Annotated in this window: 30 protein-coding genes and 1 pseudogene (1 of these 31 running past the window's edge); 11 read left to right on the forward strand and 20 right to left on the reverse strand. The window is 61.4% G+C overall.

The genetic code is table 11. From position 1 onward, the window contains the following. Both AC3A5O_RS18980 and pmrG read right to left on the reverse strand, forming a co-directional pair. Positions 1–91: the 5' portion of a phosphatase PAP2 family protein gene (locus AC3A5O_RS18980; protein WP_305469618.1), read on the reverse strand. The gene continues 770 nt to the left of window position 1, outside the view; 91 of the gene's 861 nt are visible here — the first part of the coding sequence; the start codon lies at positions 89–91; its stop codon lies off the left edge, out of view. Positions 92–115: 24 nt separating this feature from the next. Continuing rightward, a complete protein-coding gene (pmrG, locus tag AC3A5O_RS18985; protein ID WP_436278755.1) occupies positions 116–787 on the reverse strand; it encodes a lipopolysaccharide core heptose(II)-phosphate phosphatase PmrG in 672 nt (223 codons plus the stop codon). 347 nt (positions 788–1,134) lie between these two features. On the opposite strand from pmrG, the pseudogene AC3A5O_RS18990 reads away from it, so the two are divergent. The 6 genes and pseudogenes from AC3A5O_RS18990 to AC3A5O_RS19015 all read left to right on the forward strand — a co-directional run. Then, positions 1,135–2,013: pseudogene (locus AC3A5O_RS18990) on the forward strand (methyl-accepting chemotaxis protein); the annotation flags it as partial. Positions 2,014–2,214: 201 nt separating this feature from the next. After that, complete coding sequence (locus tag AC3A5O_RS18995; protein ID WP_409556042.1) at positions 2,215–2,919, forward strand: methyl-accepting chemotaxis protein; 705 nt, start codon at positions 2,215–2,217, stop codon at positions 2,917–2,919. A gap of 522 nt (positions 2,920–3,441) precedes the next feature. Continuing rightward, on the forward strand, positions 3,442–5,979 hold the full coding sequence (locus AC3A5O_RS19000) for a Tc toxin subunit A (protein WP_487753554.1): 2,538 nt from the start codon (positions 3,442–3,444) through the stop codon (positions 5,977–5,979). Between the two features lie 35 nt (positions 5,980–6,014). Then, the gene (locus AC3A5O_RS19005; protein WP_487753555.1) at positions 6,015–10,550 is read left to right on the forward strand and encodes a Tc toxin subunit A-related protein; all 4,536 of its coding nucleotides are present in this window, start codon (positions 6,015–6,017) and stop codon (positions 10,548–10,550) included. After that, entirely contained in the window at positions 10,547–15,034 is a 4,488-nt protein-coding gene (locus tag AC3A5O_RS19010) for a SpvB/TcaC N-terminal domain-containing protein (RefSeq protein ID WP_487753556.1), read from the forward strand. Before AC3A5O_RS19005 ends, AC3A5O_RS19010 begins: the two co-directional genes overlap by 4 nt. Further along, on the forward strand, positions 15,031–17,841 hold the full coding sequence (locus AC3A5O_RS19015; protein ID WP_354337112.1) for an RHS repeat-associated core domain-containing protein: 2,811 nt from the start codon (positions 15,031–15,033) through the stop codon (positions 17,839–17,841). The genes AC3A5O_RS19010 and AC3A5O_RS19015 overlap by 4 nt, the downstream gene beginning before the upstream one ends. 119 nt (positions 17,842–17,960) lie before the next feature. Here the strand turns inward: AC3A5O_RS19015 and AC3A5O_RS19020 are convergent, their stop codons facing one another. From AC3A5O_RS19020 to AC3A5O_RS19045, 6 genes are all read right to left on the reverse strand, one after another. Continuing rightward, positions 17,961–18,383 carry a type II toxin-antitoxin system VapC family toxin gene (locus tag AC3A5O_RS19020; RefSeq protein WP_305482572.1) on the reverse strand — a complete coding sequence of 141 codons (423 nt, stop codon included), beginning with the start codon at positions 18,381–18,383 and terminating at the stop codon, positions 17,961–17,963. Then, positions 18,380–18,625, reverse strand: coding sequence for a FitA-like ribbon-helix-helix domain-containing protein (locus AC3A5O_RS19025; RefSeq protein WP_305469608.1), 246 nt, complete (start codon positions 18,623–18,625; stop codon positions 18,380–18,382). The genes AC3A5O_RS19020 and AC3A5O_RS19025 overlap by 4 nt, the downstream gene beginning before the upstream one ends. A gap of 81 nt (positions 18,626–18,706) precedes the next feature. After that, positions 18,707–19,075: a glyoxalase superfamily protein gene (locus AC3A5O_RS19030; protein ID WP_003197565.1), complete on the reverse strand. Its 369-nt coding sequence runs from the start codon at positions 19,073–19,075 to the stop codon at positions 18,707–18,709. 134 nt (positions 19,076–19,209) lie between these two features. Then, positions 19,210–20,682 (reverse strand): N-acyl-D-amino-acid deacylase family protein, encoded by a 1,473-nt coding sequence (locus AC3A5O_RS19035; RefSeq protein ID WP_487753557.1) that lies wholly within the window; start codon positions 20,680–20,682, stop codon positions 19,210–19,212. Position 20,683: 1 nt separating this feature from the next. After that, on the reverse strand, positions 20,684–21,544 hold the full coding sequence (locus AC3A5O_RS19040; protein WP_122569079.1) for a MurR/RpiR family transcriptional regulator: 861 nt from the start codon (positions 21,542–21,544) through the stop codon (positions 20,684–20,686). Between the two features lie 27 nt (positions 21,545–21,571). Beyond that, the gene (locus AC3A5O_RS19045) at positions 21,572–22,921 is read right to left on the reverse strand and encodes a GntT/GntP/DsdX family permease (RefSeq protein ID WP_460080332.1); all 1,350 of its coding nucleotides are present in this window, start codon (positions 22,919–22,921) and stop codon (positions 21,572–21,574) included. A 313-nt stretch (positions 22,922–23,234) separates the two neighbouring features. On the opposite strand from AC3A5O_RS19045, the gene AC3A5O_RS19050 reads away from it, so the two are divergent. Continuing rightward, positions 23,235–24,680: a SulP family inorganic anion transporter gene (locus AC3A5O_RS19050; RefSeq protein ID WP_305469605.1), complete on the forward strand. Its 1,446-nt coding sequence runs from the start codon at positions 23,235–23,237 to the stop codon at positions 24,678–24,680. A 153-nt stretch (positions 24,681–24,833) separates the two neighbouring features. On the opposite strand, the gene AC3A5O_RS19055 is transcribed toward AC3A5O_RS19050, so the two are convergent. The 3 genes from AC3A5O_RS19055 to mdaB all read right to left on the reverse strand — a co-directional run bounded on the left by AC3A5O_RS19055 (position 24,834) and on the right by mdaB (position 27,529). Then, the gene (locus AC3A5O_RS19055; protein WP_487753558.1) at positions 24,834–25,727 is read right to left on the reverse strand and encodes an NAD-dependent epimerase/dehydratase family protein; all 894 of its coding nucleotides are present in this window, start codon (positions 25,725–25,727) and stop codon (positions 24,834–24,836) included. A 102-nt stretch (positions 25,728–25,829) separates the two neighbouring features. Further along, the gene (locus AC3A5O_RS19060) at positions 25,830–26,741 is read right to left on the reverse strand and encodes a LysR family transcriptional regulator (protein ID WP_122564857.1); all 912 of its coding nucleotides are present in this window, start codon (positions 26,739–26,741) and stop codon (positions 25,830–25,832) included. Positions 26,742–26,938: 197 nt separating this feature from the next. Next, entirely contained in the window at positions 26,939–27,529 is a 591-nt protein-coding gene (gene mdaB, locus AC3A5O_RS19065) for an NADPH:quinone oxidoreductase MdaB (protein ID WP_122564858.1), read from the reverse strand. A 200-nt stretch (positions 27,530–27,729) separates the two neighbouring features. On the opposite strand from mdaB, the gene AC3A5O_RS19070 reads away from it, so the two are divergent. After that, positions 27,730–28,044, forward strand: coding sequence for a putative quinol monooxygenase (locus AC3A5O_RS19070; protein WP_122564859.1), 315 nt, complete (start codon positions 27,730–27,732; stop codon positions 28,042–28,044). On the opposite strand, the gene AC3A5O_RS19075 is transcribed toward AC3A5O_RS19070, so the two are convergent. After that, positions 28,034–28,798 (reverse strand): sulfite exporter TauE/SafE family protein, encoded by a 765-nt coding sequence (locus AC3A5O_RS19075; protein ID WP_305469603.1) that lies wholly within the window; start codon positions 28,796–28,798, stop codon positions 28,034–28,036. The two genes, AC3A5O_RS19070 and AC3A5O_RS19075, sit on opposite strands and share 11 nt — an antisense overlap. Before the next feature lie 216 nt (positions 28,799–29,014). Between AC3A5O_RS19075 and AC3A5O_RS19080 the strand changes: the two genes are divergently transcribed. After that, positions 29,015–29,896 carry a LysR substrate-binding domain-containing protein gene (locus AC3A5O_RS19080; protein ID WP_305482563.1) on the forward strand — a complete coding sequence of 294 codons (882 nt, stop codon included), beginning with the start codon at positions 29,015–29,017 and terminating at the stop codon, positions 29,894–29,896. A 97-nt stretch (positions 29,897–29,993) separates the two neighbouring features. Beyond that, positions 29,994–30,338, forward strand: coding sequence for a cupin domain-containing protein (locus AC3A5O_RS19085; protein WP_024781087.1), 345 nt, complete (start codon positions 29,994–29,996; stop codon positions 30,336–30,338). A gap of 207 nt (positions 30,339–30,545) precedes the next feature. Here the strand turns inward: AC3A5O_RS19085 and mmsB are convergent, their stop codons facing one another. Then, the gene (gene mmsB, locus AC3A5O_RS19090) at positions 30,546–31,433 is read right to left on the reverse strand and encodes a 3-hydroxyisobutyrate dehydrogenase (protein ID WP_122564862.1); all 888 of its coding nucleotides are present in this window, start codon (positions 31,431–31,433) and stop codon (positions 30,546–30,548) included. A gap of 10 nt (positions 31,434–31,443) precedes the next feature. Continuing rightward, positions 31,444–32,970, reverse strand: a complete 1,527-nt coding sequence (locus tag AC3A5O_RS19095) for a CoA-acylating methylmalonate-semialdehyde dehydrogenase (protein WP_122564863.1) — start codon at positions 32,968–32,970, stop codon at positions 31,444–31,446. 139 nt (positions 32,971–33,109) lie between these two features. Here AC3A5O_RS19095 and AC3A5O_RS19100 point away from each other — a divergent pair, with 139 nt between their 5' ends. Next, positions 33,110–34,057, forward strand: a complete 948-nt coding sequence (locus AC3A5O_RS19100; protein WP_487753559.1) for a LysR family transcriptional regulator — start codon at positions 33,110–33,112, stop codon at positions 34,055–34,057. On the opposite strand, the gene yfiB is transcribed toward AC3A5O_RS19100, so the two are convergent. The 6 genes from yfiB to recC all read right to left on the reverse strand — a co-directional run bounded on the left by yfiB (position 34,054) and on the right by recC (position 45,771). Continuing rightward, positions 34,054–34,557 carry an outer membrane lipoprotein YfiB gene (gene yfiB / locus AC3A5O_RS19105; RefSeq protein WP_487753560.1) on the reverse strand — a complete coding sequence of 168 codons (504 nt, stop codon included), beginning with the start codon at positions 34,555–34,557 and terminating at the stop codon, positions 34,054–34,056. The two genes, AC3A5O_RS19100 and yfiB, sit on opposite strands and share 4 nt — an antisense overlap. 3 nt (positions 34,558–34,560) lie before the next feature. Then, entirely contained in the window at positions 34,561–35,829 is a 1,269-nt protein-coding gene (gene dgcN / locus AC3A5O_RS19110) for a diguanylate cyclase DgcN/YfiN (RefSeq protein ID WP_305469598.1), read from the reverse strand. Beyond that, a complete protein-coding gene (gene yfiR / locus AC3A5O_RS19115) occupies positions 35,826–36,401 on the reverse strand; it encodes a regulatory sequestration protein YfiR (RefSeq protein WP_305469596.1) in 576 nt (191 codons plus the stop codon). Before yfiR ends, dgcN begins: the two co-directional genes overlap by 4 nt. A 138-nt stretch (positions 36,402–36,539) precedes the next feature. Next, on the reverse strand, positions 36,540–38,636 hold the full coding sequence (recD, locus tag AC3A5O_RS19120) for an exodeoxyribonuclease V subunit alpha (RefSeq protein WP_305469594.1): 2,097 nt from the start codon (positions 38,634–38,636) through the stop codon (positions 36,540–36,542). After that, positions 38,633–42,322 (reverse strand): exodeoxyribonuclease V subunit beta, encoded by a 3,690-nt coding sequence (recB, locus tag AC3A5O_RS19125; RefSeq protein WP_487753561.1) that lies wholly within the window; start codon positions 42,320–42,322, stop codon positions 38,633–38,635. The genes recD and recB overlap by 4 nt, the downstream gene beginning before the upstream one ends. Then, the gene (recC, locus tag AC3A5O_RS19130) at positions 42,319–45,771 is read right to left on the reverse strand and encodes an exodeoxyribonuclease V subunit gamma (RefSeq protein ID WP_487753562.1); all 3,453 of its coding nucleotides are present in this window, start codon (positions 45,769–45,771) and stop codon (positions 42,319–42,321) included. Before recC ends, recB begins: the two co-directional genes overlap by 4 nt. Positions 45,772–45,976 lie beyond the last annotated feature (205 nt).

Here is a 45,976-nt window from a genome sequence, read left to right on the forward strand (position 1 = left end):
TCATGTCGAACAGCAAGAACACCACGGCAGCACAGACCAGCGGAATTCCGAGGTTGAGCCCGTAGAAACGGGCGCGAGCAGACGTCAGCATGAGCGGTCCTAATCGTGAGGAAAATTACTGAAACATCACCGAGCGCCAGTCAGAGGCTTCGATAAAACCGAGCAACCGTGGCGCTTGTGGTTGGGCGGTGGAAACGAACAACGAAGCGCCATAGCCAAACGCCGAGGTCGGACGCTGGAGCGCGGTTTCCATGGCCTGCATACATTCGCTATGGGTGACCAGAATCAAGTTGCGCCCCGCCACCTTGTGGGCCAGGGCATTGCGCAGCAGGTCATGTCGGCAATTGAACAGCCAATCGTCACCAGTGCTCACCTTGCTGAACATGTACCCCGCCGTCTGGGTCGCACGCACCAGCGGGCTGTTGTAGAGGTCGACGTTGTCCAGGCCCAGTTGTTCGAAACGGGCACCGAGGCCCACCGCAACGGCACGGGCGCGGTCGGTGATGCCTTCGCGATCATTCAAGCACGCGGCCTTGGAGTGATCGCAGCGCTCGACATGGCGCACCAGCACGATCATCTCGCCCTTGGCCCAGCCAGCGGCCAAGGCACGGGCGCCGGCGACGTTGCCATGGGCCAGGTCCGGCACCGCCGTCGGGCTGAGCAGCCAGAGGGTCAACGGGATCACCAGCAGCGCTGAAGCCAGCACGACCACGGCGTTTTGATAACGGGCAAATCGGCGCGTATCGATCGAGCGCGTCAGGCCGAAAAGGCTCAGTCTCAGTTCCACATCAAGCCGCCCCGACGGCATCCACCCAGTCATTCGATGGCGCGACAGTAGAGAGGCCGACGTAGGTAGGCAGTGAAACCGATGTGAAAAAAAGCTTCAGATCCATGGCTCACCGCCGATACCCCCCTGTTACATGCTCTTGCTGGCTCTTAACAACAACAATCTTCCAGCGTACCGACGATTAAGCAGCACAACGTTCCTGGAGGAATTTGATGAACAGCTGGTTTGGCAACATTAGCGTCAACATGAAATTGGGCCTGGGCTTCGGCCTGGTGCTGGTACTGACCTGCCTGCTGGCCCTGACCAGTTGGACCAGCCTGGGTGGGCTGATCGACCGCAGCAACTGGATGAGCGACATTACCCAGCTCAACGCCAGCCTGACCAAACTGCGCGTCACGCGCCTGCAATACATGCTGACCAACGGTGACGAGACCGCCGCACAAAACGTGCAGACCACCCTCGATGGTTTCGTGGCGCAACAGAACGCCCTGCTCAGCAGCTTCAAGAGCCCGGCCAACGTCAAGCTGCTCAAGGAGCAGAGCGCGGTCATCAGTGCCTATCAAGTGTCCTTGAACAAAATGCGCAGCGCCTACCGCACGGGCAACAGCGCCCGCGATGTCATGGGCACGAACGCCGAGATCGCCTACAAACTGATCGAGGCTCTCGACGCCGATGTGCGGCAAATGGCCCTCAGCGATGAGCGTTTCGCCCAGTTCCAGGTCATCACCCAGGCCAAGCAGGCCTTCATGCTGGCCCGCTATGAAGTGCGCGGCTACACCGCCAACAGCAACGCCGACACCGAGCGCAAGGCCATCGACCAACTGGACGCCGCCATCGCTGCGCTCAAACCGCTGAATGAACATTTCTCCAGCACCCGCCAGGATGAACTGCGCCAGCTGGAAAATGCCCTGGCCCAATACCGCAGCGCCGTGCAGGCCTTCAAAGTGGCCACCGCCGATGTGGTCCAGGCCCGCAAGGAAATGACCGACCAGGGCGCAACCATCGTGGCCTTGAGCGAACAGCTGTACCAGATCCAACTCGACCGCCGCGACGCTGAAAGCGCCCAGGCACGCACCCTGCAACTGGTCAGCACCCTGTTGGCGCTGCTGGTCGGCGTCATCGCGGCCGTGATCATCACTCGCCAGATCACCGGCCCGCTGCGCGAAACCCTGGCCGTGGTCGAACGCATTGCCGGTGGCGACCTGTCGCAGAACGTCATCGTCACCCGCCGTGACGAACTGGGCGTGCTGCAACAAGGCATCGCCCGCATGGGCGTGACCCTGCGTGACCTGATCAGCGGCATCCGCGATGGCGTGACTCAGATCGCCAGCGCCGCCGAAGAACTGTCCGCCGTGACCGAGCAAACCAGCGCCGGGGTCAACAGCCAGAAAGTCGAGACCGATCAGGTCGCGACCGCCATGCACGAGATGACCGCCACCGTTCAGGAGGTCGCGCGCAACGCCGAAGAAGCCTCCCAGGCCGCGGCCGCCGCCGACGGCGAAGCCCGTGCCGGCGACAAGGTGGTCAGCGAAGCCATTGCCCAGATCGAGCGCCTGGCCAGCGAAGTGGTGCGCTCCACCGACGCCATGACCGTGCTGCAACAGGAAAGCGACAAGATCGGCAGCGTCATGGACGTGATCAAAGCCGTGGCCGAGCAGACCAACCTGCTGGCGCTCAACGCCGCGATCGAGGCGGCACGGGCCGGTGAAGCCGGGCGTGGTTTCGCCGTGGTGGCCGACGAAGTCCGTGGCCTGGCCCAGCGCACGCAGAAATCCACCGAAGAAATCGAAGGCCTGGTGGCTGGCCTGCAGAATGGTACCCAGCAAGTGGCCGCCGTGATGAACAACAGCCGCAACCTTACCGACAGCAGCGTGGCCCTGACCCGCAAGGCCGGCGCGTCACTGGAAAACATCACCCGCACGGTGTCGAACATCCAGTCGATGAACCAGCAGATCGCGGCCGCCGCCGAGCAGCAAAGCGCCGTGGCCGAGGAGATCAGCCGCAGCATCATCAACGTGCGCGACGTGTCCGAACAGACCGCCGCTGCCAGCGAAGAAACCGCCGCCTCCAGCGTCGAACTGGCGCGGCTGGGGAATCAGTTGCAGATGATGGTCAGCCACTTCCGCGTCTAACACCCGACCCGATGTTGCACAACCCACTGTGGGAGCGAGCTTGCTCGCGAAGTCGGCGGCACATCCAACATCAATGCCAGCAGACCCACCGCTATCGCGAGCAAGCTCGCTCCCACCCCGGGTCTGCTGTGTCCCGCAACTCCGCGCCAGGCACAAACCACTGTGGGAGCGGGCTTGCTCGCGAAGGCGGCAGCCCATCCAACATCGATGCCAGCAGACCCACCGCTATCGCGAGCAAGCTCGCTCACACCCTGGGTCTGCTGTGTCCTGCAACTCCGCGCCAGGCACAAACCACTGTGGGAGCGGGCTTGCTCGCGAAGGCGGTGGGTCAGTCAACTTCAATGCTGGCTGATCCGACGCCTTCGCGAGCAAGCCCGCTCCCACAGGATTTGCATCGACGCCACCCACGAATCGCTCTTTCGTACAAATCCCCCTCCCCCTGTCCTACCGCCTTTCTTTGCCCGCTCCTGTACGGTTTTCGCTTGAACAAGCACATTCCGTTCGCACAGGAGATGGCAACACATGGACGTAAACAACGACTCGCTGCTGCACAGGCTCGTTGGCTCCTCAGACGGTAGGGACGCCACAAAAGCCGATCTGAAAACCGCCCTGCAACGCATGGGCGTGACGTCGGTATTCGACATCGCGCGCATGAGCAAGGCGCAGTTCACCCAGGCACTCGCCAGGCATACCGACGCGGACGGTGAGCAGGCCTACGACAACGCTTTGAGCCATGCCCGGCAAATCAGCCGCCTGTATCAGGAGCATCGAGTATCGTCCGGCGCCAACAAGCCACGCAGCAAGCGCAGCCTGGCGATAGGCTCAACGCCAGAGCCCACCGGCTATCAGGCGCTGTTCGAAGAAAATTGGGAGCAGTTCTGCAACGAGGGTGATATCGCGGCAATCGACTCGCCCGTGGCGTATCTGCGGGCGTTGTATCTGTTTGCCGGGGAGCTGGAAAACCGGTCGTCCCACGCCGGTAGAATCACCTTGGCGCAACGGCGCCCGGACCTCAAGGCACTGATGCTCGATCGACAGAGTACATTCCTGACCCGTCCGATGCTCGACATCATCAACGACACCCTGCGCAATAATATCGAGTCGCACCTGGCCGAAACCGGCGATAACAGGAGCGTTCACCAGATACTCGCCAGCGCACACTACCCTTTCTCGCTGCCCTACGACCTGCACCATCACCAATGTGTCCTCGGGCTGGGCACGGGCAAGCCGACGCTGGGCGAACTGAATTATCGGGTTAGCCTGAACCTGCCTTTTTCAAAGGACCGGGATCTTTACGGGGGAGTAGTCGTCAATTCTGCAGAAGCGCAAAAACTGCTGTCCGGGTTGAGCCCCGCACAACAGGCGCTGCTCATCGCACCGACCGCCTCGCAGGCCAACCTCAGCACACTGAAAACAAACTACGGCACTGAGAACCTCCTACGCTTGGATGAGCTTGAGTTCTTCAAGGAGCGCACCGGGCTCACGACGGAACAGGTGGAGGAGCTACTGGCGCAAGGCAAATGCAGGCCGCGAACGTCAATCAACAGCCCCCTTTCCACCCGGACACATTACGGCGCCAGCTACATCAATGGCGGCGGGGCTATCCCTGCCCTGGCGATCGAGACCCAAGCGCAGCAGAGGGTCTTCACCAACAACTCTCCTGAACGTTTCGACCGTTTGCAACGCATGATCCGCCTGCATCGCTGGACCGGTATTCCCGTTGCCGAACTGGACACGTTGATCTTCAATGCCCAACGCTCGGAAAGGGTCGAAACGCTTAGCGCCAACACCTTGCGCACGCTGGGCGTCTATCGGTACCTGAACCGGCGCCATGGTATCGCCGCTGAAGAATTCGCTGCGTTCCTGCACGACATGCCCACCCACGCTTGCGCAGATCGGGTGTCGCTGTTCGATCAGGTGTTCAATCGCACCCAACTGCTCAAAAGCCCTGTGTGGGACGCCCCCAAGCGGAGCCTGACCGCCAGGGACGAGCAGACCTTCAGTTACCTCAGCGCCGGCCTTGGCCTTCCCGTTGCGCCAGATTCGCTGTTGCTGCTGGTGGAACAGGCCAGTCGATACTCATCACAGGAATATGATTTGCCCACGGTTTCGGCCCTGTATCGCCAGGCCCGTATCGCCCGGATGTTCGGGCTCTCCCCTCTTGAATGCACCGAGTTGGCCCGGTTACTCGGCGGGGAGGATTTCTGCAAGGCATTGGTGAAAGGGGAGCTGAAAACCGTCGACTCCACAGAGTCGGACATTCTTGATGTCCTGATGGCCATGGATTGGGCCGTTGACTGGCTCAGGCAAAACAATCGGGACGTGTTGCAATGGTGTCGCCTGTTCAACGTCAGCAACAATGACTGGCCGCTGAATCAAAACCTGGAAAAACGCTTGGCGAAATTCCAGGCAGACACCAACGCCTCCCAAGATCATCCGCATCAGGTGGAGCTCCTGCTGCATGACATGGCGGACCTGCCAGCCGAATACGTCCCTGGCGTATTACAAATGGCTGGTACCGACGCAAGGGCGATCGTCACGGCCATCCAGCACGCCCCGGGTGCAATGCCCCCGTTGCTGGCGACGGTACTGCGCACGGCCGAGGCTTGCCAGCGCTTGCACCTGAGCAGCAGCACGCTGAAGGTCCTGATGGAAAACCCGACATGGCTGGCCCCGCGCCTATCCGCCACCCTGACGCCCCACACACTGTATCTGCTCGAATGCTTCAGTCATTGCGCCCGTCATCAGGCCCAGTCGGAAGACAACCTGTTGCATTACCTGCAGGTGGCCAACCAGGAACAGTCGGAAAAAGCAACCAATGGCCTGCTGGCCAAGCTGTTGAATTGGAGCGTCGAAGAGGTGAGTTCCCTGACGGCGTCACTGGACACAAGACGCGCAGACTCAATGGAAGCAGTGGATTGGATCATGCGCTGTCAGGCGTGCTGCCAGCAAACGGGACTGTCGGCAAACCTGCTGATCAAGGCGATCAAACTGGAAACCGCCAGCTCTGCATCGGCTTGGAAAATAGTCGGTGAAGCGCTGATCGCCGCCTGCCATTGACGGCTGCCCCCATTTCAAATTCAAGGATTGAATACATGACCGATGCCATAAAAAAGCAGCTCGATGAACGCCTGCGCGACGCACTGTTGGCGCTTTACTTGAACGACGTCGCCCCCGCCAATGCCACGCCCCTCAAGAACGCCCATGACCTCTATGAGTACTGGCTGCTCGATGTGCTGGTCAGCCAGGATGTGCCCACCACACCGGTCGCCTGTGCGATTGCCAGTCTGCAGCAATACATCAACCGTATCCTGATGAACCTGGAGCCCGGCTACGACCCGGAGGATTTCACCGCCGAACACCGGCAGACGTGGCGCAACGAAATGCATCAGTACCCCACCTGGGCCGCCCACCAAAAGCTGCTTTATTTCCCCGCGACTTACCTGGACCCGGTGCTGAGGGCCAACAGCAGCGATAACTTCCAGCAACTGGAAAACACCCTCACCCAGAACCGGATTCAACCCGACGCGGTGCAATCGGCGGTCCTGGCCTACCTGGCCCGATTCGAAGAAGTGGCCAACCTGACGATTCTCAACGGCTATATCGATGGCGAGGACTTTGCCAACAGCACCTACTACCTCATCGCTAAATCCCGCACCGAAAACACTTACTTCTGGCGCTCGCTGAACATGGCGCAACGTCCGCTGGACAGTACCTTACCGCCCCCCTCCAAGCAGGATCAGCCGGATCCATACGCCTGGTCGGACTGGGAAAAAGCCGATGTGCCCATCCCCGAAAGCGCGGTCGAACACTCGATTCGTCCCGTCTGGTTCAACAATCGCCTGTTCGTTGTCTGGGCAGAATGCATCCATCAGGATCAGTCGGCCTCCAGCGCGCCTTCGAAGGCCGACGCCATGGCACCCCGTGTGAATCATCCGCTACTGCGCTTGAGCTATTGCTTCAAAAAACAGGATGGCATGTGGAGTACGCCACGAGTGGGCCTGCAAGGGTATTGCGAGGACAAAACGCTTGCCAGCCAGAGCCTGGAGGCGATCAGGCCGTTGATAGGTTCCGTTGCGATGCAGCACCGCAAGGGCTCGCAAGACTCACTGTATCTGGCCTTATGTGCACGAAAGCCCAGAGCCGGCTCGGCGTCCGCGCCGGCCATTGCCTTCAGTTTTATTAGAACAACCTACATCGACAAAAATCTTTCCCATGAGCCTGACCGTTCAACGACGATCAAACAGGCGGAAGACGAAAAACCAAAAGAACTGGAACACGCTCTCCTTGATACGACGCTCATCGAACCTTACACCCAGCGTTTTCAAAGCAGATTGGCGTTCCAGGAAATTGAGGGTTCTCCAATTCCACGCCCCAAAAAGATCATCAATACACTTTCGAATTTCGATGATTATCTGGCTGGGACTGTTCTCAAACCCATCGACTCGCCACACACGCTAGTCGTTCATGCCGACGATACGTTTCTCCCCCCTGCCGTGAGTGAAATTCGCATCTCGTTTTCAGGTCGACTTAAGCTGGTTCTGCCACCGCTCGACGAAACCCTGCCCTCCTCTTCCTATCTAAAACTGCGCGACGAGTCCGAAATTTTCTATCTGGATGTCGCAGATCCCGCCGGTCTAGTTTTCCAGTACTCCATCGATAACCTGAACAACGTGATCCGGGACAGTCAGGATTCACCTGGTTTCACGACGTCAGCCACGGCAAGTCTGGCTGGAAAACTGATCTCAGTGGCGGCAGTACGCCACTTGATCAACACCTACAATGAGCGCGACTCCAGCACCTCTCGTGGAAAGGTTACTTTGGCGCTTCAGACCCCTTTCCAACGCAGCGGGTCCCGGACTGCCTTTTTCTACAAAGAAGCATTGCTCTATCGAAAATATGTAATTTTTCGCCAACCCGCCGGAATAGAAGACAACTCGTTAACCTATGACAAACTGGAGGCTGTAGCCGAGTCTTCCTTGGTAAAACAGTTGCCCAGTCGCTATGAGTACCTCTTGCGGGTTGAAGACAATGAGGACGGCGAGGCTTTGTTGTATGGCGTCGCGCTGGTCAACCCTGACAGACCGTATCAAACAATTTCCTTCGCGCTCAAAGCGATCAAACTGAGCCTGGCACCTACGGTCCTCCAACCACCGAAGATCACCGCCGCACCGACCCCCAACCTGGGCACGACCCAATTCATCGACTTCGCCCATTCCACCATCAAGCACAGCGACGGCAAAAGCCAAGAACGCCAACCCATCAGGCTGAACACCGTATTCGCCGCCGAACTGATCCGGCGCACCGAAAACAGCCTGGATGAATTGTTTGACTGGACCACTCAACACCTGCCGGAACCTGCCCTGCCCGGTGATCCAAGCAACCGGATGGACTTTCATGGCCCCTACGGCCGTTACTTCACCGAACTGTTTCTCTACGTGCCCTGGCTGGTCGCACATCGCTTGAACGCCGAGCATCGCTACGAGGAAGCAGAACACTGGCTGCGCTATGTCTTCGACCCGGGCCGCAGGAAAGCCGAATGTTGGCGAAGCGTCCCGCTGCTCGACGGTGACACGCTGTCGTATTCCCACCAGGCGCCCCATGACCCCTATCAGATTGCCCGCAGTCATCCCGTGCACTTTCGCAAGGCGCTGTACTTCCTGTACCTCGACATCCTGACCAACCGAGGCGACGCCGCGTACCGCGCGCTGACGCCTGACAGCCTCAGCGAAGCCAAGCTTTGGTACGTCCGGACCCTGGACTTGCTAGGGCCACGCCCGGTCGTTCAACCGGCCGATCACTGGACGGCCGTCAGCCTTCATGGATTGAGCACCACCAACAATGACGACCTGCGCCGCTTTGAAAACCGGCTGCCCCTGCCCACCGTCAGCTCGCCGTCGCTTGCGCAGGAAGGCCGATCGCAAGCGGCCCTGACGGCAATCGATAACCCGTATCTGCGCGTGCCATTCAATCCGCAATTGCTCAAGTGCTGGGACGTCGCCGAAAGTCGCCTGCACAACCTGCGGCATAACCTCGATATCGCCGGAAAGCCTCTGCATTTGCCTGTCTTCGCTGCGCCGCTGGACCCTCGCGCCTTGACCAGCGCCAGTGCCCCGAACACCCCGGCCGGCGCCACGGCCCACTTGTCGGCGGTTCAAATCCCCCACTATCGCTTCACCGTCATGCACAGCCAGGCTCAGAACGCCGTCGAAAGCATCATTCAGTTCGGTGCCACGTTGCTGTCACTGATCGAGCGCAAGGAACAGGCGCAGTTGCAGGAGCTGCAACAACAGCAAGCCTGGGACCTGGCGAAAATCGCGCTGGACCTGCAACGTCAGGCCTTGAACATCGACCGTCAGAACCGCCAGGCGCTGCTGGCCAGCCAGGCCACTGTTCAAAACCGCATCACCCATTACAAAAAACTGCTGGACGATGATCTTAGTCATGCCGAAACAGAGGTCAGTTATTTATACGTGGCCAGCGGCACCGCGGAGGCCGGAGCGATGGCCTTCCAAGTCGCGGCAGCGGGGCTGATGATGGCTCCGAACGTTGCGGGGTTCTGCATAGGCGGCAGCCGTTGGGAGGGGCCGGCGCTCGCAGCCTCTGCGGCCGCCCATAGCGCCGCGATCATAAGCCGCACGGTAGCGGCCCAACTCGACCGTCAGGCCGCATTCGATCGCCGCCGGGACGAATGGCATCACGCATGGGATCAGGCACAACTCGAACTGGCCCAGATCGACGCACAGCTGGCGCAGTTCACCGAACAGGAAACCGCCACTCGCCTGCAACTGCGCCTGGCCGAATCCACCCTGAGCCAAGCCAAGGCCAATTACGACTTTCTCAGCAAGCGCTTCACCAAGGCACAGCTGTACCAATGGCTGAACAGCCAATTTGCCGCGCTCTATCGTCAGGCCTACGACGCCACACTGGCGCTGTGCCTGGCGGCCGAAGCCTGTTGGCAGTATGAAGTCGCCAACTTCGACACGCGCTTCATCCAACCCGGCGCCTGGCATGCGACCTATCGTGGGCTGGGCGCCGGCGAGCTGCTGAAGATGAACCTGTTGAAGATGCACGCCGAATACCTGCGGCGCCATGAGCGGGAGCTGGAGATACGCAAAACAGTGTCGCTGCGTGAGCTCAAGCGCCAAATCCCGACCAGCATCAACAAAGAGTGGCCGCACATCCACGCCGACTTGAAGAAAGGCACCTACGAATTCGAACTGACCCAGCAATTGTTCGAAGACGACTATAAGGATCAGCAGCACTACCTGCGACGGATCAAGACCATCAGCGTATCTTTGCCGGCGGTCATCGGCCCTTATGAAAACATTCGAGCCACACTGACCCAGACCGCCAGCAAGGTGTTTCTCTCGCCCGGTGACGGTGGCAGAGCCCTGGAGAGCCGACGCGCCAACCAGCAGATTGCCCTGTCGACGGGCGTCGATGACAACGGCCTGTTCACGCTGAATTTCAACGATGACCGCTACCTGCCGTTCGAATACACCGGCGCCATTTCCAAGTGGCAACTGACCTTCCCGAACCCCGAAGCACAAAAAGACCTGCTTGACTCACTGACCGACGTCATCGTCCATGTGAGCTATACGGCCAGGGTCGGCGGAGGTGCGCAATGACCGAGCAACCGCTCTTGCCCGTCACCGCGCCGTCATTACCCAAGGGCGGTGGCGCCATTCAAAGTATCGGCAAAGGCTGGGCCGCCATCGGTGCCCACGGTACGGCGTCCTACGAAATTGCCCTGCCGATTTCACCGGGGCGCGGCTTTGCTCCGCCCTTGTCCCTGAACTATGCCAACTCCCTCGGCAACGGTGTGTTCGGCATCGGTTGGGGGTTGTCGCTGCCCAGCGTGGCGCGCCGCACCAGCAAGGGCGTGCCGGCCTATACCGAGGCTGACGAAATCATCGGTCCCAGCGGGGTGGTCTGGTTGCCCGAGCGTGATCGGCAAGGCATCATCGCCGCAACCCGCATCGATCAATACAACGATCTGGACCTGGAAACGACCTACAACGTCACGCGGTATTTTCCTCGAATCGAAAGCAGCTTCGACCGCATCGAACATTGGTCCCCTCCCGACGACAAACCGGGCTTCTGGCTGGTGCACGGCGCCGATGGCAGCCTGCACCTGTTCGGAAAGAACCCCGCCTCCCGCCGAGCTGATCCTCTGGACAAAAACCGTGTCGGCGAATGGCTGCTGGAGGAAAGCCTGAACGCTTACGGCGAACACATCCTCTACCAGTACAAGGCCGACACAACGGCCCAGCGCTATTTGAGCCAAGTGAGCTATGGCAATTTCAAGGCCGATCCGCACTTGTACTCATGGAAAACAGACCGGCTCGCCTCTGTGCAATGGCACTTCGAATTGGTCTTCGACTATGGCGAACGGACCACGGCCTACGAACAGAAACCGCCGTACGAAGGTCAGCAGTGGGCAACCCGCAGCGATGGTTTTTCCAGCTTCGCCTACGGTTTTGAACTGCGCACCGAACGCCTGTGCCGCCAGGTCCTGATGTTTCACCGTTTTCCCGAGGAACTGGGAGCAGCCCCCGTCCTGGTGCGCCGCCTGTTGCTCGATTATCGCCAGGCATCCCTGGGTTATCACCAACTGAGCGCCGCCCATGATCAAGCTTTTGGCGACTCGGCTACCGTCGATAGCCGGCCGCCCATCGAATTCAGCTACAGCGAATTCAAACTCCGGTTGGAGCCCCACGCCTGGCAACGTTTTGCAGACATGCCGGGGCTCGACGATGGTCAACGTTATCAACTGGTGGACTTGTACGGTGAGGGCCTGCCGGGCGTGCTCTATCAAGGTGACGGGGGTTGGCATTATCGCGAACCCGTGCGGGCCAAGGCCAAAGGCGACAACGTGGCTTACGCGCCGTGGCGAACACTGCCCGCCATCCCGGTTGCCGACCTTACAAAACCGGTGCGCCAGTCATTGAGCGACCTCACCGGAGACGGCCGCTTGGACTGGCTCGTGGCCCAACCGGGGCTGAGCGGTTTTTTCTCCCTTGGCGCCGATCGAAGCTGGTCGGATTTCGCCACATTCAACGCGTTTCCGGCAGAATTTTTCAGCCCACACGGGCAATTGGCCGACCTGTCGGGAGAAGGGCTTACTGACCTGGTATTGATCGGCCCGCGCAGCGTTCGCCTGTATATCAACCAGCGAGAGCACGGTTTTGCCACCCCACTGCAAGTCGCCCGCGACGAGCATGAAGATACCCTGGCGGTGTTCAGCGCCAAGCCCGGCGAACTGGTGGCGTTCAGCGATGTGCTGGGCAGCGGCCAGCAACACTTGGTGCGCATTCGTCACAACGAAGTGCGGTGCTGGCCAAACCTGGGCCACGGGCGGTTTGGCAAGGGCATCGTGTTGGACTTTCCCGGGCTGGCCTACGAAACCTTCGATGCCTCGCGCATCCGCCTGGCGGATCTGGATGGCTCCGGCGCCGTCGATCTGATCTATCTGCAAGCCGACCAGGCACTGATCTTCATGAACCGTTGCGGCCAGCGTTTTCGCCCCGCGATCGCCCTGCCCTGGCCCCCCGGGCTGCGTTACGACAATTTATGCCAGGTGAGCGTCGCCGACCTGCAAGGGCTCGGCTGCTCCAGCCTGATCCTGAGCGTGCCGCACATCACACCGCAACACTGGCGCTACGATTTCGTCGAGGCGAAACCGTATCTGCTCACCGGCACCCACAACAACATGGGCGCCAGCGAAACCATCCGCTACCGCAGCTCGGCGCAGGAATGGCTGGATGAAAAAGCCGCCCATAACAAGGCTGGCACGCCTGCGATCTGTCATGTCCCCATGGCGCTGCATCTGGTTTCGAACCAGACCCGGGTGGATGACATCACCGGCAATCGATTAACCCGCAAGTTTGCCTATCGCCAAGGCTACTACGACGGTGCCGAGCGCGAGTTTCGCGGCTTCGGCCTGTTGCTGGAAACCGACAATGAAACCACCCCCGACGATGCCGATTCCCAGGGTTTCACGATGCCTAGCCTGAAGAAGACCTGGTTTCACACCGGGCAAACGGCGGACATGCCCCGTATCGGCTACAACCACGACGACCCGCAAGCCGTGGCGCTGGGCAAGGCACTGCTTTGCCAATACCAAGAGGAGACCGGGCGCGACATCCCCGTGTCCGTGCCAACCGCAGCCACCCACATTGAAATGGCCCGCGCGTTGAGTGGGCAGGTGCTGCGAAGCGAGACATTCGGGGTCGACAGGCGCCGGAAAACCCGGACCCTGTACTCGGTCCAGGAACACCGCTATCGCGTACGCCTGCTGCAAGCGCCCGACGGCAATCAGTCCTACGCCCGGATGCTACCGCTGCCGCTGGAATCCATCACGTATCAATACGAAGGCACCGCCGATGACCCGCAGTGCCAGCACACCTTGAACCTGCAACACGACCTGTACGGCGCCCTCGTTCACCGCCTGGACATCCATTACGCCCGCAGGAAAACCGCCGACGATACGCCACCGTTCAGCGACGTTGACTTACAACGATGGTGGCGCGATGCGCATGATCCGGCGCAGCAGTTTTATTACCTGAACGAAACCCGGGCCGAGTTCATCCACCTGCAAACGCCCCAAGGGTGGCGATTGGGCCTGCCTTATCGCCAGCGCACCCAGGCGTTGCGCTGCCCCAAGGCTCCCGAAGCCGACGGGCTGGCGCCGCAAGAGATAACGTGCGAAACCCTCAGCGAACGTGCGGAGCAAACGACCTGGACGGACCAGAGCGTGCTCACCGGCCTGACCGTGCAACGCTACAAAGGCGCTTCGAGCGCAGCCACCCTGGCGGATGGCGTCGCAGACTTCCAGGCCCTGACCGACCATCTGGAAACCGCCGAGCTGGACGAAACCGCCCTCAAGGCCTTCCGGCTGCTGCCCCAGGAAACGCGCCCCAAGGGAAAAATGCTCGAACGCAATCACTATCACCGCATGGCCGATTTTCTTCCCGAGAGCAGCCGCCCCGTACGACTCTGGTCCGTCAAAAGCGGCTTCGCCACTTATGCCCCACGGGACGGGTTCTACAAAATTCGCACCCTACAACCGAGCGAAAGCCACGGCGTAATCGAGATCAGCCACGACCTTCATCACTGTGTGATCACCCGGTTCCAACAGCCTGATGGCTGTGCCACCGCGGCGACCTACGATTACCGCTCGCTCCAGCCCCGACGCATCACCGACCCCAACGGCAATGTGCAGGAAGGCCTGTTCGATGCTTTTGGCCAAGTATTGGCCACCTCTTTTTATGGCGACGAGCAACATACGCGCAGGGGTTTCAAACCGCTCGCGCAGTTCAAACAGCCAGCATTCAACAGCCCGACAGCGGCCATCAGCCAAAGCCGGGACGCGTTGCAGGACGCGGCCACGGCGCTTTATTACGCGCCCTTCAGCTGGATGGGTTGCGTATCGAAGGCAGCCCTGGCGGACACCGACTGGCTGGCGCGCTGCGTGAGCAATGGCGACCTGCTCCCCACCGGGCATATCTGCGCGTCGGCTCGAGTCCGGCTAGCGGAGCTTCAGACACTCTCGGCCGATGACCTCAAGCTGAAGAACGAACTCGAGGCCGCGCCGCGTGAGCCCGTGCACATCGCCACACTGGTCGCCGACCGCGACCCCGATGACGACCAAAAACAAATCCGCATCGCCGTCACCTGCTTCGATGGCTTCGGGCGAACTCTGCAAAGCAAGCAACTCGTCGAACCGGGCCTGGCTTACGTCGTCGATGCAAAGGGTGATCTGACGTTGACGGATGGAGCGCCCAAGGAGCAGGTCGCCGCAAGGCGCTGGCGGGTCAGCGAACGGGTGGAATACAACAGCAAGGGTTTGGCGGTGCGCATCTACCGTCCTTATTTCGCCGATCAGCATCGCCGTATCAACGATGTGTCCTTGCGGCAATTCGGCCATTACGACCGGCAGTTCTACGACGCCCTCGGGCGCCCCACCCTCACGCGTCTGGCCCGGCAAGCCGGCCTCTGCTACATGCGTCGCCACACCCGCCATCCCTGGTACAGCGTGGACGAGGACGAAAATGACACGCTGCAAGAAGTCATGTCCGAACACGCCGCCACGGCCGGAGGTGGCGCATGAACCCACGCCTTCATCACAAGACCCCCTCGATCAACGCCGTCGACGGCCGAGGCCTGCCCGTGCGGCAAATCGCTTACTACCGGCGCGACGCCCAGGAACCCGTCCAGGCGCGCATTGCCCAGCAAGACTACGATGTGGCGGGACGACAAGTGGCGCAGCGCGACCCTCGGCTGTTCGCCAAGGCGACGGGCGGGGCGAACCTACAGACGGTCTACAGTTTGTCCGGCAAGACGCTGTTGCTCGACAGCATCGATGCCGGGTGGCGCCTGTACCTGCCTGGCGATGCCGGTCAGGTATTGCACTGCTGGGATCAGCGAGGCACCTATTGGCGGACCACCTACGACACGCAACTGCGCATGACCGCCGTCCATGAGCAAGGGGCAGGCGACGTGCCACGCAGGGTCGAATGCCTGCACTACGGCGACAGTTCGCCGGAATCCGCAGTGCACAACCGGTGCGGCGCGCTGATCCGCCACGACGACAGCGCCGGCACTCTGCTGGTCCATGACTATGGGCTTTGCGCCAAGCCTCTGAGCCAGACCCGGCATCTGCTGGCCGCCACCGAACGACCCGACTGGCCAGCGCAAGAGAAAGACCGCGACCGCTTGCTGGAACCGGGCGACGGCTACACCACGAGCTGGCGCTACGATGCCCTCGCCGAGCTTATCCAGCAGACCGATGCCGCCCAGCACCAGCAGCGCTACTCGTTCGATGTCGCGGGTCAGCTCAAGTCCATGGGCCTGCAGATAAGAAACACGGCGACCGAAAAAGTCATCGTGAGCGATCTCGTCTACAACGCGTCCGGCCAGATCGAGTCCCAGACGGCCGGCAACGGTGTCGTCAGTCGCGCCGTGTACGATCCGGCCAACGGTAGATTGACCGCCCTGCGCACATCGCGGTCGGCCAAGACCTTGCAGGATCTGCACTACACCTGCGACCCGGTGGGTAACGTGACGCACATTGAGGACAAGGCCCAACCGGTGCAGTTCGGCAGCAACCAACGGGTCGAAGCGTCCAGCACATTCACCTACGACAGCCTTTATCAATTGATCAGCGCGACGGGCCGCGAGGCTGCCGGATTGACCAGCCCCCCGGACCTTCCAGCCCTCGGCAAACTACCCATCGACCCCGGCCAGTTGTTCAATTTCACCGAACACTACGAATACGATGCTGGCGGCAACCTGATCGAACTGCGTCATCGTCGCGACGGCAATCACTACACCCGGACATTGGACGTGGCCGCCGTGAGCAATCGCTTGCGCGCCTGGAACAAAGGCCACTCGACGCCCGACCAAACAGTGGACTTCGATGCCAACGGCAACCAGCAGGCGCTAGCCCCGGGCCAGGCGCTGACCTGGAACCTGCGTAATCAGCTCGACAGCGTGGTGTTGGTACGGCGTGAAAACGCGTCCGATGACATCGAGCGCTATCGCTACGACAGCAGCGGCCAACGCGTGCGCAAGCTCCAGACCACTCAGGGCGCAACGCGAGTGCACACTCGGGAGGTCCGCTATCTGCCAGGCCTTGAAATTCGCACGCGAGATAACGAACGCCTGGAAGTCATTACCCTGCAAGCGGGGCGCTGCACTGTACGTTATCTGCACTGGACGCAAGGCCGACCGTCCGCCATCGCGGCCAATCCATTGCGCTACAGCTTCAGCGACCACCTGGGCTCAAGCGCACTGGAACTGGACGATCAGGGCGACCTGATCAGCCAGGAAAGCTACCTGCCTTATGGGGCCACCGCGTGGGCGGCGTCGCGTTCGGTCGTGGAGGCTGACTACCGAACCCTTCGCTACTCCGGCAAGGAACGTGATGCCAGCGGCTTGTATTATTACGGGCAGCGCTATTACGCACCGTGGTTGCAGCGCTGGATCAGCCCCGACCCGGCGGGAACGATCGATGGGTTGAACCTGTATGGCATGGTGGGGAACAACCCCCTCAGGTTCGTCGACCACCAGGGCTGGGTGAAGGACGATGTCATCCAATGGATGAGCGCTGATGGCCACGCCCGTTCCCAGGCGATGCTGCAGGAGCCTGCGAAAGAACCGGCCAACAGACGTGCCAGGGCTCATCGAGAAGCCCCTTCCGAGCCCGGCGCCAGCCCCAACTTCAGCAAAACCCAACGCAAGGGACTGGTCGTTCACTCCTATGGTGTAGTCCTGGATCGCAAGGGGGACAACGATGTGGGCCTCAACGAGTACTACAATCTCACTGGCCCCAAATCCGGTCCGAAGAATTACCGCGGCGTGGACAAGAATTATGACGGCTCCGCCAAAAGCGAGAGGTTCTACCTGACTTTCGGCAGCTACAAAATCGGCAATACCGCTGAATACCTGGCCGACCTGGCCGAACGATACAGCGCTACGAAAGCCAGTGAGACCCATCAACTCGACATAGATCCTGATGTGTTGAAGCTCGAACCGACGCTGAGCAGGACGGTCGAGACCCTGTACGAACTCCAGCAACCCACCCAGCACCTCATCGCCACGCACATCGAGAAATCCAACAGCATCATTCCCGTGCATGCCGGAGGACCTGGGGCTCATGGCGAAGTCCGCCTACTCAACTCAATCGTGGCGCTTTATCCGGGTCAAGCTGAAAGGGTGCTGTCGGATACGCATCTGTTCACTGAAAAACTGGCCGGCGTGGACCAACCGGAGCCTTTCATCGCCTGCTTCAACTGCAGCGGCATTATCCCCGAAGAAGTCAACATCCCGACTGGTCGCAACCCTCGAGACTATGGGTCGTACAACCGTCACATCTCGGAAATAAATCGAGCTCTGCGTTCTGGTAGTACGTCTTGACCGGGCGTCTTGATCCAGAACTTGATCGGTTCATATTGGGTATATGAACCGAGCATTGACGGCCATGCCCTGGGTTCCAGGGTATGGCCTGAAACGCGTGAACGGTCAGATAAAACCCATTATTCGGACTGCCAGGGATTGATTACCTCGATCCCGGAGAACTCAAAATCCCGAACATTTCGAGTCGCGATCGAAGTGCCATGGGCTCGGCAAATAGCGGCAATCTGCGCGTCGGCCATCGACACCGCCCTCCCCCTTGCTTCGCAGTTCGCCACGAGCGTCGCGTACTCAACGGCGGCATGAGCGTCAAACGGAAATATTCGCCCGACGAAGTCTTCTTCGAACATCGCCATCGCATGGGCTTCAAGTTTTTGTTTGCGCTTACCGGATGGGAGTCGAGCAATGCCATGGAGAATTTCTGCCACGGTCACCGCAGTAATCGCAAGATCCATCGCGGGTAGCATGTCGACCCAAGCCAACACTCTAACATCGGGCTCAGACCGCATAAACTCTGACAGAACATGGGTATCGAGCACGATCATTCGGAAAGATCCACCGCCTTCGCCTTCTCCTGTCGCGAAGGCAAATCGAGCTCAACCCCACCGCTTGCGCTGAACCTGTTACGAATCCGGCTGCCAAGCCCTCCTGCTTGATTAACAGAGGCCAATGCCTTCCCCAAGATCAACCGGGCCTCTTCTTCCATCGAATGCCCATTATGGGCAGCGGCTATCCGCAGTTGTTCTTTGATCTGGTCGTCAAGGTTTCGAATCGTGATGCTGGCCATGATGCCCCCTGCAATCAATGAAATCATTGATTGAGGCTAACACACCTTGCGTTAGCAGGATCCAGGGAGATGCCCAACGGCTCACACGTTAATCGCATTGGTAAACACCAACCGATTCCCGAACGGATCACTGATCGCCATGTCCTGGCTACCCCAGGGCATGGCCTGGATCTGTGGGTGGGCGTAACGGTATTGCTTGGCGAGCAATTGCTGCTGGAAGGCTTCCAGCTCATCGGTCTCGATCCTCAACGCCGAGCCCGGCGTGCAATCGCCATGGTGCTCGGACAGGTGCAGCACGCAGTCGCCGCGGGAGACTTGCAGGTACAGCGGAAAATCGTCACCGAAGCGATGTTGCCAGTCGACGGTAAAGCCCAGAAAGTCGACGTAGAACGCCAACGCCTTGGCTTCATCGAAGATCCGCAGGATCGGGGTGGTTTTACCGAAGCTCATGGGTTGCTCCCTGGCTGAAAAGACCCAGTGTAGATGGGTTGACTCCAATGCTTCGGCTTTAAACCCGGCTTCTTTAGTGTCGCAGTGCCATTATTGTGACGCCAATTAATCCAATATCAGCCGCAAACGCGCCATCAAACGCTATTCGATGGCCTGAATCCCTGGCGCAGATCGCCCTCGCGCGCCAGGAACCGCCCTTCCCGGCGCCCGTTTGCCTGCCCTTCGCGATAGCTCAAGACACCATTGACCCACACGCCATCAATCCCTTCGGCAGCCCGTTGAGGTTCGTTGAAATCGGCCACGTCGCGGATGGTGTGTGGATTGAACAACACCAGGTCCGCCCAATGGCCTTCACGGATTTCCCCCCGCTGCTTGAGGCCAAAGCGCGCTGCCGACAGGCCGGTCATTTTGTATACGGCGGTGTGCAACGGAAAAAGCCCGACGTCACGACTGAAATGTCCCAGTACCCGTGGGAAAGCGCCCCACAAGCGTGGATGGGGAAACGGGTCTTCGGGCAAACCGTCGGAGCCGACCATGGACAACGGATGGGCGAGGATCCGTCGTACGTCGCCCTCATCCATACCGTAGTACACCGCGCCAGCCGGTTGCAGGCGTTGCGCCGCGTCCAACAGCGACACCTCCCATTCGCGGGCGATGTCGGTCAGGTCACGTCCGCCCATTGACGGGTGCGGTGTCGACCAGGTGATGGTGATGCGATGGGCATCGGTCACCTGCTTGAGATCCAGGGTCGAGGAGCTGGCCGCATAGGGATAGCAATCACAGCCGACCGGATGGGTCTGCGCCGCGCGCTCCAACGCCGCGAGCACCTGCGGACTACGCCCCCAATTACCGGCGCCTGCACATTTGAGGTGGGAAATGATCACCGGACTTTGCGCGTGTCGACCGATCTGGAACGCCTCGTCCATGGCCTCGAGCACCGGTTCGAATTCGCTGCGCAGGTGAGTGGTGTAGACGGCGCCGAATGCGCTCAACTCTTCGGTCAGTTGCATGACTTCGTCGGTGGAGGCTGAAAACGCGTTGGCGTAGGCCAGGCCGGTGGACAAACCCAGCGCACCGGCCTCCAGGCTTTCGCGCAATTGCCGGCGCATGGCAGCGATTTCTCCCACCGAGGCGGTGCGTAACAAATCGTCCATGTGATTGCTGCGCAACGCCGTGTGCCCGACCAGTGCGGCCACGTTGACCGAAGGCTGAGCCGCTTCTACCGCCCCGCGATAATCGGCAAAACGTGGGTAGACGAACGCCTGGGCCGTGCCGAGCAGGTTCATCGGGTCCGGCGGATCGCCCCGCAGGCTCACCGGCGCAGCGCTGATGCCGCAGTTGCCGACGATCACGGTGGTCACACCCTGGCTGAGCTTGGGCAGCATCTGCGGTTGGCGAATGACCACCGTGTCGTCGTGGGTGTGCACATCGATGAAGCCTGGCGCCAGCACACGGCCGGCGGCGTCGATGTCTTCCACGGCCCGGGCATCGCCTAGCTCGCCGATGCGTTCGATGCGACCCGCGCGAATGGCAACGTCGGCGTGGTAGCCGGGGGTGTCGCGGCCATCGATGACCAGCGCATTGCGGATAAGCGCGTCGTACAGCATGTCAGTCTCCCAGCGGCAAGTGATCGTCGCCGCCGCGGTAATCGTCCAGGGCGAGTTTGACCCGCCGCAGGCGCTCTTGATTGTCTTCGGGATGGGCCAGCGCCAGCTCGGTGGCGAGTACATCGATGGCCAACAGCATGCCGTAGCGCGCCGCAGTGGGTTTGTAGATGAACGAGGTTTCGGCGCCTTGCAGGGGTAGCACGCAGTCGGCCAGTTGGGCCAGTGGCGAGTCGGCACGAGTGATAGCCAGGATCGCCGCACCGTAGCTGCGGGCCAATTCAACGGCGCTCAACAGCTCCGGTGTGATACCGGTCAGTGAACAGGCGATGACCAGATGCTGGTCGCTCAGCGAAGTGGCGGTGATGCGCATCATCACCGGGTCGCGGCAGGCGGCGATCGGGTAGCCGAAGCGCACCAGCCGTACTTGCAACTCCTCGCCGCACAGCGCTGACCAGCCACCGAGGCCGAACGCATGGATCATTCGGGCCTTGCCGATCATCCGCACGGCATCGCCGAACCGCGACTCTTCGAACGCCGACAGATGCTGGCGCAGGGTCGCCTCGATATCGCCGACGATCTGTCCATAAAACGCCGATTGCTCCGGCGCGCCGGCCGGGTCGAGGAAACGGCTGCCGACACCGCTGGCCTGGGCCAGTTGCAGGCGCAAGTCCCGCAGGTCGCGACAGCCGACGGTACGGGCGAAGCGCGACAGCGTGGCACTGCTGACTTCCGCCCGCTGGGCCAGTTCATCGAGGCTGGCGGAGGCGGCAAAGCCGACGTCTTCGAGCATCAGGCGAGCGATTCTTCCTTCGCCGGCGCTGAAGGAATCCTGGCGGGAGCGGATCTGGTAGAGGATGTCCATGACGACTCCTGTTGGGGTGCGTTGCGCTCACAGCAAGCGCGAAAGCCCGAGGGTCAAGGCGAACGCGACCACGGAAATCAGCGTTTCGAGCACGGTCCAGGTCTTGAAGGTTTGCGTGACGGTCATATTGAAGTATTCCTTGATCAGCCAGAAGCCGCCGTCGTTAACGTGGGAAAAGATAACCGACCCGGCGCCGGTCGCTAGCACCAGCAGTTCGGGGTGGGGATAACTCAGGCCAATCGCCACGGGCGCGACGATGCCCGAGGCCGTGGTCATCGCCACCGTGGCCGACCCCGTGGCAACGCGCATCAGTGCCGCGAACAGCCAGCCCATGACCAGCGGCGACAATTGGAATTCCTGGGCCAGGCCGACGATTTGTTGCGTGACCCCGGCGTCCACCAGGATCCGGTTCAAACCGCCACCGGCGCCTACCAGCAAGGTGATGCTGGCAGTCGGTGCCAGGCATTCGTTGGTGAACTTGAGGATCGACTCGCGATTGAAACCCTGGGCCAGGCCGAGAGTCCAGAAGCTGAGGATGGTCGCCAGCAGCAAGGCAATCACCGAGTTGCCGATGAACAACAGGAACTGGTTGAAACCGCTGCCCGGCGTGGAGATCAGGTTGGCCCAGCCGCCGATCAGCATCAGGATCACCGGCAGCAGAATGGTCCCCAGGGTCACGCCGAAGCCCGGCAGGTTGGCGCGTGGCTCACGGTCGAGGAATTGTCGTTCCAACGGATTCTCGGCCGGCAGTTGGATGCGCGGCACGATGAATTTGGCGTACAGCGGGCCGGCGATGATCGCGGTGGGAATGCCAATCAGGATCGCGTACAGCAAGGTCTGCCCCACCGAGGCCTGGAACGCCTGCACCGCCAGCATCGCCGCCGGGTGCGGCGGCACCAGCGCATGGACCACCGAAAGCCCGGCGACCATCGGCAGCCCCACCATCAGGATCGACACCCCCACACGCCGGGCGATGGTGAAGGCAATGGGCACCAACAGCACGAAGCCGACTTCGAAGAACAATGGCAAGCCCACCAGGAAGGCAATGCACACCATCGCCCAGTGGGCGTTACGCTCGCCGAAGCGTTCGATCAGTGTCTGGGCCATTCGCTCCGCCCCGCCGGACTCGGCCATCATCTTGCCGAGCATCGTGCCCAAGGCCACCACCAGCGCAATGTGGCCCAGCGTCTTGCCGACACCCGCCTCGTACGCCCCGACCACGCCCGAGGGCGGCATCCCGGCCAGCAGCGCCAGGCCAATGGAGACCAGGGTAATCACGATGAATGGATTGAGCCGATAACGGGCGATCAGAACGATCAGCGCGATGATGGCGATGGCCGCGTAGACCAATAGCCAATAACCGAAAGCAGGTGCCATGCGTTACTCCTCGGATGGGGTCACGTCGATGTGTTGTGAAACTCATAAATCATTTCGACGAAGAATCTTCAAATCCACTGAAAGTAATTTTCGCGCACAGGTAACACTTGTCGCTGACGGACATCGCGAAGCAGCGGCTATGAAAATTCACCCCCGGACTTTCATCCCGCAATTGACCTCCTGTGGCGAGGGGATTCATCCCCTCGCCACAATGGCTGGCCGCGCAGCCCTCAATTCCGTACCATCGCCCCCTGTTTTTTTTTGCACCACTCCCCGGCAGTCGACGCTCCACCGGCGCCCAGTCAGGTAAATCATGAAATCAGCACGTCTTCGCGCCGACACCCTCGCCGGCCTCACCACCTCTTTCGCCTTGCTCCCGGAGTGCATCGCCTTCGCCCTGGTGGCCCACCTCAATCCGCTGATGGGGCTGTACGGCGCGTTCATCCTCTGCACGCTGACCGCATTGTTCGGCGGTCGGCCCGGGATGGTGTCAGGCGCGGCGGGGTCGATGGCCGTGGTGATCGTCGCGCTGGTGGTGCAGCACGGTGTGCAGTACCTGTTGGCGACCGTGCTGCTGGGCGGACTGATCATGATGGCGTTCGGGTTATTGCGACTGGGCAAGCTGGTGCGCATGGTGCCGCACCCAGTGATGCTCGGCTTCGTCAACGGCCTGGCGATCGTCATTGCCCTGGCCCAGTTGGAACACTTCAAGAATGGCGAGGCCTGGCTGAGCGGCCCGCCGCTGTACCTGATGGCCGGCCTGGTGGCATTGACCATGGCCATCGTCTACCTGCTGCCGCGCCTGACCCGCAGCGTGCCGCCGGCATTGGTGGCCATCCTCGGTGTGGGCCTGGCGGTCGAGCTGCTCGGCCTGCCGACCCGAACGCTGGGCGACATGGCCCACATCGCCGGTGGCTTGCCGACCTTTGCCCTGCCGGACATTCCCTGGAACCTGGAGACCCTGCAGATCGTCGCACCCTATGCGGTGATCATGGCGATGGTCGGTCTGCTGGAAACCTTGCTGACCCTGAACCTGACCGATGAAATCACCGAGAGCCGCGGTTATCCGGACCGTGAATGCGTGGCATTGGGCGCGGCCAACATGGCTTCCGGGCTGCTGGGCGGCATGGGTGGTTGCGCCATGATCGGCCAGACGATGATCAACCTCAGCTCGGGCGGACGCGGACGGTTATCGGGCGTCGTGGCCGGGGTGATGGTGTTGCTGTTCGTGTTGTTCCTGTCGCCGCTGATCGAGCGCATCCCGCTGGCGGCGCTGGTGGGCGTGATGTTCGTGGTGTCCCAGCAGACCTTCGCCTGGGCATCGTTGCGGGTGGTCAACAAAGTGCCGGCCAACGATGTGCTGGTCATCATCGCGGTGACGGTGATCACGGTGTTTACCGACCTGGCTGTCGCCGTGCTCTGCGGGATCATCATCGCGGCGCTCAACTTCGCCTGGCAACAGGCCCGGGAGCTGTACGCCGACACCCACCAAGAAGCCGACGGCAGCAAGCTCTATCGCCTGCACGGCACGCTGTTCTTCGCCTCGTCGACGCCGTTTCTCAACCAGTTCGACCCGGCCAACGACCCGGCCCTGGTGACCCTCGACTGCCGTCACTTGCGCTTCGTCGACTACTCGGCCGTCGCCGCGCTCAAGACCCTGCGTGAGCGCTACAGCAAGGCCGGCAAGCACCTGCGGGTGTTTCACCTGTCCGAGCGTTGCAAACAAATGCTCAAGCGCGCGGGTGTGCAGCACGACTGAAGCAACACCAAACAAAAACCTGTGGGAGCGAGCTTGCTCGCGATAGCGGTGGGTCAGCCAACTTCACTACTGACTGACCCGGCGCCATCGCGAGCAAGCTCGCTCCCACAGGTCCTATGTTTTACTGATGGATATCCTCAGCTTGGAGGGTACTCACACCATCTCATCAAGAATCCACTCCACCACCGACGTCCACTTCGGCATCCACCCCAGCAACTCACGGGCCTTCGTGCCTCGCACCCGGCTGTTGGAACCCAGGCCATAGTTGGCCATTTCGTAACCCCATTCGGCCTCGGCTTCGGCCAGTGGCCAATCTTGCGGCTCGCCCAGTTTCAGCGCACCGGCCATGGCCGTGGTCATGTCGATGAACGAGGCCTCGCCGCTTTCGACGAAATAGAACGTGCCGGGTACGTTGCGGGTCAGGGCCAATTTGTACAGCTCGACCACGTCTTCGATGTGCACGTTGGACCAGATGTTCTGCCCCGGCCCCACATGCCGCACCACGCCACTCTTGCGCGCCTGCTTGAGCAGACGTGGCAGCTGCACACTGTCACGCTTGACCCCCAGGCTGTGACCGTAGATCAAGGTGTTGCAGATCACCGCCGAGTTCACGCCTTGCCGGGCGGCATCCAGGACCAGATTGTCGATGGCGACACGGGCCGCTTTGTCGGCAGTGGGTGGCGGCAGATGGCCTTCCTGGTAAATGACATCGCTGTGACGACCACCGGAAGCATCGCCGACGATGCTCGAACCGCTGGTGTGCAACAGCACCTTGTTCGAGCCTTTGAGGCCTTCGATCAAGGCTTCGACCGCACCACGATGATCGCTGCTGGCGGCGTTGATCACGGCGTCGGCGGCACGGGCCTGTTCGGTGAGCAACGGGCTGTCTTCGAGGGTGCCAATGACCGGCTCGATACCCAGCACAGTGAGTTCGCTCGCCTGTTCGGCGCTGCGCACCAGACCACGAACTTGATGCCCGGCGCGTGCCAGGCCGGTGGCAATGGAACCGCCGATAAAACCGGCAGCGCCGGTGATGAATACGTTCATGAATAACTCCTTGGCAACATCAGTGATGGGACGAGTATCGAGGACGGGTCCTTGCCGAAACAGTCCACATTGCCCAAATCACTCTTGCCTTGAAGTCACGAATCAGCCTTTGAAATCCCGCGAGGCGTAGTCGGCGAGCTTGCCCTGGATGAAGTCCAGGAAGCACTGGATCCGCAGGGCCAGTTGCGAGTTGCGGTAGTACACCGCGTTGATTGGCTGGCGATAACCGCTGTTGGCGTCGGCCAGCAGTACCTTCAGTCGACCGGTATGGATGTCTTCGCGGGTCATGAAATCCGACAGGCAGGCAATGCCCTGACCTTGCAGCGCCAAGTGACGCACGGTCTCGCCGCTGGACGCGCTGATGGCGGGCTGGATCGGCCAGCGGTCGCCATGTTGGTGGCGCAGCGGCCACTGGTTGAGGCCGTCGTTCTGGGCAAACCCCAGCAGCGCATGCTCCGCCAGCTCGGCGACGCTTGCGGGTGTACCGTGCCGCTTCAAATAGGCCGGGCTGGCCAGGATGTGCAACGGGCTGCAACCCAGGGAACGGGCGTGAAGCGTCGAGTCGCTGAGGGTGCCGATGCGGATGGCGATGTCGGTGCTTTGCTCCAGCAAGTCGATGATCAGGTCGTTGCTGTTGAGTTCGAGCTGGATGTCTGGGTAAAGCCGGCGAAATTCTTCGATGTGCGGGACGATGGCGTGCAGCATGAACGGCGAGGCCGCGTTGATCCGCAAGCGTCCTGCGGGATTCTTCTGGCGGGACGACAGGCGCTCCTCCAGCTCATCCATCTGGTCGAGAATGCCTTTGGCCTGTTCGAAGAAATACTTGCCCTCCTCGGTCAGGTCCATGCGCCGCGTGGTGCGGTTGATCAGCGTGGTGTCGAGCTTGGCCTCCAGCCGCGACAACGTGCGACTGACCGCCGACGGCGTCTGCCCGACCTGCTCGGCAGCGGCGGAGATCGATCCGCACTCGATCACGCAGACGAAAATCTGCAACTCGTCGGATCTGGCTTTCACGTATCCCCCTGTCGATTGATCACTCTTGTGGTGAGGGGATTTATCCCCACCCCCAAGTGGGAGCAAAGCTTGCTCGCGATCAAAACGCTGCGGTCTTTCGGGAACCGAGGCGTCTGTTTCGCGAGCAAGCTTTGCTCCCACAGCACAGGTTTACCACCCGCCACAGGATAGTATCGGGATGTGAGGTAAAAGACAGGTCACGCCTTCAGGCCGAACACCTCGATCAAATGCCGCTCATACCGCGCCACATCCTCTTCGATGTTCGGGCGCTTCATCACGTCCACGCACAGGAAGGTCGGCAAACCGGTCATGCCGAGGAACTGATTGGCCTTGTGGAACGGGAAGTACACCGCGTCCACGCCCTTGGCTTCGAAGAAGTCGGTCGGGTCGTCAAAGGCTTGCTGCGGGGCGTTCCAGGTCAGGGACAACATGTATTGCTTGCCCTGGATCAGGCCGCCGCTGCCGTACTTCTGCGAGGCATCGGAACGGGTCCGACCGTCGCTGGCATAGAGGCTGCCGTGGCCTTCGGTGAAGACTTCGTCGATGTATTTCTTCACGGTCCACGGCGCGCCCATCCACCAACCGGGCATCTGGTAAATGATCACATCGGCCCAGAGGAACTTGGCAACTTCCTCCTTGAGGTCGTAGCCGCCGTCGATGAAGGTGGTTTTCACGTCAAAACCGCCACGGTCCAGCACGCTGAGCGCCGTGTCGTGGAGGGTGGCGTTGTAGCGGCCGTCGGAGTGGGCGAATTGTTTGCCGCCGTTGAGCAACAGGACTTTTTTCATGGGGAGCCTCATCGGGTTCCACAGCGTGGGCCGTTGGCTGACCGCAGCATGGAAGGTTGAAAATGATGGCGGCAGAGTACCGATGAGCCTCGCGTGGAATAAGCACCGTAACGGCAAAATTGTTTTGACCAAAACGCACGAATCGACGCTCGATTATTGCCGTAAGCTCCGACACCTCTTTTATTTCAGGAGCCATCTCGATGAGCGAACTGCACGGTTTCATCCTGCACGCCAAGACCCGCCCGGAAAAAGCCGAGGCCTTCGAAGCGCTGTTCCGCGCCTACGTCGAGCCAAGCCGCGCCGAGCCCGGCTGCATCGAATATCACATGCTGCGGGACCAGCAGGATCCAACGCTGTTTATCTTTTATGAGATCTGGGCCTCCCAGGCGCACCTGGACGTGCACTCGAATCTGCCGCATATGCGGCAATTCTTCGAGCAACGCATGGACTATCTGGAGCGCGACTTCGACATCCGCCGCGTCGATATGCTTAGCCCGTCCTCGGCTAACCGCTGATCAGCAGATGGCCGCCAAGCATGCCGAGGCCGATGAAAAATACCCGTTTGAACAACACGGCGCTGATCCGCTGGCGCAACCATTGCCCCAGCCACATCCCCAGCAGCGCCGGTGCCAGCGCCAGCAACGAAGCGCTCAATTCGCCCCCACCCAGCTCGCCGCGCCATAACAGGCCGGCGGCCAGGGCCAGGGTAGAAACGGTGAATGACAGGCCCAGGGCCTGCACCAGTTCATCCTTGCTCAAACCCAGCGCTTGTAAATAGGGCACCGCCGGAATGACGAACACACCGGTGGCGGACGTGATGAGGCCGGTCAACAGCCCACAAAGCGGAGCGATCCACGGCTCGGCATCGGGACCGACCCGCAACGTTGGCAGCAACAGCCCGCTCAGCGCATACAGCAACAACGCTCCGCCCAAGGCCCGCACCACCCAAGCCCCGCCCGTCATGCCGAGCCACAGCGTACCGAGCCCGGTGCCAATGAAAATCGCCAACAGCAACGGCCACAGGCGTCGGATCAGCGCTTGAAGATGGCCGCCGAACGCCAGTTGCCAGAGATTGGTCAGGGTCGCTGGGATGATGAGCAACGCCGCAGCCTGCGCCGGCGCCATAGCCAGCCCGAGCAACCCCATGGAAATGGTCGGCAGGCCGAGGCCGATCACGCCCTTGATGGTGCCGGCCAGCAAGAAGGTGCCGATGACCAATAGGGACAGGACCAGGCCGAGGTTTTGATAGAAAGCGATGAGTGTGTTCATGGGGGTATCGTGCGCCCCGGGGCTTGGCTTGAAAATCTGCCATATACTGAGGATGCCTCTCTTGTAGCAAGAGGCTAATAATTTTGTTGGTTCTACCGCCGCCTTCGCGAGCAAGCCCGCTCCCACATTTGAAATGCAATCCCCCTGTGGGAGCGGGCTTGCTCGCGAAGGCGCCAGATCAGCCACCACAGAACCCGGCACAGGATCATATCGCCCATGCACTTCGACCTCACCGACCTGCGCCTCTACCTGAACATCCTCGACACCGGCAACATCACCGCCGGCGCAGCCCGCAGCCATTTGTCCCTGGCCGCGGCCAGTGCGCGGGTCCGGGCCATGGAAGCCTCCCTGGGCATCGACCTGCTTGAACGCGGCCGGCGCGGCGTATCACCCACGCCGCCCGGCAGGGCCCTGGCCGAGCACGCCCGGACCCTGTTGCAACAGGCCGAACGCCTGCAACAGGACCTGGCCGAATACGCCAAGGGCGTCAAAGGCCGGGTGCGATTGTTGTGCAACACCAGCGCCATGACCGAATACCTGCCCGAACTGCTGGCCGGCTTCCTCAAGGCCCATCCCAACCTCGACATCGACTTGCAGGAATTGCCCAGCTCACGGATCACCCATGCGCTGCGCCAGGGCGCGGCGGACCTGGGGATCGTTTCCGACGCGGTGGACACCAATGGCCTTCAGGCCTGGCCGTTTCGCGACGATCCGCTGGTATTGATCCTACCGACCGGACATCCCCTGGCTGACGGTCGAACCGTGCGTTTCAGCGAGACCCTCAGCCACGACTACGTCGGTCTGAACGCTTCCAGCGCCCTGGCGATTCATCTGGAAGAACAGGCCCTGCACATCGGCTCACGCATGCAAATCCGCATTCGCGCCGATGGCTTCGACGGCATGATTCGCATGGTCGCCCATGGCGCAGGCATCGCCATCGTGCCGAAGGCGGCCATCGACCGACGCCCGCCCGAGACTTCGTATCACTGCGTCCCGTTGCAAGAGGCCTGGACTCACCGGGCGCTGCTGCTGTGCGCCCGCACCTTCGACGGTTTGCCGGCCTACGCCACGGCCCTGGCTCGGCATCTGGCCGATTGATGCGCGCTTCTGGATAGCCCGGTGTCGACCACAGGCATCTACCCGCCTATGCCACGGGTTAGGGTGCCTGTTCTCTTCCGCCCCTTTCGGAGTTCACATGACCGCACCCATCACCGTCCTGCGCGACACCCATCCGCTGCCCGTACTCGATGCCTGCAAATGGGAAAAACTCGAAGGCGACCCGCACACCGTCAACCTCAACGCCTACACCAGCGAAGACGGCAGCAAGATCATGGGCACCTGGATCTGCACACCCGGCAAATGGTATGTGGAATACGTGAAGTGGGAGTACTGCCATTTCCAGGAAGGCTACTGCATCATCACCCCAGAGGGCATGGAACCGATCCATCTGCGCGCCGGTGATATCTTCGTCATCGAGCCAGGCATGAAAGGCACGTGGGAAGTGGTCGAGACCGTGCGCAAATATTTCGTCTTTGCCTGAAACAAAAAACCGAGAGACCACCCGACATGGTCTCTCGGAAAACAACCTGGATTGCACAACCTCTGTAGCGAGGAAGTCATCTGTGGGAGCAAGGCTTGCCCGCGATGCAGGCACCTCGTTCCCTCAGAGACAGCATCGCCTGTGATCGCGGGCAAGCCTTGCTCCCACAATTCCCCTCGCCATAAAAGCTCGTCGATATCGTCGCTCTTATTGCGGCTTGCGATAGCTGTTAACAATCGCCGAAAAGTCCTTGCCGCCCTCGCCCCGCTGGCTCATCGCCTGGTACAACTGCTGCGCCACCGCCCCCAGCACCACCGGCTGATGGGCTTGCCGCGCGGCTTCGGTCGCCAGGCCCAGGTCCTTGAGCATCAGGTCGGCGCCAAAGCCACCCGTGTAGCCACGGGACGCCGGCGCCGTTTCGATCACGCCCGGCCACGGGTTGTAGGTGTCCGAACTCCAGCAACGGCCCGTCGAGCTGTTGATGATCCCGGCCAGCACCTGGGTGTCGATCCCCAAGGCATCGCCCAGCGCCATGGCCTCGCTGACGCCCACCATGGAAATCCCCAGCAGCAGGTTGTTGCAGATCTTGGCGATCTGCCCGGTGCCGACCTCCCCGCAATGCACGATGTTACGGCCCATTTGCGCCAACACCGGTTGCAAGGTGGCGAACAGCTCGGGCGTGGCGCCGACCATGAAGGTCAACGTGCCCGCCGCCGCGCCGCCGGTGCCACCCGAAACGGGCGCATCGGCCATCGCCACCCCTTGTTTCGCAGCGGCAGCCGCCACGTCGCGAGCGGTTTGTGGATCGATGGTGCTGCAATCCACAGCCGGCGTACCGGCGGCGATGCCGGCCAGCACACCGTCTTCACCCAGCCAGACGCTACGCACATGGGCGGCGGCCGGCAGCATGGTGATCACCAGCGCAGCGCCCTGGGCCGCGTCGCGAGGCGAAGCACTGATTGTGCCGCCCAATGCCGCCAGCTCGGCCAGCACCGTCTGGTTCAAGTCGAACAGGTTCAGCGAATGGCCGGCCTTGAGCAGGTTGCGCGCCATGGGGGCGCCCATGTTGCCCAGGCCGATAAATGCGATGTTCATGTCCGGCTCCTTAACGCAAATTGATGGTGGTGTTCACACCGTCATTGACGCTGTCATCATCGAACCAGCGCGCGGTCACGGTCTTGGTCTGAGTGTAGAACTGCACCACTTGTTTGCCGTACGGACCGAGGTCGCCGAGTTTCGAACCGCGGGAACCGGTGAAGCTGAAGAACGGCACCGGCACCGGGATCGGGATATTGATGCCCACCTGGCCAACGTCGATTTCGCTCTGGAATTTGCGCGCCGCCGCACCGCTCTGGGTGAACAGGCCGGTGCCGTTACCGAATGGGTTGGCGTTGACCAGGGCAATCGCTTGATCCAGGGTGTCGACCTCCAGCACCACTAGCACCGGGCCGAAGATTTCTTCGGTGTAGATGCGCATGTCGGTGGTCACGCCGGAAAACAGGGTCGGGCCGACGAAGTTACCCTGCTCGAAGCCTGGCACGCTGATGTCTCGGCCATCGAGTTCCAGCTTCGCCCCTGCCTTCACGCCACTCTCGATCAATTCGAGGATGCGTGCCTTGGCCCGCTTGGAAATCACCGGGCCGACGTCCGTGCCCGGCTCGCTGCCGGCGTTGACCTTGAGCTTCTGCGCCAAGGCCTTGAGCTCTGGCAACCATTGTTTGGCCGCGCCCACCATCACCACCACGGAGGTGGCCATGCAACGCTGGCCCGCCGCGCCGAAACCGGCACCGACCAAGGCGTTGAGGGTCTGCTCACGATTGGCATCGGGCAGCACCACCGCGTGGTTCTTGGCGCCCATCATCGACTGCACGCGCTTGCCATGGCGACCCGCCAGGTCATACACATGGGTACCGACCGCCGTCGAGCCGACGAAGGAGACCGCCTTGATGTCCTTGTGGGTGCAGAGCGCATCCACCACATCCTTGCCGCCGTGCACCACGTTGAGCACACCCGCCGGTACGCCAGCCTCGATCGCCAACTCCACCAACAGCATGGTCGACAGCGGATCCTGTTCCGACGGTTTGAGCACAAAGGTGTTGCCGCAGGCGATGGCCATCGGGAACATCCACAGCGGAATCATCGCTGGGAAGTTGAACGGCGTAATGCCCGCGCACACCCCGATCGGCTGGCGCAGCGTGTAGGTGTCCACACCACCGGCGACGTTCTCGGCGAACTCGCCCATCTGCAGGGTGCCGATGGAACAGGCGTGCTCGACCACTTCCAGGCCGCGGAAAATATCGCCCTCGGCGTCAGCGATGGTCTTGCCCTGTTCGGCGCTAAGCACCGCGGCAATACGCTTGGAATGTTCGCGGATCAACGCCTGGAGCTTGAGCATGATGCGCATCCGCGCACCGATGGGCGTCAGTTTCCAAGTCTGGAAAGCACGCTGGGCAGCGGCGATGGCGGCATCGACTTCCGACGCCGTGGCGAACGGAACCTTCGCCAACACCTCCTGGGTGGCCGGGTTGACGATGTCGTGCCATTCGCTGGATTGGGATTCAACCCACTCGCCATCGATCAACAGTCTGACGGTTTGCAGGGCGGTGTCGCTGGGCGTAAGGGAAACGTTCATGCTGGCCTCCGGGATTGTTCTTATAGAGAGCGCTGGTTCAGCAAAGACCAAGGCGCATACGCACGCTTGGTGATGAGACGGTTTTTGGAGTATAGATGTGCAAACTTCTAATAAGAATGCACATAAAAGCCGGTCCATCATGCAAAAAAACATCACCTCCCTGGGGTCGCTGAATTGGGACGACCTCAAGTTTTTCCTCGAAGTGGCCCGCACCCGCAAGGCCAGCACGGCCGCCAAGCGCCTGGCCGTGGACTACACCACGGTGTCGCGACGCATCAGCTCGCTGGAAACTTCGCTGGGCACGCTGCTGTTCGAGAAATCCCGGACCAACGGCTTTGTCCTGACGGCCGAAGGCCAACGCCTGCTGGGTTACGCCGAATCGATCGAAAGCACCCTGCACATGGCCTGCGAACAGGTTTCAGGCTCTGGCGTCGCGCTGTCCGGCCACGTGCGCATGGGCTGCACCGAAGGCTTCGGCAGCTTCTTCATCACCCCGCAACTGAGCCACTTCGTCGACACCTACCCGGCCATTTCGGTGGACATCCTGCCGCTGCCGCACTTCATCAGCCTGTCCAAGCGCGAGGCCGACATCGTCATCGCCCTCGAACGCCCTGAACATGGCCCCTACGTGTGCTGCAAATTGTGCGACTACCGGCTGCAGCTCTACGCCACCCAGCAATACCTGGACAATCACCCACCGATCCAGCGCCCGGCCGACCTGGGCAAGCACTCGTTCATCAGCTACGTGGATGACCTGGCGTTCAGCTCCGAATTGCTCTACCTGGCCAACGTCCTGCCGGGCGCCAATGCCCACCTGCGCAGCACCAGCGTGATCGCGCAATTCGTGGCAGCGCAGCAAGGCCGCTCACTGGCGATCCTGCCCTGCTTCCTCGCCGCCCAGGACCCACGGCTGTTGCCGGTGCTGCCGGAGGACATCACCGTCACCCGGCAGTTCTGGATGTACTGCCGGGAGGACTTGAGGAAACTGAAGCGGATTACGTTGTTGTGGGATTACATCCGCGAGGTGACTGAGCAGAACCAGCCATTGCTGATGGGCGAAAGCCGGGAGATGGTGTTCGCCGGCTAGTCGGCGATGACCACGATGGCAACGCGGCGGTTTTCGGTGCGGCCCTCGACCGTGTCGTTGGAGGCGACCGGCTTGCTGCTACCGAGACCGCGCGATTGGACGTTTTCTTCACGCATGCCTACGCCTATCAATACTTTGCTCACGCTAAGGGCACGACGTATCGACAGTTGCTCGTTATAGGCTTGGGAACCCGATGCGTCGGTATGCCCGTCGATCCGCACCCGCTCGATTCCGGCCCCCAGCAGCGCCTTGCCAATTCGCTCGACGATCTCGGTGCTGGCTGGGTTAAGGCTTTCCACGTCGCTGCCGAACAGTACCTTGCCTGATAAACCAAAAGCCCAACCTTCGTCAGTCAATTTGAAGCCTTGCTCCTTGAGCACGGCAATTTGTGCAGGACTAAGCCCTTTTTGCGGCGCGGTCTGGCAACCGGTAAGGGTCAGGGCAGCCATGAACAAAAACGCGATGAACCGTTGCAGTGAAGTTTGAGGATATAAACGCACAAGTCAGCTCCTGGTTTGAAGATCCGCGACGGAGTGATCCGACCCCGCCGTGTGTTGACCGCCTCGGGCGAGGCGTTTGGCTTGGTACATTGCCGCATCGGCGGCGTGGAGCAGGGTGCCGGGTGTGGCGCCATGCTCCGGGTAGACGGCAATGCCGATACTGAGGGAGGTCAACACGGAGGCGTTGCCGGGCAATTGAATCGGCATTTCCATGCTGGCGATGATTTTTTCCGCGATCCGCTCGGCATCCTCGGCCTTGTGCAGGGGCGCCAGCAGCACGGCGAATTCGTCGCCCCCCAAGCGCGCGACCAAATCGTCCTCGCGCAACTGGGCCCGGACCCGGGTCGCCACGGCCGTCAGCACCGCGTCGCCAGCGGCATGGCCAAAGTTGTCATTGATACCCTTGAACCGGTCGCTGTCCAAGTACAACACGGCCACTTGCTCATTGAGCTTGCTGGCATTGCGCAAGGCGCGAATCAGCCGGCCTTCGAAAAACGCCCGGTTCGGCAAGCCGGTCAAGCTGTCGTGGCTGGCCTGGTGGGCCAGGGTTTCGTTTTCGCTTTGCAGGTGGGTCTGCCAGGACTCCAGTTCATCGAGCAGTGCGTTGAAGTCATTGGCCAAATTATCCAGTTCAGCAATGGCGGCCGGCGGCACGCGTCGGTCCAGGGCGCGTTCGCTGCGGGCCGCGTGGGCCACCTCGGCCAGGCTGCGCAGCGGTCCGGTGATCGCCCGCAACTGGCGCCGCGCCAGATAAAGCGCCACCCAGGCACTCACCGCCGTGCACAGAATGATCCCCGCCAGGCCGCTGAGCAAAAAGCGCAACAGGCTCCCGCCATGCCCCGCCAACACGATACGGCCGATGTTCTGCCCTTGATGAACGATCGGCAGGCTGATGGGCTTTTCCAGGAAGGCCTTGGCAATGTGCACTTCCAGCTCCGACAACAGGCCGGTTTGCGGTCGCTGCCAGCGCGCCAGCAGACGGCCATGTTCATTGAACACCTGAGCATCGGCGACCTCCTCGGTGGAGGCGATCAAGGCCAGGGCTTCGGTGGCCGCCGCCGAGTCATCGAAGACCACGGCGGCTTCCACGGTGTAGTTGATCGAGCGAGCGATCAGGTGCAGGTTGTGATCGGCGTAGACCCGCAACGCCAGCAGGCCAAGCAAGGTCAGGGAAACACTGGCCATGGTGATGGCCACCAACGCGACGATCAGATGACCACGACCGATGACCGAGCCCAGGGTGGGACGGACCCTTGGTTTGCTCTGCTTCATGGCGTCGCCGGCCTGCGACGGGAAAGCTGCAGCACACTGGGATGGATGCGCACACCACTGCGCGCCACCGAATCGAGGTTGACCTCGAAAGACACTTGTTCATCGCCGACCCGCAGGCAGAACAGGCTCCCCACGGTGCACTGGTCGCCACCTTCGCTGATGCTCAGCACCGGCTTGCCGATCAAGGATGCAAACAGACGGGTGTGCTCATCGTTGGTCAGCCGGCCGACGTAGACCGCGTTGCAGTCAGTGGCGATACCAGGATGATCGGCCAACAGCCGCTGCACCGTCACCGACCGCCCCGTGGCCTGGATGGTACCCTTGACCAGATCGTCGGTGTATTGAGTCGGCCCGACGATGCACAGTTGCAGTTGGGTGGGCTCCACGGGCCAGCGGGCGTAGCTGAGAATGCCCAATACCACCTGGGTCACCGCTTCTGCCCGCTGCTCGGCCTGAGTCGTGGCGGCTAGCTCCTCGGCCACCGTGACAGGCGGCAGCAGACACAAAAGGCCGGCAAGCAGAACACGCCCCCAGCCCTTGCTGCGCACTGCCTCCCCTACAGGCACGTTCATGGATAGTCTCTTGTCCAGACGATAAGTGCCGGAACGATAGCACAGTGCCAAAAAGCCAGCGAGACAGCGTGTTACGTAGACTTTGGAGCCAAACAGGCAAAATTGCCACGGGGGCATGAATCCTTAAAAGCTGATGATTCAGTCAGCCTGTTCCAACGCCAGCATCAACCCGCTCAAGCGCTTGACCTTGCGCCGGACCGCTTCCTCGAAGATGCCCCCTCGCGGTTCGATCAGGCTGAACCATTGCTTGCCCCGGGTAATGGCGGTGTACACCAGTTCCTTGGTCAAGACCGGGTTGAGCGCATCCGGAAGGATCAACGCGGTATGGGTGAATTCCGAGCCCTGGGATTTGTGCACCGTCATGGCATACACGGTTTCCACGTCATTCAGGCGGCTGGGCAGGACGAAGCGCACACCGCCCTGGCCGTCATTGCGCGGGAAGGCGACCCGCAGGACCTGTTTGCCGGCATCGGGGCCGTCACGCTCGGGCAGCTTGAGGGCGATGCCGATGTCGCCGTTCATCAACCCCAGCCCATAGTCGTTGCGGGTCATCAGCACCGGGCGGCCTTCGTACCACTGGTGATCGCTATCGATAAGACGGGCCTTGAGCAGCGCAGCGGTGATTCGCTGGTTCAGCCCTTCGACGCCCCACGGGCCTTTACGCACCGCACAAAGCAATTGGAATTCGTCGAAAGCCGCCAGGACTTCCCGGGCCCAATCGGCCCAGCAACTGTCCTCCAGCGGACGAGAAATGGCCGGGCGGCGCTGCCGCAGCAGGCTCAGGTAATGCCGATATCCCTGGGGCCCTTCTGGCTTGCCGTCGAGCAACAGTTTTTCCAGCTTCGTATCGTGTTCACTCGTTAATTTCAGATAGGACAGATCGGCATACTGCCCTTCCTCCAACAACTGTCGGGCTTTTTCAGGCTGTTGTTGGTTGACCCAGCGAGCCAACTGACCGATCCCGCTGCCTTCGCCGAAGCGCCGGGAATGCCTGAGCATGACCACTTGCTGCGCCAAGGGATGAGTGCCGTCGAGGTCTTGCTGCAAGTCACTGGCCGCCAGGTTTTCACCGCTGACCGACTCAAGCCAGGCTCGCGTCCGGGGGCTGTACCAACCGTCCTCGGCGTCTCGACACAAGTCCCCCAGCACCGCACCGGCCTCTACAGAAGCCAACTGGTCCTTGTCCCCCAGCAACACCAACCGCGCATGGGCCGGCAGCGCATCCAGCAGATTAGCCATCATCTCCAGGTCGATCATCGACGCCTCATCGACCACCAACACGTCCAGTGGCAAGCGATTGCCGCCGTGGTGGCGAAAATGCCGAGTGCCCGGACGGCTGCCGAGCAAACGATGGACTGTCGTGACGTCGCAGGGAATACGTTCGCGCACAGCCTCATCCACATCCAGGGTCCGGACTTGCTGGCTGATGGACTCGGTCAGGCGCGCGGCCGCCTTGCCCGTGGGCGCAGCCAGGCGAATTCGCAGCGGCTTCCCAGTCTCGACGGCCGGTGCCTGCAACAGCGCCAGCAGGCGCACGACAGTGGTGGTCTTGCCGGTACCCGGGCCGCCAGTCACGATGCTGAAGGCCCCGCGGGTCGCCAGCGCGCAGGCCAGCTTCTGCCAATCGATCGGGCCGTTGGCATTGGCCGGCCCGAACAGCCCGTCCAAACGCTCGCGCAGGTCGCCAGGCGCCGCTTCATGGTCAATCAGTCGTTGGCGCAACGCCTCGTCGATCCGTCGTTCATAACCCCAGTAGCGGCGCAGATAAAGACGCTTGCCGGACAGCACCAACGGACGTTGCTGCGCCTCTTCGCTCCCATCCGCAGCCAGGGCCACCAACCGGCTGGACGCCAGGGCCTTGCACCAATGGACGCCGTCCAGTGTCTGCAATATTTGCGAGGGCAACAGCATCGCGCCTGGCTGCAGGTCGCCCTCGGGAGGCAGCGACAGGGCGAAGTCCGGCTCCTTGAGGGTTTCGAACACATCCAGGCAAACATGCCCGTGGCCCAATTGATGACTGGTCAGCGCGGCGGCGAGCAGGACCAGGGGATCATCGTCCGGCGCCAGTTCATGGAGGAACGCCACGAAGGCTTTGTCCAAAGCACGCAGCCAGCCACGCTCGACCCAGCGCGTCAGTAACAACAGCAGGTCCTGGGCACGGCTCAAGGGGGCCAGGTCAACCGGACTCTCGTCGTCGGACGCCTTGGGCAGCAGGTCGGCAAAAGAACGACTCATAGCAATTCTCCCTGTACCCACGCCGGCTCGGCCTTGGGTTCGGGCGCGCCTTGGAATAGCCGATCGAGTTGTTCGATCAAGGCCCGTGGCGGCTTGGTGAAATACACGCCCTGGCTGGTTGAGCGGGTGCCACGGAGAAACAGGTAGAGCGCGCCGCCAACATGCCGGTCGTAGTCGTAATCGGGGAGCCGCGCCTTGAGCTGGCGATGCAGGGCCAGCAGGTACAGCACGTATTGCAGGTCGTAGCGATGGTCCAGGATCGACTGTTCCATGGCCTGTACGGTGTAGGCCATGTCATCGACACCCAGCCAATTGGATTTGTAATCGGCCACGTAATACCGACCGTCGTGCTCGAACGTCAAATCGATGAAGCCCTTGAACATGCCGTTGAGCAGTACCGGCTCCGCAGCGACGCGGGCCACACCGCCATGGGTGAACCGGCAAACCAGTTGGTCAAGCTTTTGCACATCGACCTTGTGGCTGGCGAACCAGAACTCCATCTCCACCTGGAACCGGGTCAGGTGTTCAAGCACCACCGGCGCCTGGTCGTTGCCGACGTGCATGGGCATTTTGATCAAGTGCTGCAGCCAGTCGCTCAACGTGGTGATCCAGCCTTTCCAGCCTCGACGATTACAGCGCCGGGCAATGGCATCCTCGATATCCGCCGGCGAAGATGAAAAACCTTCCCCAGCGACCCACTCCAAGAGGCCATGAAGGAAAGTGCCGGGGCCGGGGCCACGGGGAAATCGGTGGATATCGCCACTAACGGCGATGGTCTCCCTGGGCGCGTCCGGGTCCAGTCGCTCATCGTCGAACAGTTTCTGCGCTTGCGGATTCTCTGGCGCGGCATCGCTGCCTTCGCTCAGGCTCTCGCCGATGCGCAAGGCACTGTAGGACGCGATCCACCAATTTTCGCTGGCTTTGCGCAAGGGCACCAAAGGCTCGAGCAACACGGCGTCGTTACGCGGCGGCCGATAGCGCTCGTCGGTGGCTTCGGGCACTGGCTGGCAACTCACCGCGACGCTGCCTTGTTGCAGGTCTTCCAGCCAGCGCCTCAGCTCCACCGAATCGGTCAGCGGCGCACCGCCGCCCAACAGATAACCCAGCGCGGACAGATGCAGGATCGAGCTGTTGTTGTTGCCCCGCTTAAGATCCGCGACACCCAGCCAGCAGGCATGTTGTGCACGGGTCAGTGCTACGTAGAGCAGCCGCAGATCCTCGGCCAGACGCTCGTCATCGGCCTTGGCGATCAGTTCAGCGGTGGGCTTGAGGCTGATCTGCGCCTTGTTGGCCTCATCGTGGTAATGCAACGGCAATCGACTGCCATCCACCGGTTTCGTCGAACAGATGAAGGGCAGGAAGACCAACGGATATTCAAGCCCCTTGGACTTGTGGATCGTGACCACCTTAACCAACTGCTCATCGCTTTCCAGGCGCAGGATCTGCTCTTCCCCCGCCTGCCCGGACAAGGCCAGGTGCTCGGACAAATGTCGGATCAAGGCTTGTTCGCCATCCAGTTCACCGGCGGCCTGCTGCAACAGTTCGCAAAGGTGCAGCAAATTGGTCAGCACCCGCTCGCCATCGCTGCGCGCCATCAGGGCCTGGGGCAACTCGAAATCATGCAGCAGGCGTCGCAACATCGGCAGCACGCCCTGGCTGCGCCAGACCGTACGATAACCGCGGAACTGCATGACCCGGGCTTCCCAGGCCAGCTCATCCTGATTGAGACGCTCCAGCTCCGTCAGCGGCAGGTTCAACGTGATGCTGGCCAGCGCTGCCCGTAGCGGCCGCTCCACATCCGGCTCGGCGCAGGCCCTGAGCCAGGTCAGCAAATCCCGCGCCTCTTGCGATGCGAAGACCGAATCCTTGTCGGACAGGTAGACACTGCGCACGCCCCGCGCAGACAACTCGTCTCGCACGGCCTGCGCTTCTTTACCGTCGCGCACCAGGATGGCGATATCCGCCGGACGCAACTCGCGCAGCGTTTCGCCATCGACCGTGAAGCCGTCGCGTCCCGACTGGCCGCCATTGAGCAATGCCGTAATCTCACTGGCGCAGGCAGCCGCCATGGATTGCCGATACAGCGCACCGGAAAGCGGCTGGTCCGACGCCAGGTGCCAGAGGTTCAACGCCGCAACGGCCTGTCCTGCCACCTGCAAGGACTCCTTGCGTCCCTGGGAATCAACGGACAGGAAAGGCACCGAATTTTTGCCCGAGGGTTCACGAAACAGAAAGGCCCCGCGCCCCTTCAGACGGGACTCGGCCTTCTGGAAAATATGGTTTACCGCACCCACCATGGCATGGCTGGAACGGAAATTCGTGCCCAGCGTATGCAACCTGCCGGCCGTGGCCTCGCGAGCACGCAGGTAGGTGTAGATGTCGGCACCGCGAAAAGCATAGATCGCCTGCTTCGGATCGCCGATCAGGAAAAGTCCGGTCTCTGGGTCATTGTCTTCAATACGATAGATGCTTTCGAAGATCCGGTACTGAACCGGGTCAGTGTCCTGGAACTCATCGATCAGCGCCACCGGAAACTGCTCGCGGATCAGGCTCGCCAGACGCTCGCCCCCGTCGGCCTGCAGCGCCGCGTCGAGACGCAGCAGCATGTCGTCGAAGCCCATCTCGGCGCGGCGACGCTTCTCTGCCTCGAAACGCGCCCCAACCCACTGCGCGGCATGCTGCAACACAGCGGCATCTGGCGTGGGCAACGCATCCAGGCTGGCCTTGAGACCGGCCATGGCCTCCAGCCCGGGATGGTTGGGCACTTCGCCTTTCCAGGCTTCGGCCATGCCCTCGGGTGTCAGCCGCGTGAACCCGGTGCCGATGTCCAGCAACTCGTGGCTTTCATCATCGACCCAAGCGGTGATTTTCTGAAACCACGGTTCGAAGTAACGCGCCTGCATCTTGCGCCCGTCGACAGACTTGCTGGCGACGCCTTGCTGGCAGATCTCCAGCAGTTCCACGGCCCATTGTCGCCACGGCGCCTTGAGATCGAGCAAGGCGGCACTGCGCTCCTGCAGGGAGGCGGCGATGAGTTCGGCAGGCTCAAGTCCGTCATCGTCGCCACGCTCGCTGGAAAACAAACCTCTGACCCGTGGCAACAGCGCAGCAGGCCCTCCCCAATGGGTACGCACCCAATTCAGCGCCTCGCCTTGCATCGAATAGCAGAACAGCCGCCAGTAATCGCGCAAGACCTCGCCCAGCAATTCGCTGTGATCGGTTTCCAGGGTCTGGGTAAACAGGCTGCCACTGTCGAAGGCATGCTCACGCAACATGCGCTGGCACCAACTATGGATGGTCGAGACGGCCGCTTCGTCCATCCACTGCGCGGCGATGTCCAGCCGGTTCGCGCAGCCTGGCCATTGCTCAGCACTGAACTCATCGCGCAATGCAGCGATCAGTGAATCCGGGGCTGGAATCTCGTCGCGAAAGAAACGTGCGGCTTCGGCCAGACGTGTGCGAATTCGCTCACGCAACTCTTTGGTGGCAGCGTCCGTAAAGGTCACCACCAGGATTTGCGGCGGAAGCAGCTCGCGGCCAAAACCGGACGCCGAACCACCGTGCCCCAGCACCAGGCGCAGGTACAGCGCGGAAATAGTGAAGGTCTTGCCGGTACCTGCGCTGGCCTCGATCAGTTGACTGCCCCGTAGCGGAAACGCCAGGGCCAATGGTGCCTGCCGACTCATGAACGGGCCTCCTCGCTGACCAAGGACCGCCATGGTGCTTCGAGCAATGGTCGGTAAAGCGCATCGCACCAATCGGGGAATGTTTCGTCAGCCATCAAGGTCCCGAAATCAGGAAACTGTCGAGCCAAGGCCGGGTTTTCCCGCCGCTCGCCTTCGAACGTCTGCCCATCGCCCTCATAAGCTTTGCGAGCTGCAGCTTCGGCCTTGATCGGCTCGGTCTGACCGAGCCAGGCGAAAGCCGTCTTCACCGCGATCGGCAGCGGCTGGCGCATACCGGTCTGCCAGGCCAGCAACATGTCGCCCAGCAACCGTTGCGCCACAGGCTCCTCAAAAGGGGCCAGCAGCAAGCTGTCATCACTGGCCACCAGCGCCGTCGTCAACGACAAGCCGTTAGCGCAAGCCACGAGATGGTTGACCCAGGGTCGTATCAGACGATGCCACTTGCGGGTCTTGGAAGAGCCGATGCTGTTGGGGATGGCCGTGATGGCGAGGACCGCACCGTCAGAGCGCTGGTGCAGGCCACTGAGCCACCCTTCGACACTCACACCCTGCAAGCGCAGGCTGACGGGCACAGCACTGGTCAGCGGTGTGGGCCATAACGCCAGAAGCTGTTGGTAGCGCTGGAGCAGATCCGGCAAGGGTTCGATCAATTCACGCTGCATGCACTCACCGAACCCGGCCATCGGTAACAGGCCGCTGTTCTGAAGTCTCTGGGCGTGGGCGGCCAGGGCCAGATCCGGTTGGTCCAAGCGTATCAACGCGGCCTCGAGCAGGCTGTCACTCAGGGTGTAGCGTTGCAACGCGTCGAGCACGAAAGGTTCGTCATCGGCCAGAGGCGCTTCGATGGCTTCGAAGAACACTTTCAGGCGCTGGCTGAAGAAATGGCGGACGGGGTTGCGCAGGAAGTCCTGCAACTGACCAAGGCCCAAGGGTTCTTCCTGGACGTAAGGTGCCAGCACCTGGGTTTTGTCGGTGTGATCGGAGGTGTCGTGGAGCATTCGCCATTCGCTGGCGTAACTGAACAGCTCGTCACCTTGATGGAAATAACGCGCACTGAACGGTTGCAGCGGATGCTCCTTGGTCAGGGCATCGAGAAGAGGCTTGCTGTCATCGGCCAACCGCCAGCCATTGGCGAGGTGATCACGCAATTGGCCGATCAACACCGATGCCGGTCGCTCGCTGTTGTCGCGGATGCTGCGCCCTACCCAACTGATGTACAGCTTTTCCCGGGCCGACAGCAGCGCTTCCAACAACAGGTAACGGTCATCCTCACGACGGGAACGATCGCCCGGGCGATAATCACCGCCCATCAGATCGAAATCCAAGGGTGGCTGGGCACGCGGGTAATCACCGTCATTCATCCCCAGCAGGCACACCAGCTTGAAAGGGATCGCGCGCATTGGCATCAAGGTACAGAAGTTGACGGCTCCGGCCAGGAAGCGTTGGGACAGTCGCCCCTGATCCAGCCCAGCCAGCCACGCTTCACGCACCACCGTCAGCGGCAATTCGTCGTGCAGCCCCACCGATTCACAGGTTTCCAGCCAGGTTTCACGCAAGTCTTCGAGTTGGGCCAGCAAATAGTCGTCATGCTCGTTGCTCGCCTGGAAAAACAGCTGCATCAAGTCGTGCAGGCGCGCCCCCCATTGCTGTGGCGATGCTGGCCGGGTGAGTTCCTGATGAGCGACCTCCAGGGCATCCAGCAACGCAACCAGCGGACCGATCAATGCCGCATCCAGGCCACCGATCTCGTCATAGGGCTCGATGCCATCATAGGCCTGCGAACTGCCAACGGCGTACCCCAGCAACATGCGACGCAAGCCGAAACGCCAGCTGTTCTGCTCAAGCTCCGCGGGCAAGCCCAACCCGGCACGGTGCTCGGCGCTCATCCCCCAGCGAATGCCTGCCCCTTCGATCCAACGGTGCAGGGTCGGCAGGTCGGCCTCGTCGATGCCAAACCGTTCGCGCAACGCCGGGACATCCAGCAGATCGAGGATTTCGCTGACCGGGAAACGACTGTCCGGCAGCTTGAGCAGGTGCTCGACGGCGATCAGCAGCGGATCACGTCCACGCTGGCCCTGGTCGGTCAGCGTGAATGGTATGAAACGAGGATCGCTCCTGTCGAGCTGGCCGAACACCGCGCGAATGTGCGGCGCATAACTGTCGATGTCCGGGACCATGACGATGATATCCCGTGGGCGCAGGGTCCGATCCGCACTGAAGTGGGCCAGCAACTGGTCATGGAGAATTTCCACTTCACGCTGGGCACCGTGGGCCACATGAAAGCGGATCGAGCCGTCTCGCTCCGTATCGACGGCAGGCCAGTGTTCCCGGGTTTCGTTCAGGGGACGCAGCTCGAGGATGTCGTCCTGCAATTGACTGAGAAGGGTCGTGGGGGTCCCATCCGTGAACAGGTCGATTCGCCCATCGCGAAATACCGCACGGTAGCTATTGGGGTCATCGTAGCTATCGAGCAGGTTGATATAGTCGCGCCCCTGCTTACCCCAAGCGGCCAATAACGGATGGGCATGTTGATGCAGGGTTTGCGGATCAAGGACCGCGGGCATGCCGGTCTTGCGTGCTTGGCGCTTGTATTGGTGACGCAGCAAGTCCTTGTCGGCCACGATGTCCGCCCAATGATGGCGACATGGGTTATGCACGCATAGCAGCACCTGGCTGAACCGGGAAAGACCGGCGAGCGCCTCGAGGACTTGGGCAGGCAACGAAGAAATACCGAACACGATGACCCGCGCCGGCAAACCTTTCGGAGCCACGTCCAAGTTGTTGATACGTTCGATGTAGCGCTGGTGTACGCCGGCACGGCTTTGCGCCATGCCTTGTTCCCCCACATCCAGCAGCAAGGCGCGCCACAGTTCCGCCTGCCAGCAATTCGCCGGCGCGAGCGGCATGATTTCGCCTCGGACATTTCGTGTCTGGTGTCGACCTTCAGCCCAATCCTCGAGCCAGTCGGCCCGGTACACCTGGTACTGGTCGAACAGATCGGCGAGGCGCTCGGACAACTGATAGCGCTTGCGCAAGTCGGTGTCGTGGGTAAGGAATCGTCGCAGAGGTTCGAAATGAGGCTGCTCGATCAACTGCGGTAGCAGGCGCATCAGACGCCAGGTTAGCGGAGCCTTGTCCAGCAGGGACTTGGCCGGAATCTCGTCACGCCCCAGGACTGTTCGATAAAGCTGCCACATGAAGCTGCCCGGCAGTTGCACATCAATGGCCGCCGCAATACCGCAGCCGCCGGAGTCATCCTCGTCCGGGTCTTCAGCCAGTGCAAGCTTGAGCCATTGGGCAATGCCGTTGCTTTGTACCAGCGCGATTTCATTTTCAAGGGGGGCCAGCGGGTAGCGCCGCATCAAGCTGATCACCAGGCTGCGCAGTTCATCAAGGCGATTCCCGTGAACCACCATGAAAGCTGGGCTGAGGGACGTTGCGTCCGGCATGAAAGGCATCCTTGAAAATGCAAAAGCTAGGGCAGAACCTTAGCACTGTCGGGGGGCTGTGACAGCCGGGAGCTGTCCGAGCTTGTCGTAAGAACTTTCCTGCGGGCAAAACAAAACCCCTACCTGCATCAGCAGATAGGGGTTTCGGAATTTAATCTTGACGATGACCTACTCTCACATGGGGAAACCCCACACTACCATCGGC

Source organism: Pseudomonas sp. Soil_N_39, from assembly GCF_057655955.1.

Bases quoted from the DNA above. Each gene is read 5' to 3' on its own strand.
- AC3A5O_RS18995 (WP_409556042.1), top strand. From the start codon at position 2,215: ATGACCGCCACCGTTCAGGAGGTCGCGCGCAACGCCGAAGAAGCCTCC.
- AC3A5O_RS19000 (WP_487753554.1), top strand. From the start codon at position 3,442: ATGGACGTAAACAACGACTCGCTGCTGCACAGGCTCGTTGGCTCCTCA.
- AC3A5O_RS19005 (WP_487753555.1), top strand. From the start codon at position 6,015: ATGACCGATGCCATAAAAAAGCAGCTCGATGAACGCCTGCGCGACGCA.
- AC3A5O_RS19010 (WP_487753556.1), top strand. From the start codon at position 10,547: ATGACCGAGCAACCGCTCTTGCCCGTCACCGCGCCGTCATTACCCAAG.
- AC3A5O_RS19015 (WP_354337112.1), top strand. From the start codon at position 15,031: ATGAACCCACGCCTTCATCACAAGACCCCCTCGATCAACGCCGTCGAC.
- AC3A5O_RS19020 (WP_305482572.1), bottom strand. From the start codon at position 18,383: ATGATCGTGCTCGATACCCATGTTCTGTCAGAGTTTATGCGGTCTGAG.
- AC3A5O_RS19025 (WP_305469608.1), bottom strand. From the start codon at position 18,625: ATGGCCAGCATCACGATTCGAAACCTTGACGACCAGATCAAAGAACAA.
- AC3A5O_RS19030 (WP_003197565.1), bottom strand. From the start codon at position 19,075: ATGAGCTTCGGTAAAACCACCCCGATCCTGCGGATCTTCGATGAAGCC.
- AC3A5O_RS19035 (WP_487753557.1), bottom strand. From the start codon at position 20,682: ATGCTGTACGACGCGCTTATCCGCAATGCGCTGGTCATCGATGGCCGC.
- AC3A5O_RS19040 (WP_122569079.1), bottom strand. From the start codon at position 21,544: ATGGACATCCTCTACCAGATCCGCTCCCGCCAGGATTCCTTCAGCGCC.
- AC3A5O_RS19045 (WP_460080332.1), bottom strand. From the start codon at position 22,921: ATGGCACCTGCTTTCGGTTATTGGCTATTGGTCTACGCGGCCATCGCC.
- AC3A5O_RS19050 (WP_305469605.1), top strand. From the start codon at position 23,235: ATGAAATCAGCACGTCTTCGCGCCGACACCCTCGCCGGCCTCACCACC.
- AC3A5O_RS19055 (WP_487753558.1), bottom strand. From the start codon at position 25,727: ATGAACGTATTCATCACCGGCGCTGCCGGTTTTATCGGCGGTTCCATT.
- mdaB (WP_122564858.1), bottom strand. From the start codon at position 27,529: ATGAAAAAAGTCCTGTTGCTCAACGGCGGCAAACAATTCGCCCACTCC.
- AC3A5O_RS19070 (WP_122564859.1), top strand. From the start codon at position 27,730: ATGAGCGAACTGCACGGTTTCATCCTGCACGCCAAGACCCGCCCGGAA.
- AC3A5O_RS19075 (WP_305469603.1), bottom strand. From the start codon at position 28,798: ATGAACACACTCATCGCTTTCTATCAAAACCTCGGCCTGGTCCTGTCC.
- AC3A5O_RS19080 (WP_305482563.1), top strand. From the start codon at position 29,015: ATGCACTTCGACCTCACCGACCTGCGCCTCTACCTGAACATCCTCGAC.
- AC3A5O_RS19085 (WP_024781087.1), top strand. From the start codon at position 29,994: ATGACCGCACCCATCACCGTCCTGCGCGACACCCATCCGCTGCCCGTA.
- mmsB (WP_122564862.1), bottom strand. From the start codon at position 31,433: ATGAACATCGCATTTATCGGCCTGGGCAACATGGGCGCCCCCATGGCG.
- AC3A5O_RS19095 (WP_122564863.1), bottom strand. From the start codon at position 32,970: ATGAACGTTTCCCTTACGCCCAGCGACACCGCCCTGCAAACCGTCAGA.
- AC3A5O_RS19100 (WP_487753559.1), top strand. From the start codon at position 33,110: ATGCAAAAAAACATCACCTCCCTGGGGTCGCTGAATTGGGACGACCTC.
- dgcN (WP_305469598.1), bottom strand. From the start codon at position 35,829: ATGAAGCAGAGCAAACCAAGGGTCCGTCCCACCCTGGGCTCGGTCATC.
- yfiR (WP_305469596.1), bottom strand. From the start codon at position 36,401: ATGAACGTGCCTGTAGGGGAGGCAGTGCGCAGCAAGGGCTGGGGGCGT.
- recD (WP_305469594.1), bottom strand. From the start codon at position 38,636: ATGAGTCGTTCTTTTGCCGACCTGCTGCCCAAGGCGTCCGACGACGAG.
- recB (WP_487753561.1), bottom strand. From the start codon at position 42,322: ATGAGTCGGCAGGCACCATTGGCCCTGGCGTTTCCGCTACGGGGCAGT.
- recC (WP_487753562.1), bottom strand. From the start codon at position 45,771: ATGCCGGACGCAACGTCCCTCAGCCCAGCTTTCATGGTGGTTCACGGG.